At 71.1% G+C, this 57,671-nt stretch carries 49 protein-coding genes (2 of these 49 only partly in view); 18 read left to right on the top strand and 31 right to left on the bottom strand.

Annotated features, from left to right (window positions below):
- The 7 genes from A3CE_RS0123275 to A3CE_RS0123245 all read right to left on the bottom strand — a co-directional run.
- On the bottom strand, positions 1-694 hold the 5' end (the start) of the coding sequence (locus A3CE_RS0123275; RefSeq protein WP_020642522.1) for an ADP-ribosylglycohydrolase family protein. 1,550 nt of this gene lie to the left of the window's left edge; only the first 694 of its 2,244 coding nucleotides appear in the window; its start codon is at positions 692-694; its stop codon lies beyond the left edge, outside the window.
- Complete coding sequence (locus tag A3CE_RS0123270) at positions 695-2,110, bottom strand: glycohydrolase toxin TNT-related protein (protein ID WP_245589575.1); 1,416 nt, start codon at positions 2,108-2,110, stop codon at positions 695-697.
- On the bottom strand, positions 2,107-2,541 hold the full coding sequence (locus tag A3CE_RS0123265; protein ID WP_020642520.1) for a hypothetical protein: 435 nt from the start codon (positions 2,539-2,541) through the stop codon (positions 2,107-2,109). The genes A3CE_RS0123270 and A3CE_RS0123265 overlap by 4 nt, the downstream gene beginning before the upstream one ends.
- On the bottom strand, positions 2,542-9,126 hold the full coding sequence (locus A3CE_RS58700) for a WXG100-like domain-containing protein (RefSeq protein ID WP_245589813.1): 6,585 nt from the start codon (positions 9,124-9,126) through the stop codon (positions 2,542-2,544).
- 9 nt (positions 9,127-9,135) lie between these two features.
- Positions 9,136-9,456: a WXG100 family type VII secretion target gene (locus tag A3CE_RS0123255; RefSeq protein ID WP_020642519.1), complete on the bottom strand. Its 321-nt coding sequence runs from the start codon at positions 9,454-9,456 to the stop codon at positions 9,136-9,138.
- Positions 9,456-10,037 (bottom strand): YbaB/EbfC family nucleoid-associated protein, encoded by a 582-nt coding sequence (locus A3CE_RS0123250; protein WP_020642518.1) that lies wholly within the window; start codon positions 10,035-10,037, stop codon positions 9,456-9,458. The genes A3CE_RS0123255 and A3CE_RS0123250 overlap by 1 nt, the downstream gene beginning before the upstream one ends.
- A gap of 92 nt (positions 10,038-10,129) precedes the next feature.
- Positions 10,130-11,422, bottom strand: a complete 1,293-nt coding sequence (locus A3CE_RS0123245) for an MFS transporter (protein WP_020642517.1) — start codon at positions 11,420-11,422, stop codon at positions 10,130-10,132.
- Positions 11,423-11,745: 323 nt separating this feature from the next.
- On the opposite strand from A3CE_RS0123245, the gene A3CE_RS0123240 reads away from it, so the two are divergent.
- On the top strand, positions 11,746-12,327 hold the full coding sequence (locus A3CE_RS0123240; RefSeq protein ID WP_020642516.1) for a YqgE/AlgH family protein: 582 nt from the start codon (positions 11,746-11,748) through the stop codon (positions 12,325-12,327).
- 13 nt (positions 12,328-12,340) lie between these two features.
- Here A3CE_RS0123240 and A3CE_RS0123235 read toward each other — a convergent pair whose 3' ends face one another.
- Positions 12,341-12,760, bottom strand: a complete 420-nt coding sequence (locus A3CE_RS0123235; protein ID WP_020642515.1) for an SdpI family protein — start codon at positions 12,758-12,760, stop codon at positions 12,341-12,343.
- Between the two features lie 66 nt (positions 12,761-12,826).
- Between A3CE_RS0123235 and A3CE_RS0123230 the strand changes: the two genes are divergently transcribed.
- The 3 genes from A3CE_RS0123230 to A3CE_RS0123220 all read left to right on the top strand — a co-directional run bounded on the left by A3CE_RS0123230 (position 12,827) and on the right by A3CE_RS0123220 (position 17,840).
- On the top strand, positions 12,827-13,987 hold the full coding sequence (locus tag A3CE_RS0123230; RefSeq protein ID WP_026468776.1) for an esterase-like activity of phytase family protein: 1,161 nt from the start codon (positions 12,827-12,829) through the stop codon (positions 13,985-13,987).
- Positions 13,988-14,157: 170 nt separating this feature from the next.
- Positions 14,158-17,013: a leucine--tRNA ligase gene (gene leuS, locus A3CE_RS0123225; protein WP_020642513.1), complete on the top strand. Its 2,856-nt coding sequence runs from the start codon at positions 14,158-14,160 to the stop codon at positions 17,011-17,013.
- A gap of 89 nt (positions 17,014-17,102) precedes the next feature.
- Complete coding sequence (locus tag A3CE_RS0123220; RefSeq protein WP_020642512.1) at positions 17,103-17,840, top strand: SDR family oxidoreductase; 738 nt, start codon at positions 17,103-17,105, stop codon at positions 17,838-17,840.
- On the opposite strand, the gene A3CE_RS0123215 is transcribed toward A3CE_RS0123220, so the two are convergent.
- Complete coding sequence (locus tag A3CE_RS0123215; protein WP_020642511.1) at positions 17,768-18,574, bottom strand: TetR/AcrR family transcriptional regulator; 807 nt, start codon at positions 18,572-18,574, stop codon at positions 17,768-17,770. The genes A3CE_RS0123220 and A3CE_RS0123215 overlap by 73 nt on opposite strands.
- Before the next feature lie 301 nt (positions 18,575-18,875).
- On the opposite strand from A3CE_RS0123215, the gene A3CE_RS0123210 reads away from it, so the two are divergent.
- From A3CE_RS0123210 to A3CE_RS0123170, 8 genes are all read left to right on the top strand, one after another.
- Positions 18,876-19,388 carry a YbaB/EbfC family nucleoid-associated protein gene (locus tag A3CE_RS0123210; protein ID WP_020642510.1) on the top strand — a complete coding sequence of 171 codons (513 nt, stop codon included), beginning with the start codon at positions 18,876-18,878 and terminating at the stop codon, positions 19,386-19,388.
- A gap of 26 nt (positions 19,389-19,414) precedes the next feature.
- Positions 19,415-19,753, top strand: coding sequence for a hypothetical protein (locus A3CE_RS0123205; protein WP_020642509.1), 339 nt, complete (start codon positions 19,415-19,417; stop codon positions 19,751-19,753).
- Positions 19,746-20,807, top strand: a complete 1,062-nt coding sequence (locus A3CE_RS51510; protein ID WP_084641726.1) for a hypothetical protein — start codon at positions 19,746-19,748, stop codon at positions 20,805-20,807. The genes A3CE_RS0123205 and A3CE_RS51510 overlap by 8 nt, the downstream gene beginning before the upstream one ends.
- A 254-nt stretch (positions 20,808-21,061) precedes the next feature.
- A complete protein-coding gene (locus A3CE_RS0123190; protein WP_020642506.1) occupies positions 21,062-21,973 on the top strand; it encodes a hypothetical protein in 912 nt (303 codons plus the stop codon).
- 258 nt (positions 21,974-22,231) lie between these two features.
- Positions 22,232-23,101 (top strand): ribokinase, encoded by an 870-nt coding sequence (locus A3CE_RS0123185; RefSeq protein WP_020642505.1) that lies wholly within the window; start codon positions 22,232-22,234, stop codon positions 23,099-23,101.
- A gap of 28 nt (positions 23,102-23,129) precedes the next feature.
- The gene (locus tag A3CE_RS0123180) at positions 23,130-23,867 is read left to right on the top strand and encodes a hypothetical protein (RefSeq protein ID WP_020642504.1); all 738 of its coding nucleotides are present in this window, start codon (positions 23,130-23,132) and stop codon (positions 23,865-23,867) included.
- Entirely contained in the window at positions 23,860-25,527 is a 1,668-nt protein-coding gene (gene ptsP, locus A3CE_RS0123175; protein WP_020642503.1) for a phosphoenolpyruvate--protein phosphotransferase, read from the top strand. Before A3CE_RS0123180 ends, ptsP begins: the two co-directional genes overlap by 8 nt.
- A 300-nt stretch (positions 25,528-25,827) precedes the next feature.
- Entirely contained in the window at positions 25,828-27,225 is a 1,398-nt protein-coding gene (locus A3CE_RS0123170) for an MFS transporter (protein ID WP_020642502.1), read from the top strand.
- 100 nt (positions 27,226-27,325) lie between these two features.
- On the opposite strand, the gene A3CE_RS0123165 is transcribed toward A3CE_RS0123170, so the two are convergent.
- A complete protein-coding gene (locus tag A3CE_RS0123165; protein ID WP_020642501.1) occupies positions 27,326-27,988 on the bottom strand; it encodes a DUF1707 SHOCT-like domain-containing protein in 663 nt (220 codons plus the stop codon).
- 75 nt (positions 27,989-28,063) lie between these two features.
- On the opposite strand from A3CE_RS0123165, the gene A3CE_RS0123160 reads away from it, so the two are divergent.
- Complete coding sequence (locus A3CE_RS0123160) at positions 28,064-29,101, top strand: hypothetical protein (protein ID WP_020642500.1); 1,038 nt, start codon at positions 28,064-28,066, stop codon at positions 29,099-29,101.
- 3 nt (positions 29,102-29,104) lie between these two features.
- Here A3CE_RS0123160 and A3CE_RS0123155 read toward each other — a convergent pair whose 3' ends face one another.
- Genes A3CE_RS0123155 through A3CE_RS0123145 form a run of 3 tightly spaced genes read right to left on the bottom strand, consistent with a single transcriptional unit; the run spans position 29,105 to position 32,090 of the window.
- Positions 29,105-29,761 carry a response regulator gene (locus A3CE_RS0123155; protein ID WP_020642499.1) on the bottom strand — a complete coding sequence of 219 codons (657 nt, stop codon included), beginning with the start codon at positions 29,759-29,761 and terminating at the stop codon, positions 29,105-29,107.
- Complete coding sequence (gene macS, locus A3CE_RS0123150; RefSeq protein ID WP_026468774.1) at positions 29,758-30,894, bottom strand: MacS family sensor histidine kinase; 1,137 nt, start codon at positions 30,892-30,894, stop codon at positions 29,758-29,760. Before macS ends, A3CE_RS0123155 begins: the two co-directional genes overlap by 4 nt.
- Positions 30,891-32,090: an AI-2E family transporter gene (locus A3CE_RS0123145; protein WP_020642497.1), complete on the bottom strand. Its 1,200-nt coding sequence runs from the start codon at positions 32,088-32,090 to the stop codon at positions 30,891-30,893. Before A3CE_RS0123145 ends, macS begins: the two co-directional genes overlap by 4 nt.
- 286 nt (positions 32,091-32,376) lie before the next feature.
- Here A3CE_RS0123145 and A3CE_RS0123140 point away from each other — a divergent pair, with 286 nt between their 5' ends.
- A complete protein-coding gene (locus A3CE_RS0123140; RefSeq protein ID WP_020642496.1) occupies positions 32,377-33,339 on the top strand; it encodes a hypothetical protein in 963 nt (320 codons plus the stop codon).
- Between the two features lie 206 nt (positions 33,340-33,545).
- Entirely contained in the window at positions 33,546-36,959 is a 3,414-nt protein-coding gene (locus A3CE_RS0123135; RefSeq protein ID WP_245589574.1) for a PE-PGRS family protein, read from the top strand.
- A 224-nt stretch (positions 36,960-37,183) separates the two neighbouring features.
- On the opposite strand, the gene A3CE_RS0123130 is transcribed toward A3CE_RS0123135, so the two are convergent.
- Positions 37,184-37,954 (bottom strand): dioxygenase family protein, encoded by a 771-nt coding sequence (locus A3CE_RS0123130; protein ID WP_020642495.1) that lies wholly within the window; start codon positions 37,952-37,954, stop codon positions 37,184-37,186.
- Positions 37,955-38,018: 64 nt separating this feature from the next.
- Positions 38,019-38,414, bottom strand: coding sequence for a helix-turn-helix domain-containing protein (locus A3CE_RS0123125; protein WP_020642494.1), 396 nt, complete (start codon positions 38,412-38,414; stop codon positions 38,019-38,021).
- A gap of 66 nt (positions 38,415-38,480) precedes the next feature.
- Between A3CE_RS0123125 and A3CE_RS0123120 the strand changes: the two genes are divergently transcribed.
- Positions 38,481-38,933 (top strand): MarR family winged helix-turn-helix transcriptional regulator, encoded by a 453-nt coding sequence (locus tag A3CE_RS0123120; RefSeq protein WP_020642493.1) that lies wholly within the window; start codon positions 38,481-38,483, stop codon positions 38,931-38,933.
- Here the strand turns inward: A3CE_RS0123120 and dnaB are convergent.
- From dnaB to A3CE_RS0123060, 12 genes are all read right to left on the bottom strand, one after another.
- The gene (dnaB, locus tag A3CE_RS0123115; protein WP_026468772.1) at positions 38,930-40,333 is read right to left on the bottom strand and encodes a replicative DNA helicase; all 1,404 of its coding nucleotides are present in this window, start codon (positions 40,331-40,333) and stop codon (positions 38,930-38,932) included. The genes A3CE_RS0123120 and dnaB overlap by 4 nt on opposite strands.
- 505 nt (positions 40,334-40,838) lie before the next feature.
- The gene (locus tag A3CE_RS0123110; RefSeq protein ID WP_020642491.1) at positions 40,839-41,630 is read right to left on the bottom strand and encodes an ESX secretion-associated protein EspG; all 792 of its coding nucleotides are present in this window, start codon (positions 41,628-41,630) and stop codon (positions 40,839-40,841) included.
- A 100-nt stretch (positions 41,631-41,730) separates the two neighbouring features.
- On the bottom strand, positions 41,731-43,059 hold the full coding sequence (locus A3CE_RS0123105) for a hypothetical protein (RefSeq protein WP_020642490.1): 1,329 nt from the start codon (positions 43,057-43,059) through the stop codon (positions 41,731-41,733).
- 1 nt (position 43,060) lies between these two features.
- The gene (locus A3CE_RS0123100) at positions 43,061-43,687 is read right to left on the bottom strand and encodes a DUF3558 domain-containing protein (protein ID WP_020642489.1); all 627 of its coding nucleotides are present in this window, start codon (positions 43,685-43,687) and stop codon (positions 43,061-43,063) included.
- Complete coding sequence (locus A3CE_RS0123095) at positions 43,684-44,034, bottom strand: hypothetical protein (RefSeq protein WP_020642488.1); 351 nt, start codon at positions 44,032-44,034, stop codon at positions 43,684-43,686. The genes A3CE_RS0123100 and A3CE_RS0123095 overlap by 4 nt, the downstream gene beginning before the upstream one ends.
- A gap of 128 nt (positions 44,035-44,162) precedes the next feature.
- Positions 44,163-44,624 carry a 50S ribosomal protein L9 gene (gene rplI / locus A3CE_RS0123090; protein WP_020642487.1) on the bottom strand — a complete coding sequence of 154 codons (462 nt, stop codon included), beginning with the start codon at positions 44,622-44,624 and terminating at the stop codon, positions 44,163-44,165.
- A 14-nt stretch (positions 44,625-44,638) separates the two neighbouring features.
- Positions 44,639-44,887, bottom strand: coding sequence for a 30S ribosomal protein S18 (gene rpsR / locus A3CE_RS0123085; RefSeq protein ID WP_003098744.1), 249 nt, complete (start codon positions 44,885-44,887; stop codon positions 44,639-44,641).
- A gap of 43 nt (positions 44,888-44,930) precedes the next feature.
- Entirely contained in the window at positions 44,931-45,455 is a 525-nt protein-coding gene (locus tag A3CE_RS0123080; protein ID WP_020642486.1) for a single-stranded DNA-binding protein, read from the bottom strand.
- A 17-nt stretch (positions 45,456-45,472) separates the two neighbouring features.
- Positions 45,473-45,799, bottom strand: coding sequence for a 30S ribosomal protein S6 (gene rpsF / locus A3CE_RS0123075; protein ID WP_185839911.1), 327 nt, complete (start codon positions 45,797-45,799; stop codon positions 45,473-45,475).
- A gap of 125 nt (positions 45,800-45,924) precedes the next feature.
- Entirely contained in the window at positions 45,925-46,839 is a 915-nt protein-coding gene (locus A3CE_RS0123070) for a hypothetical protein (RefSeq protein ID WP_020642484.1), read from the bottom strand.
- 84 nt (positions 46,840-46,923) lie between these two features.
- On the bottom strand, positions 46,924-47,817 hold the full coding sequence (locus tag A3CE_RS0123065) for a hypothetical protein (protein WP_026468771.1): 894 nt from the start codon (positions 47,815-47,817) through the stop codon (positions 46,924-46,926).
- 121 nt (positions 47,818-47,938) lie between these two features.
- Positions 47,939-48,736: a hypothetical protein gene (locus A3CE_RS0123060; protein ID WP_020642482.1), complete on the bottom strand. Its 798-nt coding sequence runs from the start codon at positions 48,734-48,736 to the stop codon at positions 47,939-47,941.
- Between the two features lie 113 nt (positions 48,737-48,849).
- On the opposite strand from A3CE_RS0123060, the gene A3CE_RS0123055 reads away from it, so the two are divergent.
- Positions 48,850-49,623 carry a deoxyribonuclease IV gene (locus tag A3CE_RS0123055; protein WP_026468770.1) on the top strand — a complete coding sequence of 258 codons (774 nt, stop codon included), beginning with the start codon at positions 48,850-48,852 and terminating at the stop codon, positions 49,621-49,623.
- A 3-nt stretch (positions 49,624-49,626) separates the two neighbouring features.
- On the opposite strand, the gene A3CE_RS0123050 is transcribed toward A3CE_RS0123055, so the two are convergent.
- Together A3CE_RS0123050 and A3CE_RS0123045 are read right to left on the bottom strand one after the other, a co-directional pair.
- Positions 49,627-51,177 carry a glycosyltransferase family 87 protein gene (locus A3CE_RS0123050; RefSeq protein ID WP_026468769.1) on the bottom strand — a complete coding sequence of 517 codons (1,551 nt, stop codon included), beginning with the start codon at positions 51,175-51,177 and terminating at the stop codon, positions 49,627-49,629.
- Between the two features lie 48 nt (positions 51,178-51,225).
- Positions 51,226-52,284, bottom strand: a complete 1,059-nt coding sequence (locus A3CE_RS0123045; RefSeq protein WP_020642479.1) for an ROK family transcriptional regulator — start codon at positions 52,282-52,284, stop codon at positions 51,226-51,228.
- A 55-nt stretch (positions 52,285-52,339) separates the two neighbouring features.
- On the opposite strand from A3CE_RS0123045, the gene A3CE_RS0123040 reads away from it, so the two are divergent.
- Positions 52,340-53,395 (top strand): Gfo/Idh/MocA family oxidoreductase, encoded by a 1,056-nt coding sequence (locus A3CE_RS0123040; protein WP_020642478.1) that lies wholly within the window; start codon positions 52,340-52,342, stop codon positions 53,393-53,395.
- Positions 53,396-53,429: 34 nt separating this feature from the next.
- On the opposite strand, the gene A3CE_RS51505 is transcribed toward A3CE_RS0123040, so the two are convergent.
- Positions 53,430-55,754 (bottom strand): transglycosylase domain-containing protein, encoded by a 2,325-nt coding sequence (locus A3CE_RS51505; protein ID WP_245589573.1) that lies wholly within the window; start codon positions 55,752-55,754, stop codon positions 53,430-53,432.
- Positions 55,755-55,899: 145 nt separating this feature from the next.
- A protein-coding gene (locus A3CE_RS0123030) for a transglycosylase domain-containing protein (protein WP_026468768.1) crosses the window boundary here: on the bottom strand, positions 55,900-57,671 show its 3' portion. It continues 703 nt past the right edge of the window; the window shows 1,772 of its 2,475 coding nt (coding positions 704-2,475); the start codon falls outside the window, past its right edge; the stop codon is at positions 55,900-55,902.

Below are 57,671 nucleotides of genomic sequence, written 5' to 3'. Positions count from 1 at the left end.
GCGTCGCGACGTCCACCTTCCACCAGCCGTGCTCGCGCGACGGCAGGTTCCGGGTCGAGCTGAAGACCTTGAGCTCGTTGCGCTCCTCGGCGAAGTAGAACCGGTCGGTCTTGCCGGTCTCCAGGTCGAGCGGGACGAACACCTCGCAGCGGATCAGTCCGATGAGCAGCAGCTCGCGGGTCAGCCAGCCGACGCTGGCGAACGACAGCAGCGTCTCGAGGGTGTTCTCCGGCTTCGGGTAGCCGCGGCGGATCGGCCCGGCCTTGTACTCGGGGTTCTCGCGCTCTTCGCCGGTCTGGTTCCCGTCGGCGTCGACCTTCACCCAGCCCGCGACGGCCTGCAGCGGCACGCCCAGCTCGCCGAGCCCGGCCTTCACGTACTCGGGATCGACGACCTCGCGCCAGTTCTCCTGGCCGGGGAACGCCACCGGCACCGACAGCCCGCCCGGGTGCGGGTGCGCCTGCCGCAGCTCGCCGTCCGGCTCGCGGACGACCACCGACGGCGGCGGGAAGATCTCCTTCTCCGGCCGGCCCTCGTCGAGGAACGCGATGGTGTTGTAGGGCACCGACCAGCCCTCGGGGATGCGCAGGACCCTCTCGGTGTCCACCCGGAGCCCGGCGGGACCGGAGACGTCCGGGCCGTGCACCGCGCGCAGCCACTGGCCGACCTTGGCAATCGCTTCCGCCGCTTCCACCTACTCGATCCTCTCCAGGCTTCCGTCGGACTCGTGCTCGGCGATCGTCTTCGGCAGCACGAAGGCCACCGCACCACCCGGCAGATTCGCCCACGGGACCGTGATGCCGGTGATCACGTGCAACGGGCGTCTGAGCCGGTAACTCCGCCGTTCCCGCTCTCGTTCGAGCGGCAGCGACGTCGTGGCGAACCGTACCTCCCCGTGGTGGACGAGGTTGCCGGGTTCCTCGCCGAAGCGCAGGACGACCGTACCCGCCACCAGCCTGGTGATGCGCTTGTTGCGGAGCAGGGTGAGGGGAGGCTCACCCGGCGCCGGGTGCACCGGCCAGTCGTCGAGTTCCTTCGCCGTTTCCAGCGGGGTTTCGTGCCCGGCGGTCATCCGGGCGGGGTGCAGCAGGAGTGCGCCGAGCAGCTGCTGCGCGGCGTCCTCGAGCCGGTCGAAGTACTTCGGTTCGCGGGGTTCCCCGCCGGCGTGCGCGGCGACCTCCCAGCCGTCGGACGTGTAGTTGAGGCACCACGTGCCGTCCGCCCGCTCCCCGACCCGGTACGCCTCGGGCCACACCCCGTGCTCGCCGAGCCGCTGCACCAGCACGATCAGCAGTTCGTCGTCGGCGAGCTTCGGGTCCGGCGTGGTCTCCAGCTCGGCGACGACGTCGCCGACGGTCTTCTTCACGTCGGCGCGGCCCGGCTTCGGCCGCGGCTTGCCCAGCAGGTCCGCCTCGGCGGTCCGGCGGACCAGCGGCTCGACGTACGGCGGCTGGTAGTGGTGACGGCGGATGTGCGCGACGAGGTCCGGCTCGGGCGGCACGCCGTACTCCGCCAGGAGGTGCGGCACCGCCGCGTGCCAGATCCAGGTGCCGTCGGTGTGGAAGCGCTCGTCGCCGTCTTCGTGGACGACGGCTTCCCGCTCGAGGTACTGCAGCACGAGCGGCACCTCGGTGCCGGTCAGCGGCGGCCGGTCGACGTCCGGTCCCCCGACGTCGGCGTGCCGGAACACCACGCCGAGCGGTAGTTGCGCGCGTAGCCGCCACCAGTCGGGGATGTGCTCGTCGGCGCGGGGGAACTCGGCGAGCTCCTCCGGGTAGCCCGCCGGCTCCGGCTGCTCCGTCCACAAAGGATCATCGTCGAGCGCGAAGTCGAAGTCGAAGGTGCCGTCGGGGTCGAGGGTGAACCGCGCCTGCAGCCAAGTGCCGCGGCCTTCGGCGTACATCCCGGCCCGCAGCTCGGCGAAGACGTCGGCCAGCTCGTCCGGCGTCGCCGTGTTGTGGCCCGCGATCTCGGTGTGCTTCCCGAGCTGCCGGAAGTCGACGACGGCCGGCGCGACGGCGTCGGCCCGGTGCTGCCGGACGAGCTTCCCCAGCCGTACCAGGACAGCGCGCTGCTCTTCGGGCGAAAGTCGATGTTCCACGTGAATCATCGCGCCAACGTCGACGTGTAGCCGAAGGTCGGGGGTTCGCCGGCGTCGCGGCGGGCGAACTCGTCCTCCCACATCTTGAAGGTGCGCCGGTAGATCGAGTCGATCAGCGCACGCTCTTCCTTGGTGATCTTGCGGTTCTCCTCTTCCGTGGCGGCCCAGATCGCGTCGATGGTCTGGTAGAGCGCGAAGATCGGCCCGTCGCCGCGAAGGTAGTTGTGTCGTTCCTCCTCGGTCCGGCGCACGAACCGTTCCCGGTCGAGGCTCCGGATGTCCGGCCCGTGGTCGAAGAGCACATCGATGACGTGTTCCGGTTTTTCCTCGAAGGCTCCGGTCTGCCAGTTCAGGATGCGACCGGTCAGCCCGCCGTCGGGTGTGCTCTCGACCACATAGGTGTGGTCGTAGTACTCGAAGTAGGACGGCGTCTGGACCATTTAGAGACTCCCCTGCAGCGCGTCCCAGAACAGGTCCCGTTCGCGCTTGATCAGCCCGTCGATCAGGGCTCGTTCCTCGTCGGTGTGGGTGCGGCCCTCGGCCTTCGCGAGCGCCTTGAAGTCACGGCGGACTTCGTACAGCGAGTGCTCGTACGCCGAAACGTCGTCCAAGGACTTCAGGTGGAGGCGCAGCTCGGCGACGTGCCCGTCGATGCGCACGCTCATCTGCAGGTCGCGATAACCCGCCGGCGCGGGGTTGGCAAAGCGGTCGTCGAAGTCGACGATCTCCAGGTCGGGATGCTCCGCGATCCGGGCCAAGGCGGCGTAAGCGTCCTGCACGCGCTCGAACTGGATCATCGCGCCCGCGAGGTCGACCAGCCGCGACGCGTCGCCGTTGTAGTTGGTGTTGATCTTGTCCATCGCCCGGCCTTCGGACTTCGGTCCGGGCCGGAAGCCCGCGTGGCCGCCGGTCTGCTCCGCCAGCGGCGGCAGGATCTCCTTCAGCTTGAGGTCGGCACGAGCCGCTTCCCGGTAGCGCTCGGCGAGGTACTCCCGCGTGTAGGTCTCGTCCCCGAGCTTGCTCTGGTCGAACGGTGCCTGCTTGCGGTGCGCGTTCGGGTGCTCCTTCGCCTGGTCGATCACTTCCCGCGAGGTCTCGGCCTGCTCAGGCGTGAGCGGCGTCGGATCCGCGTGCGCTGCCACCGGGTCCGCGTCGGGCAGCGGGTGGTGCACCTCGTGCACGGCGTCGGCCAGGATCGGGATGGCCTCGTCGTGCACCAGCAGGCTCGCGATCGTCTCCGGCTTGCGCAGCAACGACCGCGTCAGGAACTCGTTGGCCGGGTCGTGGAGCAGGTCGACCAGCTCCGGGTGCTCGGCCAGCCGCGTCCGGACGAACTCGCCGACCGGCCCGAGGTTCTGCGGGTTCCCGTCGTGGTCCTTGACGACGAGGTCGGTCGTGGCGCCGGCGAGCGCTTCGGCGATCCGCGGCTGGGCGAGGAGCTCGTCGAGCCGCGACTGCGGGACACTGCCGTAACCGCCGTGCTTGCCGCCGCCGTGCTCGGGCTGGACGTGGACCTCGTCCGGCGTGCCGATGTGCATCAGCTTGATGCCCTTCGGCGGCTGCGGCAGGTGCATGAGGTCGCCGGACTGCGGGTCGATGAACGCGACGCCGTCACGGGTGTGGACGACCATCGCGACGTGCCCGTACACGACGCCGTTCGGGCCTTCGTACTTCACCGCGACCACGGCGTGGTGGTCGAGCGGCCGGTCCCGCATCTCGCGGATGACGTCGTCGTAGCTGCCGCGCGCGGAGAACGTCTCGCCGAACCGGCCCTCGAGGTGCTCGAGGGTGCCGCGGGTGCCCATCTCGTGGAAGAGGACGGGCTCGGCCGTCATGTCACCGCCGCGCAGCCGGTCCAGGTACGCCTCGGGCCCGCGGGTGCAGTTCGACATGTACCCGTTCTCCAGCGCGCCGGGCTGGTGGAAGCCCGGGTTGACGTCACGCAGGTGCGGGTGCCGGTCCTGGACGTAGGCCGCGCGCTCCGCCGGTGTCGCCGTGTCGGCGTGGATGGCCGGTTCGGACGGCGGGTTCGTCGCGCGCGCCAGCGGCGAGTAGTCCGGTTGCGGCTCGGGGACCACGGGCGGTTCCGAGCCGTCGAGGACGTCGCTGACCGATTGGTGTTCCGGCTGGTGAAGCTGCTCGGGCTCGCCGAAGCCGCCGAGGCGCTCCATCAGCGCGGCCTGCCGGCGCCGTTCGAACTCGGCCGCGTTGTGGTCGTTCTCGGCGCGCCGCTCGGCCATCTTGTGTTGCGCGGCCTCGGGGTCGAGGTAACGCGGGTGGCCGGGCCCGATCTCCTCGGCCTCGATCACCCACTTGCGGCGGCCCTCGGGCGTGATCTCCAGCCGCCGCTCGTGCACCAGCAGCTGGGTGCCGGGCGGCGAGAGCGCCTCGCGCTCGGACGGGTTCTCGGCGAGCTTCGAGATGTCGCGGAGGTTGTCGGACCGGACGTGCAGCTCGACGTCGTCGCCGAACTTGCTGGTCGAGAACTCGCCGGTCTTGATCGACGCGCTGGAGAACGCCGGTTCGACGACGACCGCGCCCGGCTCGTACGGCCCGGCGACCAGCTCGGCCAGCCGCGGGTCGCCGCCGACGTCGAAGGCGCGGATGCTCTCGCCGGACGTGCGCGGGACCTGGTTGAGGCCGTCGGTGATGGCGCGCGCGTTCGCCTGCGCGAGGTCGAAGCCGGGGTGCCCCGGGCCGCGGCGCAAGGCCTCGTTGACGTCGTAGGCGTACTCGCCACGCGTGTAGCCGTGGACCGCGACCGCGCCTTCGTCGGTCAGGGGCAGTCCGGCGGCGTCCCGGCGGGCCAGCGCGCGGTCGTGGATCTGCTGGTAGATGCCCTCGTCGCCGACCGCGCGGCGGATGCTCTCGTGGTCGGCGGGGGTGCCGCGGTGTTCGCCGTCGAAGAGGTAGCCCTCGTCGTGCGGCGGCCGTTCGGGCGCGGGGTTGAGCCGGTCGGCGATCGTCTGTGCTGTTTCGTGCGGCGGGGTCTCCCCGCCGCCGAGGGGCAGCTCGCGGATGCCGGTGGCGTCGTGCGGCAGTTCGGCGAGCCGTCCGGTGACCGGGTCGGCGAACACGACGCCGTGCTCGGTGTGGACGGCGGCGACCAGCCGTTCCGCGCCGGCGTGGTCGAAGGCGACGGCGGCCCGCGCGCCCACGGGACGTTCGCCGAGGTCACGGGCGACGTCGTCGAAGCCGCCCCGGTTGCTCCACGGCCCGTCGAGGCGCTCGCCCCGGGACGGCCCGGCGACGACGTCCTCGCCGTTCGTCCGCCGTTCGAAGGCGACCATCGACTCGGCGGCGTTGGTGCGGAAGCCGTGCTCGTGGGCGTCCGGGCCGTAGTGGTTGCGGGTGTTGACCGCACCGAGCTCGGGAACGGCGTCGCGCACGAGGCGCGCGTGCTGCTGCGGCGTCTCGACGGACCCGGCGTGCAGCACGGGCACGCCGCCCGGGGCGAGCGGCCCGGCGAGCCGGGACCAGCCACCTTCGGGCTCCCCGGTGGCCGGCACGCGCCGCTCGGGCGGCGGCGGAGCGTCCGCGGGGTCGAAACCGAGGAGCTTGGACATGTCGCCGGTGGGCTTGAGGTGGGGGTGCTCGGCGTAGAACTGCTCGAGCTCGGCGTCGGCCTCGCGCTGGAAGCGTTCCTCGTCGGCACGCTCCTGGGCCCGGCGTTCTTCGACGGCGGTCCGGGCATCGGCCTCCCCGAGATGCCGCGGATCACCGGACGTGACCTCTTCGGCGTGCACGACCCACTGCGGCTCGCCGCGCTTGTGGTTCGGGTGTTCGGGGTGCCCGGGTCCCCTCTCGACACCGGTGACCCGGAACTGCGTTCCGGCCTTGAAGAGGACTTCGCGTTCGTGCCCGATGCTCGCCAGCGCTTCGACGTCCCGGCCGGTCCTGGACTGGATCCGCATCTCGACCTCGCCGGGGAAGGTGCTGCGCGGGTGCTCCGCGTCGACCTTCGACGAGCTGAGGAACGACGGCTCGGTGATGTGCGCACCGTCGTGGAACCGCCCGAGGAAGGCCTGCAGCCGCGCGGGATCGCCGTGGAAGTCGACCCGCCGCGAAACGGTCCCGAGGTGCGGCGGCAGCTCGTTCAGCCCGGAAGCGAGGGCCCCGGCCTGCGGAGCGAGATCGACGAGCTCGGGCCCGCCCATCCGCAGCGCCCGGTTGAGCGGCCCGACCATCTCGTACCGCGTGTAGGCGTGCACGGCGAACGCCCCGGCGTCGGACATGCCGGGGTGGAACTCGTCGCGCTTGGCGAGCGCCTCGCGCCGGACCTGCTCGTGACGCCACTCGCCGGACTCCGGGCTGTGCCGCCCGGAGTCCATGAAGGTGTCTTCGATCCGCCGGACCCCGGCGGGATCGTCGGTGTGGAAGGCGTGGTCGGCGAGGTAGGGCTCGTCGGGCTGAAGGTGAGCGGGTTGCCCGTCGTGGTGGGAATCCGGCGAGTGGTCGGTCGGGTGTTCTTGAGTCGCGTGCTCTGCGGTGGGCTGCTCGGCAGGGTGTTCTTGGGCCGGCGGCGCCGGGTGTTCCCGCGCGGGCGCGGTCGGTGGCTGCTCGGCAGGTCGCGGCTGTTCCGGCACACGGTCGACCGGCCGCGGCGGGTCGAACGGGCTCTGCGGCCCCCGCGGCAGGTGCTCCGCCGGCGGACCGAACCGAGGCGGCGGCACCTGAGGCGGCCCCACACGCGGGTCGTGCGGTGGCATCGGCGGGCGCCCGCCCGGTGGGGGCGGCATCGGTGGCCGTCCGCCGGGACCCTGGGGGCCGCGCGGCTGGTTCGGGTATCCGGCGGGACGCTGCGACCCGGGCATCGGCGGACGCTGCCCGCCCGGCGGCATCCGCCGCGGATCGTGCGGATGCATCCCACCCTGCGACGGCGGGCCTCCCATCGGCGGCTGCCCAGCCGGCGGGAAGTGCCCCCGCTGGGGCGGCTGCCCACCCAGAGCTTGCGGCCCGCCGCGCGGCGGTGGTCCGCCGGGCTGAACCGGCGGTTGTCCGTGCGGGGGCTGCCCGCCCGGTTGAATCGGTGGTTGCCCACCGTGCGGAGGTTGGCCGCCGTGAAGAGGTTGCGCCGGGTGCGGTGGCTGACCTGGCGGTTGCGTTCCCTGCCGCCGGGCGGTGTGGGGTGGCTGGGCGCCCTGCGGCGCGGGTGGCTGACCTTGCTGCAGCATCCAGCGGGGGTCCTGGGGCGGGACCCGTCGCGGCTGCTCTCCGCCACGCGGCGGCATCGGCTGCTGCGGCGGCGGCCCGGCCGGTCGCGGACCCGGGCCACCGCCGTTCGGCGTTCCCGCGGGCGGCGGTGGCGTGAACCCACCCGGAGGCGGTGCCTGCTGCGGCGACGGTCCGTTCTGGAACGCCGCCGTCCCGGCCTCCGCCGCGAACGGCTGGCTCGCACCGCCCGTGAACCCGGCCGCTCCGACGTTGTCCTGCGGGCGTCCGCCGCTCTGCCGTCCCGCTTCGGGGCCGAATCCCGGCGGCGGTGCCATGCCGTATCCGCCACTCGGCGAACCGTTGCCCGTCGCCGAAGCCGGACGCTCAGCCTGTCCGGAGCCGGGCTGCTCGGCCGCCTGCCGGGGCTCGACGGACTGCCGTGCCGGGCCCGGCTGCCCCTGACTCGGCGCGTTGTCCGCACGCTGCTCCTGCCGGACCTCCGGCTCGGACTCCACCCGCGTGCCCGACGAAGACGGAGCTTCCCGCCCCGACTCCGCCGCAGGTCGTGGCTCTTCCCGCGGCGCTTCGGGTGACGGCGACGCCTCGCCCCGCGATTCAGGTTCCCGGCGAGCCTCTTCCCCGCGCGATTCGGGCTCGGCGGCCTCACGTCGGGGTTCTTCGCCCCGCGGCTCCGGCTCCGACGAAGCTGCGGCCCGCGGTTCCTCTGCCCGTGACTCAGGCTCGGACGGCGCCTCGCGTCGAGGTTCTTCGCCCCGAGATTCGGGCTCCGAGGACGCCTCGCGCCGCGACTCCGGCTCCGAGGCCCCCTCTGCCCGCGACCCGGACTCCGACGACGAGCCTCCCGCGTCATCCGGCCCACCGGATCCACCCGGCTCCGTCCGCGGGATGTTCGCCTCGTGGATGGCGTGCAGCTGCTCCTTCGCGCCCCCGACGGCACCGCCGACCGCGCCGCTCGAAGCGCCCATCACCAGCTGCTCCGGCGTCAGGGACCCCAAATCCCCGGTGACGGCCGCCTGTCCGACCGTCTGCGCGACCCCCTCGACCGCGCCGCGTGCTCCCGCGCGCATGGCCGCGTCCGCGATCTGGCCGCCGGCGCTGTGGGACAGCCCCTCGGTGGCGCCTCGGCCGATCGAGCCGGAAGCCGCCCCCACGACCCCGCCGACCGCGCCCGAAACCGCCGCGTCGGACGTCTTGGACCAGTCCCAGCTCCTGCGGTCGCCCTTGGCCATCTGCAGACCCTGGATGCCCGCGTCCATGCCGAGGTTGATGGCCTCGTTCTTGAGGACCTCCATGCCGATCTTCTTGAGACCCTGCTTGAGCAGCTGCTCCAGCAGCTCCTTCGCGACCTGCTTGAACCCCTGCTGCGCGAGCTTCTCGAGCAGCTGCCGGAACAGCATCTGCACGGTCATCCGGGTGGCGATCTGGGCCGGCGCGATGCCCGCCGTCGAGCCGCCGAACGTCACCGCGGCCGCCGCGATCATCGCCGCGATCTGGGCCGCCAGGATGATCAGCGAAATGATGATCATGTACTTCGTGTACTCGACGTCCAGCGCCGTCTGGTCGCAGGAATCGCCCAGGGCCTTCGTCGCGTCCGCCAGCTGCTTGAAGTACGCCTCGTCGCCCTCGACGAACTTCTTCCACTGCTCGGCGAACGCGTCGGCGCCGTCTCCGGTCCAGTTGTCGTGGATGCCCTGAGCGGCCTGGTTGCCCGCGTCGGAAGCCGGCCCGATCGCCGAAGACGCCGTGTGCCACGCGTCGCGCAGGGCGCGCAGCCTGGTCTCGTCGCCCTCCGGCCAGCTCTCCCCGACGACGATCGGCAGCAGCCACTTGACCGCGTCGGGCATCTCCATCCCCACGCGTCATTGCCCCTTGCTGAGCTGCGACGTCACGTCTTCGTCGGCGCCCGACAGGGCCTTCATCGACTTCGCGACGTTCTGCTGCATGCCACGCAGCCCCTGCACGAGGTTGGCGAACCCTTCGGTGGCGCCCTGCGCGCCGGGTACGTAGTCCTTGGCGAACTCCTTGCCGGAGTCGTCGTTCCCCCAGCACTCGCCCTGGGCGCCGAGCGCGCTTTGCAGCGCCTTCAGCGCGTTCTCCAGCCCGTCGGCCGCGGTGACCAGGCCGTTCGACGCACGCAGTACCGCGTCCGGTTCGGCGGTGAAGCCGGTCCCGTCCGGCATCAGTCGCCCCTCGTCATCCAGGACGACGGCGGCTCCTCGTCCTCGTCACGCGGCGGGCGGACGCGCTTGGGTGTGGGCCTCGGGGGCGGCACCTGCTCGTTGCGCAGGATCGAACCGGCTTCTTCGAACGACTCGGAACGCGGCGCCGGCGCCTCTTCTTCCTCGGCGAAGTCCGGGATCGGCGGCACCAGCCCGGCCAGCGACGGTGCGCCTTCGACCAGGTCGGCGAGGTCGGGCAGGCCCTCGGTGATCGGTGCCATCAGGTCGGCGATCTTCTGCTTGACCTGCAACGATCCGTGCCGCACCAGCGTCTGCACGGTGTTCGCGAGCTGAGCCGGTGTGGTGCGCTCGAACGTGTTCGGGGCGAACTCGAGCTTCGCGAGGCTGCCGCCGGCGTCGATGGTGGCGCGGACCAGCCCGTCGGAGGAGGCCACGGTGGCGGTGGTTTCGGCGGCCGCCGCCTGGGCGTCGCGCAGCTGCGCGGTCTGCCGCTCGAAGTTCTCCAGGAGGGTGTCCATCCGGTCCTTCATCGCGGCATTGCGTGCTTCGAGCTGTGCACGGTCGTCGCCCGCGGTGGTCACAGGTGCCCCCGGTGTCCCTCGAACCTACTAATGACTTGCCCGTCACCCTAATGCCAATGGAGCAATGGCCGTGACCGGTTCGGGTGTTTGCGTCAGCGAATCGTGCGGCGCCGGGCCACCAGGTACCCGGCTCCGCCGACCAGGTAGCAGACCGTCGCGGCGATGAGCAGGCCCGGCGCGCGACCGTCGTCCGGCACGACGAGCGCGCCCAGCGAAACCGCCGCCACCTGCGTGATGTTGAAGAGCGTGTCGTAGAGCGCGAACACCCGGCCGCGGGCTTCGTCGGCGACGTCGAGCTGGATCGACGAATCGACACACAGCTTGAGCACCTGGCCGGCGCCGGTGATGACGAACGACGCGAGCAGCGCCAGCGGCAGCACCATCGGCAGGCCGAGCGCGGACTGCGCGATCGCCGCCAGCAGCAACGCGCCGAGCACGGCACGCAACCGGCCGAAGACGCGGATGATCCGCGCGGTCAGCAGCCCGGCCAGCAGCAGCCCGGCCCCGCCGAGCGCGGCCATCTGCCCGAGCCCGGGCAGGCCGGAGCGGAAGAGGCCGTGGTCGGTGAAGTAGTTCCGCATCAACAGCACGGTGACCAGCAGCGACACTCCGAACGACGCCCGGTGCGCGAAGAGCGCGAGGAACCCGGCCGTGACACTCGGCGCGCGCCACGCGTGCTTCGCGCCGTCGGCCAGCCCGCGTGCGACGGCCAGGAAGGCGTTCGGCGGCTCGTCGACCACCGACGGCCCGAGCACGCCGCGGGCGAAGCCGCGCGCGAGGAACGCCGCGACCAAGGTGCCGAGCACGGCGAACACCGTGGTCTCCGCCGAGCCGACATCGTTGCTGCCGAACAGGGCCCGCAGGCCGATCGCGCAGCCGCCACCGATGACCGCGACCACCGAGCCGAGCGTCGTGGAGAACGCGTTCGCCGTCACGACGCTCTCTTCCTCCACGACGTGCGGCAGCGACGCCGAAAGCCCGGAGCCGATGAAGCGCGTGATCCCTTCCGCGGCCAGGGCCAGCGAAAACAGGCCGATACCGCCGAACCCGAAGCCGACGGCGGCGGACGCGCAGACGATCGCCAGCCCACGCAGGAGGTTCGCGAAGATGAGGACCTTGCGGCGGTCCCAGCGGTCAAGGAGGGCCCCGGCGAACGGCCCGACGACGGAGTACGGCAGCAGCAGCGCGGCGAACCCGCCGGCGATGGCGAGCGGGTCGGCGGCACGCTCGGGGTTGAACAGCACGGCACCGGCGAGCCCGGCGCGGAACATGCCGTCACCCCAGCTGGCCGCGAAGCGGGTGAAGAGCAGACGCCGGAAGTCCGGGTCCTTCAGCAGCTCCCGAGGCCCTCTTCGCTCTGTCGCCGTCTGGGCGCTGATCGTCACGAAGCCAGGGTAAGGCCCTGACGTGGGGCGCGGGTCAAAGGATTTGGTGGCCGACGCACTCGGGGGGCCCGGGGGGCTTGCCCCTCGGTTGGACACCCCTAGGGCGAGTTCGCGAAGGTGGCGCCACCGAGTAGGAGGTGGCCGACGCACTAGGGTCGCCTCTCGGCGGCTATGCGCAGTGTGGCTCCTGCCGGACGGTATTCCACAAAGGCGGTTCTTCAGTGAGCCCGGGGGACACGGAGTGCGCCGACCACTGTTTCAAACGAGGCTGCTGGGACGATTGTTCCCGAGCCGAAGTATTTCGCCGGGCCAGGGGTGGGATCATGGGTCGCGTGCCAGCGGACGCCGAGGTTGAACCGGGAACGCTCCTGGTCGCCGCCCCCACGATGGTCGACCCCAACTTCCGCCGGACCGTGGTGTTCGTCATCGATCATCGCGACGAAGGCACGCTCGGTGTGGTCCTGAACCGGCCGAGCGACGTCGCCGTGCACGACGTGCTGCCCAACTGGGGCGGGCACGTCGCCGAGCCGCAGGCGGTGTTCGTCGGGGGGCCGGTCGAGAAGAAGACCGCGTTGTGCCTGGCCGCGCTGCGCACCGGCGAGACGGCGGCGAGCGTGCCGGGGGTGATCGCCGTCCGCGGCCCGGTCGCGCTGGTCGACCTGGACACCGACCCCGAGGTGCTGGTGCCGAAGGTCCGCGGCGTGCGCGTGTTCGCCGGCTACGCGGGGTGGAACTCGGGGCAGCTCGCGGGCGAGATCGAGCGTGACGACTGGCTCATCGTGCCCGCGCTGCCGAGTGACATCCTGGCCTCGCCGAGCGGTGACCTGTGGAGCCAGGTGCTGCGCCGCCAGGGCATCCCGATGGCGCTGCTGGCCACCCACCCGGGCGACCTCCAGCGAAACTGAGTCACCTGAAAGCTCAGGCGTCGTCCTTCTTGAAGACCCCGCAGCCGCCGGCGCCGCACGCGCAGCCGCTGCAGCCGGCCGGTGCCGCCGGAGCGGGGGCCGGAACGGTCAGCGCGGCCCGGTTGCCGAGCACGCCACCGCCCATGACCAGCACCAGCATGGCGAGCACGCCGGCGAGCGCGGCGGAGACCAGGCCGCCGGTCGACGGCATCGCGAGCCCGGCCAGCCCGGCGAGCACGGAGATCGCGCCCCCGGCCATGGTCGGCAGGCCGGCGACGCGGTTGGCCAGCTTGAACGCTTCTTCACTGCGCAACGCGGCTTCCGTGCGTACGCCGGTCCCGCCCTCGCGCGTCAAGCGCTCGCGGAAACCGAGGAACCCACCAAAGCCGACGAGCACACCCAGCACGATCGGAACCAGCGCGATAGCGAACACGAGCTCAAGGATAAGCGTGACGTCCCGGCAACCTGCCGGATACCCTGATCGACTGTGCTACAGGCCATGTCACCGCGCGTACTGCCCACTGTGTTGGCCACTGCCCTGATCGGAGGAATCCTCGCCGCGACGCCGGCGGCTGCCACCGAGAGTCACCAGCGGCCCCTCCGGCTGCTCGGCGAGCAGATCGTCCCGAACGCCCTGCTGTTCCAGGGCACGATGGTCGGCGGCCTGTCCAGCATCGACTACGACCCCCGGACCGGCGGTTACGCCCTGATCTGCGACGACCGGTCGGCGATCAACCCCGCCCGCTTCTACACCGCGACCTTCCCGGTGTCCGCGAACGGCGTCGGCCCGGTCACGTTCACCGGCACGAAGCCGTTCCTGCGGCCCGACGGCACGCCGTACCCGCCGCTCACCCAGAACGATCCGTCGAAGCCGCAGAACGAGCAGACGATCGACCCCGAAGAGCTGCGCGTCGACCCGTGGACGGGCGACTACTACTGGGCGCAGGAGGGCGAGCGGACGGCGACGACGTTGATCGACCCGTCGATCCGCGAAGCCCGCCGGGACGGCGAATACGTCCGCGACCTGCCGATTCCCGCGAACGAGAAGATGACGCCGACGGCGGGGCCGCGGCAGAACCTGGTCCTCGAAGGCCTCACGTTCGCCGGGCACGGCTCGCTGCTGGCCAGCGAGGTCGAGGGCCCGCTCCTGCAAGACGGCCCGATGCCGACGACGACCACCGGGGCGCTCTCGCGGATCACCCTCCAGTCGCGGTTCGGCCCGGTCCTGGCGCAGTTCGCCTACCCGCAGGAGCCGATTTTCGCGTCACCAGTGCCCGACGGCGCGTTCGCCACCACCGGCGTGTCCTCGATGCTGGCCGTCGACCAGGCCGACCCGACGAAGTTCCTCATGATGGAACGCTCGTTCGTCACCGGTGTCGGCAACAAGGTCCGCGTCTACGAGATCGACACGAAGGGCGCGACGAACGTCCTGAACGTCAAGTCCCTGGCCGACGCCAAGCACGTCAAGCCGGTCAAGAAGCGCCTGCTCTTCGACGCCGCCGACCTCGGCCTGTCCACTGTGGACAACCTCGAGGGCATGACGTGGGGCCCGAAGCTGCCGAACGGGGAGCGCAGCTTGATCATCGTCAGCGACAACAACTTCTCGGCGACCCAGGTCACCCAGTTCGTCGCACTGGCGGTCCCCTCCGAACGGCTTTGACCAGCAAGTTACGATGTGCACATGAACACGGCTCGGCTGCTCCCGTTTTTCAAGGGGCTTAGCCTGCCGCGCTGACCGGGCCCGGCCCGGCCGGCGCGGCGACCCCTCATGCCCTGGTGGCTGAGGAGTCGAGTTGTTTCTGGAGCACCTCGCAACGAAGGAAGACGGCGATGACCGAGACAACAGGGACCGACGTCCCGGCGCACCGGTACACGGCCGCGCTGGCGGGACAGATCGAGCAGCGCTGGCAGGACCACTGGGCCGACCAGGGCACCTTCCACGCGCCCAACCCCGTCGGGCCGCTCGCCGTCGAGGGGCAGCCGGTGCCCAGCGACAAGCTGTTCGTCCAGGACATGTTCCCGTACCCGTCGGGCTTCGGCCTGCACGTCGGGCACCCGCTGGGCTTCATCAGCACCGACGTCTTCGCCCGGTACCACCGGATGATCGGGCGCAACGTGCTGCACACGATGGGCTTCGACGCGTTCGGCCTGCCGGCCGAGCAGTACGCGGTCCAGACCGGGCAGCACCTGCGCAAGACGACCGAGGAGAACATCCGGACCTACCTGCGCCAGATCCGGCGCCTGGGCCTGGGCCACGACGAACGCCGTCGCATCTCCACGATCGACCCCGAGTACTACCGCTGGACGCAGTGGATCTTCCTGCAGATCTTCAACTCCTGGTACGACCAGGTTGCGGGCAAGGCACGCCCGATCGCCGAGCTGGAGGCCGCGTTCGCGGACGGCTCCCGGCCGACTCCGGACGGCCGTGACTGGGCGGCGCTGTCCGCCGTCGAACGGAAGCAGGTGATCGACGACAACCGGCTGGTGTACATCTCCGAAGCGCCGGTCAACTGGTGCCCGGGCCTGGGCACCGTGCTGTCGAACGAAGAGGTCACCTCGGACGGCCGCAGCGAGCGCGGCAACTTCCCCGTCTTCCGCCGCAACCTGCGGCAGTGGATGATGCGGATCACCGCGTACGCCGATCGCCTGGTCGACGACCTGGACCTGCTGGACTGGCCGGAGAAGGTCAAGTCCATGCAGCGGAACTGGATCGGCCGCTCGCACGGCGCCCGCGTCACGTTCTCCTCCGGTGACGACGGCATCGAGGTCTTCACGACCCGGCCGGACACGCTGTTCGGCGCCACCTACATGGTGCTGGCGCCGGAGCACCCGCTGGTCGACAAGCTGGTCACCGAGGCGTGGTCCGCGGACGTCGACGAGCGCTGGACCGGTGGCGCCGCGACGCCCGCCGAGGCGATCAAGGAGTACCGCGTCGCCGCGTCGCGGAAGTCCGAGCTGGACCGGCAGGAGAACAAGGAGAAGACCGGCGTCTTCACCGGCGCGTACGCCACGAACCCGGTCAACGACAAGCAGATCCCGATCTTCGTCGCCGACTACGTGCTGATGGGCTACGGCACCGGCGCGATCATGGCCGTTCCCGGCCAGGACGTCCGCGACTGGGAGTTCGCCGAGAAGTTCGGCCTGGAGATCATCCGGACCGTGCAGTCGTCCGAGGGTTTCGACGGCAAGGCGTACACGGGTGACGGCCCGGCGATCAACTCGCGGCATGAAAATGGACTCAGCCTGGACGGCATGGACGTCGCCGAGGCCAAGAAGACGATCATCGACTGGCTGTCGGAGAAGGGCGCCGGCACCGGGACCGTCCAGTTCAAGCTGCGCGACTGGCTGTTCTCGCGCCAGCGCTACTGGGGCGAGCCGTTCCCGGTGGTCTACGACGAGGACGGCGAAGTGCACGCCGTCCCCGAGTCGATGCTGCCGATCGAGCTGCCCGAGGTCGCCGACTACTCGCCGGTGACGTTCGACCCCGAGGACCGCGACTCGATGCCGTCGTCGCCACTGGCCCGCGCGACGGACTGGGTCGAGGTCGAGCTGGACCTGGGCGACGGGCCGAAGAAGTATCACCGCGACATCAACACGATGCCGAACTGGGCGGGTTCCTGCTGGTACCAGCTGCGCTACCTGGACCCGACGAACTCGGAGACGTTCTGCGCCCCGGAAAACGAGCAGTACTGGATGGGCCCGCGGCCCGGCGAGTACGGCGCGGACGACACCGGCGGCGTCGACCTGTACGTCGGCGGCGTCGAGCACGCGGTGCTGCACCTGCTGTACTCGCGGTTCTGGCACAAGGTGCTGTTCGACCTGGGCCACGTGACGTCCAAGGAGCCGTACCGGAAGCTGTTCAACCAGGGCTACATCGAGGCGTACGCGTACACGGACGCGCGCGGCGTCTACGTCCCGGCCGAGCAGGTCGAGGAGCGCGACGGGAAGTACTTCTTCAACGACGAAGAGGTCACCCAGGAGTACGGCAAGATGGGCAAGAGCCTGAAGAACGTCGTCACGCCGGACGAGATGGCCGAGAACTACGGCGCCGACACGTTCCGGTTCTACGAGATGGCGATGGGCCCGCTGGCCATGTCGCGCCCCTGGGCGACCAAGGACGTCGTTGGCGCGCACCGGTTCCTGCAGCGGCTGTGGCGCCTGGTCGTCGACGAGGCGACCGGCGAGCTGCGAGTGTCCACTGAGGACGCTTCCGAGGCGGACCGCAAGGTGCTGCACAAGACCATCGCGGGCGTCCGCGAGGACTACGCGGAGATGCGGTTCAACACGGCCGGCGCGAAGCTGATCGAGCTGAACAACCACGTCACGAAGGTGTACGGCGGAGCCGCGTCGACGCCGCGTGAGCTGGCCGAGCCGCTGGTGCTGATGCTGGCGCCGCTGGCCCCGCACATGGCGGAGGAGCTGTGGCACCGGCTGGGCCACGCGGATTCGCTGGTGCAGGGCCCGTTCCCGGTGGTGGACGAGAAGTACCTGGTCGAGGACTCGGTCGAGTACCCGATCCAGGTCAACGGCAAGGTCCGGTCCCGGGTGACGGTCTCGGCTTCCGCGTCGTCGGACGAGGTCCAAGCGGCGGCGCTGGCGGACGAGAAGGTCGCGGCGATGGTCGGCGACGGCTCGCCGCGCAAGGTGATCGTCGTGCCGGGACGGCTGGTCAACATCGTCCTGTAGCGCTCTGTCGGAAAGCCGCCGGTGCTTCCCGGGTGTTCCCGATTTGATTGAACGGTCAAGGAAAACCGTTCGATCGAAGGAGAACCGGGATGACCCTCGACGGCAAGGTGGCGCTGGTGACGGGCGGCAGCCGTGGCATCGGCGCGGCCACGGCACTGCGGCTCGCCGAGGACGGCGCGGACATCGCGCTGACGTACCAGCACAACGCCGCGCGGGCGGCCGAGGTGGTCGACCAGATCAAGGCCCTCGGCCGCCGCGCGCTGGCGATCCAGGCTGACTCAGCGGACGCGGCCGCGGTGTCGGCGGCCGTGGAAGCGACCGTCGCGGAGTTCGGCCGGCTGGACGTGCTGGTGAACAACGCGGGCGTCGGTTTCGTGGGCGCCTTCGCCGAGACCGCGCTGGAGGACGTCGACCGCGTGCTGGCGGTGAACGTCCGCGGCGTGTTCGCGGCGACTCAGGCCGCGGCCGGCGTCCTGGCCGACGGCGGCCGCGTGATCACGATCGGCAGCTGCGTCACGGATCGCGTACCCGGCCCGGGCATGGCGCTGTATGCCACCAGCAAGGCGGCGATGGTCGGCCTGACCAAGGCACTCGCGCGCGAGCTGGGGCCGCGCGGCATCACGGTCAACCTCGTCCACCCGGGCCCGACGGACACGGAGATGAACCCGGCCGACGGCGCGTACGCGGCCGACCAGGCCGCGATGACGGCGTTCGACCGCTACGGCTCGCCCGCCGAAGTGGCGGCGGCCGTCGCTTACCTGGCGTCCCCGGCCAGCGGGTACGTGACGGCGGCGACGCTGTCGGTGGACGGCGGCCACGCGGCCTGACCGGAGTAGAGCCCGATCTCCCGGGCGAGGTCGGCCAGCATCGCCTCGAACAGGACGTCCGGTTTGGACATCGGGATCGGGTAGTTGCCGAAGACCTCGAGCGTGACGTGCCCGTAGAGCCGGGCCCAGAACTGGATCATCAGGTACGTCACGCCGAGGTCGATCTTCTCGACAGGCACGTCCTGATCGGATTCGGCGAGCACCGCGACCAGCGATTCCTGGAAGGTCTTCAAGTCGTCGCGCAGCTCGCCGGGCACGCCGCTGGCGGAGGGCAGGACGATGTCGGTCCGCGCGAGCACCCGCCCGGCCGCGGCGAGGAAGATCCGCCCGAACGGCTCGTCGACCCGGCTCAGCGCACTTCCCGCCGTCGATCCGACCCCACCGGTCGGCGACGCGAAAACGAGCGTGAATTCCTTCGTGTGGGTGAGCGCCCACCGCCGGAACCCCTTGCAGATGGCGAACAACTGCAGCACGCCGTCGTCCGGCAGCTCGGCGATTTCTTCGGCAAGATCGTCGGCCAGGTCGGCGCAGACGTCCAGCCGCAGGTTTTCGACGAGGTCGTCACGAGATTCGTAGTAGCGGTAGAGCGCGGGCGCGGTGATCCCCAGCTCCCGCGCGATGGCGCGCAGCGTGACCGCCTCGGGCCCCTGCTCGACGAGCAGTTTCCGGGCGGTCCGCCGGATGTCCTGTTCGGTAGCCGCACGCGCGCGACCCCTTCGCGTGGGGTGGCTCATCCGAACAGTCTAAGTGTTTACTACGACAATTCTTGCATTAACGCGATTTCGGCCGTAACGAAAAGGTGCAGCTCAGAGGTCCCGTACCTGCCACCGGGTCAGCGGCCGCAACAGCCACATGGCCACCACGGACATGCCGGGCCCGCCAGGAACGCGGGCAGCGCGAGACCGCGTAGATCGTCCGCCGGGATGGGGAAACCGCCGGGTCTTCGTCACACCGGGCGAAAACGCCCGTAACTGTCGGTGCCATGTGCCACACTCGGTCGCCGTACGGCTACTGACGTGAACAGGGGAGGTTCGCGTGTCGAACCCTGAGCAGCTCTTCTCGAGCTTCGAAGCCAAGATGGCCGAAGCCCAGCAGAAGGCTGACCGGATGCGGGCCGAGATGGAGACCGTCTCGGTGGCCGAGCGCAGCAAGGACGGCCAGATCGGCGTCAAGGTCAACCACCTCGGCAACCTGGTCGGGTTGGAGATCGGCCAAGCGGCCCGCGAGAAACCGGACCTCGCCGACGAGATCCTGCGCACCGTCCAGGTCGCGCAGAGCAGGCTCGCCGCCGCCGTCGAGTCCGGCGTGCCGTCGATCGCCGGCACCGGCACGATGGCCGAGCTGGTCGGCCAGTTGCACCGCGAATACCCCGAGCCGGAGCCCGAAGGCTTCGTCGAAGGAGGCTACGAAACCCGGGTGGACGACGCGGCCCGCTTCATCGTCGAAGAAGAGCCGCCGAAACCGGCCGCTCCGCCGCGCCCGGCCCGGCCGCCGGCGGACGGCGGCACGGACGACGACTACTTCGGTGACGGCGGCTACCTGCGCTGAGCGCGGGAACGGGGAGGGACCGGAACATGGCCGGACAGGCCGGACCGGGGTTCGACGAGAACCCCGACGCCATCGACGAGCACGCCAAGCAGGTGGAAGCGACGTTCGACGTGCTGAAGGAAGCGGCAGCGCTGAGCAAGAACGACCCGATCGGTTCCGAAGCCTTCGGCCTGATCGGTCAGCTCTGCTTCCTCGACCGGTGGTGCGACAACGTGGCCGGGCAGGCTCGGGAGACGCTGGAATCGGCCGTCAAGGGCGCGGATTACCACGTGCAGGCGGTGCAGACCTGGGCGAAGGCGCGCCGGGTGGACGAAGCGTCCGCGTCGGAGCTGGTGAAGCGCGCTTCGGAGGTTCGAGGTGGCTGAGGAATCCATGCTCGACGAGGCGAAGAAGGACACCGACGCCGAGAAGTACCAAGTAGACAGCTTCCTCGAGGGCGCGGGCGGGCTCCAGGACCTCGTCGGCGGGGCGGAAAAGATCCTCGAGGGTGACTGGACCGAAGGGCTCTTCGCCCTCGCGAACGCGGGTTTCGGCATCAAGGACGCCATCAAGGACCCGTTCGAAACCCTCATGAGCTGGGGTTTCGGCTGGCTGATCGAGCACGTCGACTTCCTGAAGGAGCCGTTGGACTGGGTCACCGGCGACCAGGACGCCCTCGATCTCGAGGGCAAGAAGTGGGAGACGATCGGCAAGCGCGTCCAGGAAACCGCCGAGAAGCTCACCGAGGAAGTCCGGAAGAACTGCCTCGGCCGGAAGGGCAAGGTCGCCGACCAGTACCGGGTCTACGTGCAGGGGCAGCTGGACGCGTACGCCGCCCTGTCGGACGCCGCGACCCACGTCGCGGCGATCATCGGGATCTGCAAGACGATCCTCGACGTGGTGCGGACGCTCATCCGCGACCTCATCACCGACACGCTGGCCAAGATCGTCAAGATCCTTTTGCGCTACCCGCCGCCGGCGTACCCGGCCGGCCTGGCCGCGGAGGGGATTCCCTTCGCCGTCCAGCAAGGCGGCAAGATGGTCGAGGAATGCGGCAAGCTGGCCAGGGCGTTCGCCAAAGCGCGGGGATTCCTCCGGTCGATCTGCAGTGTCTTGGAGCCGATCGCCCAGCGAATGGCGAGCCGTCTCGGTCACCTGCCGGAGGCCGCGGTGGAAGCGGCCGGCGAAATGTTCAAGGGCTTCAGGGTGGCCGCGGGCCGGGAAGCGTTGTTGAAGTCCTTCGAGCAGATGACGACCGGCCCCGGTCAGTCCCCCGGGGAAAAGCTGCACGACCGGGACCAGACCTCGATCGTCCCGGAAGACCACTCGACGAACTACCCGGTCGACAAGGTCCCCCGGTCCGGTCCGGTGACCGCGGACGACGGGCAGCCGTTCTCCGGGCAGCCTGGCGCCCAGCGCATCTCCGGATCCCTCGAGTGAGCGCGGTGGCGCCGTCGAGCGGCTTCGAGTCGGTTCCCGTCGTCCGCCGACCCCGATGGAGAAAGATCGCCGCACAGGCTCTGGTCGTCACGGTGGTCGTCCTCGGGCTGTGGAGTGTGACCGCGCGCGGCATGGTCCAGTACGGACCGGATCGGCCGGGCACGGCGAACGCGTTCGCGAGGGTGACGTCCTGCGACCGGCTCGGTCCCCTCAGCCGTGGCGGGGCCGGCTTCTATTAGCTCTGCACCGCGGACGTGACGAACGAAGACGGCGAGGTCCGCTCGGCGCGGTTCCGGCTGAACGAGCTCACCCCGGCCGACGTCGGCAAGCCGGTGCCGGTCGAGGGCGCGAGGACGTTCCGGCGGGCCGCGGACAAACCCGTGGTGTGGTGGTCGGTCGCGCCGGGCATCGCCTTTTTCCTCGGCATCGCCGTCTGGTCGACGGTGCGCCGGCGCCGGAAACTGCGTCACCGCGTGACGCCGTGGCAGCCGACCACCCGGCTCGTGATGCCGGTTTGCGTGCTCGCCCCCGGCACCGAGCCGGGTACCGGGCGTGGGAGCCGGAAGATCGCCCCGGCCGAATGGCCGGCACAGCGGTACTGGCGCCTCGCCGGCTCGATCATGGTGCCCGGCGCGATCAGCGCCATCGCCGGATCGCTCGCCGGCTCGGCCGACGCGCGGGAAGTCCTCATCGCCCTGGGCTTGGTGGGCCTCGCCGCGCCGATCTGGCTCTTCTTCTTCACGCCGCGCTCGTACCGGTCGAACGCCAATGCGACGGCGGTGACGGTCTCGGCGGACGGCCTCGGCTGGTACCGCCGTGGCGAGACGACGTTCACGCTCGATTGGGCCGATGTCGCCGAAGTCCGGCTGACCACGATCGAGCACGACGGTCTCGTCCTCCGCGTGATCGACCTGTTCCTCACCGAGGAGGGAGCCCGCCGTCGCGGCGAGCTGCGGGGACTGTGGCAACTCGGGGCCCAGCTGGGGGACCACCGGCTCCCGGGTGAGAAGGGCGCGTACCGCCTGCCGGAGGCGTTCACCGACGCCGCCGCACACCAGGTACGGGCGGCGATGGCCGTGTTCCGGCCGGATCGGTACCGCGAGTTCACCGCCGGCCTCGGCGTGAGCGGGGCGCCGCCGACGCCGATCACTCGGGGGGCTACGTGATCGGCGCCGGCGACACGATGCCCTGCCGGCTCGCGCCGGTTCGGGCAAAGTCACCACGTTTCCGTGATGACGCACCTGGAGAGCGGGACCGGGTCACGAAGTGACGGCCGGAGGATGGACATCCTCCGATCGAGTGACGGGCATCCGCTGCTCGCATGATTGTCGCACTCAGCCCCGGATAAGTTACAAAAACCTTCACTTTCCCCTTCCGGGCCGGTGCTGACCAGGTCGGGGCGGCTTCCGTGGGACAGTTCGGGCATGAACTCCGACGTGCTCGTTGTGGGATCCGCCAATGCCGACCTCGTCGTCGCGGTCGACCGGCGACCGGCCGGCGGGGAGACGGTGCTGGGCGGCGACACGGTGCTCTCGCCGGGCGGCAAGGGCGCCAACACGGCGGTCGCGGCGGGCCGGCTCGGGGCGGACGTCGCGCTGCTCGGCGCGGTCGGTGACGACCCCTACGGCAGGCTGCTGCTCGATTCGCTGCGCGCCGCGGGCGTCGACACCGGGCTCGTGCGGACCAGCGACCGGCCGACCGGCATCGCCTACATCACCGTCACCCCGGACGGCGAGAACTCGATCCTCGTCTCCCCCGGCGCCAACTCGGGCCTGGAGCCCGCCGACGTCGACGCCGTCTTCGACGGGGTCGAGATCGTGGTCGTCTCGCTCGAGGTGCCGCTGCCGACCGTCGAACACGCCGTCGCCAGGGCCGCCGAGAGGGGCGTCAAAGTCCTGCTGAACCTCTCTCCCGCGGCGAAGCTGTCTCCGGAGACGCTCGCCAAGCTCGACGTCCTGCTGGTCAACGAGCACGAGGCCGCCTGGCTGACCGGTCCCGGCGCGGACTTCCGGAAGCTCCTCGACCTCGGGCCGAAGACGGCCGTCGTCACGCTCGGCGCGGCCGGTGCGGTCGTCGTCGAAGCCGGCGGCGTCACGGAGGTGGCGTCACCGCAGGTGACGGCCGTGGACACGACCGGGGCCGGGGACGCCTTCGCGGGCGCGCTCGCCGCGTCGCTGGCCGACGGTGCCGATCTGGTCTCCGCGGCGAAGCGAGCCGTTCGCGTCGCGGCGTTCAGCGTGACGCGGCCCGGGGCGCAGCCGTCCTACCCGACCGCCGCCGACCTGGGGGAATGATCACCCGGCCGGCCGTGTTGCCCCTCACATGGGCGATTCGTTCGGTTCGGCCTGGTGGCGCGGCTACGCCGCTCAGCTGAGGGCGATCGCGGAGGCTCGCCGTCCCGACCACCTCGCGATCATGCCGCTCGACGACACGCTCCAGGCGCTCGGCAAGCAGACCGAGGTCGACGAAGGCGTGTACGACGTGCCGCTGGCGGGCGTCGTCGGCACGGTCGCCCGCGCCGGGGACTTCGACCGCGAGTTCCGGCCGCGCAACCGGGCGCTGCGTGACCGCTGGGAGCACCTGACGCGGACGTCGGCGGACCTCCCGCCGGTGCGGCTCGTCCGGCTCACCGACATGTTCTTCGTCGAGGACGGCCACCACCGCGTCGCCATCGCACGAGCGCGCGGTGCCCGCACGATCCGCGCGCGGGTCCGGTGGATCAGCACGGTGGCCTGCGCGCTGCGCTGCCTGACGCTCGCCGACCTGCCGTCGAAGACCGCCGAGCGGATGTTCCTGGAGCGCGTGCCGCTGCCGGACGACGTCCGGCTCGGGCTGTGGCTCGACGACCCGGCCGACTGGTTCCGGCTCGCCGACTCGGCCGAGGCCTGGGGATTCCGCCGTATGCTGGCCGGACGGCCGGTGCGCAGCCGCGACGAACTGGCCGACGCCTGGTGGCACGAGGAGGTCCGGCCGGTGCTCGAGCAGGTACGGCGACGCGGCTTGTGCCCGCCGCCACGGGATATCCAGGCGTATCTGAGCTATGGTCTAGACCATGTCTGAGTTTGGTGCCGCCTCCGCGGGGAAGAGTGCGTCGGCGGAGTCTCTGTCCGGGGTCGCCGTCAGCCCCGGCCGCGCGAGTGGTCCTGTCGTCCGTGTCGCGGAGCCGCTGAGCGAGCCCGCCGCCACCCCGGCCCCGGCCGATCCGGCCGCCGAGGCCGCCCGGGTCGCGCCCGCGGCCGCGACCGTCGCCGGCCGGCTGGAGAAGCAGGCCGAGACCGCGTCCGGCGAAGCGGCGACGATCCTCATCACCACCGCCGCGATGGCCGCCGACCCGGCGCTCACGTCGCAGGCCGAACAGCTGGTCAAGACGCAGGGGCTGCCCGCCGCGCGGGCCGTCTACCAAGCCGCCGAAGGCTTCGCCGAAGCGCTGGCCGCGGCCGGCGGGTACATGGCCGAGCGCGTCCGCGACGTCCGCGACGTGCGGGACCGGCTGATCGCCGAGCTGCTCGGCATCGCGCCGCCGGGGGTGCCCGAGCTGGCGTCGCCGAGCGTGCTGGTCGCCCGCGACCTCGCTCCCGCCGACACCGCCGGTCTCGACCCGGCGAAGGTGCTCGCCCTGGTCACCGAAGAGGGCGGCCCGACCAGCCACACCGCGATCCTGGCGCGCGCTCTCGGGATCCCGGCCGTCGTCGCGGTGCGCGGGCTGCTGGCCCTGGACGCGCAGGCGCTCGCGGTCGACGGCGACGCGGGCACGGTCGAGGTCGCGGACCCGTCGGCGCCGGTCGTCACGGCGACGGTGGCGCAGCTCGCGGAGTGGAACGGCACCGGCGCGACGTCCGACGGCCACCGCGTGAAGGTCTACGGCAACGTCGGCTCCCCGGCCGACGCGCGGGCCGCGGCCGACGCGGGTGCCGAAGGTGTCGGCCTGTTCCGCACCGAGTTCTGCTACCTGGACGCCTCGGACGAGCCGTCGGTCGCCGAGCAGCGCGCGGCATACACCGCGGTGCTCTCGCCGTTCCGCGGCAAGCCGGTGATCGTGCGGACCCTGGACGCCGGCGCCGACAAGCCCCTGGCCTTCCTCTCCCCGGAAGCCGAGCCGAACCCGGCACTCGGCGTCCGCGGGCTGCGCGTGGCCTTCGACCGCCCCGAGGTGCTGGACCGCCAGCTCGAGGCCATCGCCGGCGCGGCGGTGGACTCCGGCGCGGACGTCTCGGTGATGGCCCCGATGGTCGCGACGGTCGAGGAGGCCGCCTGGTTCGCCGTCCGCGTCCGCGCGGCGGGCATCGCCAGGGCCGGCGTGATGATCGAGATCCCGGCGGCGGCGCTGAGCGCCCGCGAGATCCTCGGCGTCGTCGACTTCGTCTCGGTCGGCACGAATGATCTGGCCCAGTACACGTTCGCGGCGGACCGCCAGCTGGGCGCGGTCGCGCAGCTCAACGACCCGTGGCAGCCGGGGCTCCTGCGCCTGCTGAAGCTGATCGGCGACGCGGCCAAGGCCACCGGCAAGCCGGCGGGCGTCTGCGGCGAAGCGGCCGCGGACCCGCGCCTGGCGCTGGTGCTGGCCGGTCTGGGCCTGACGAGCCTGTCGATGAACGCCCCGGCGATCCGCACGGTGGGCGCGAGCCTGGCCGCTGCAACTCTGGCGGACTGCGAAGCACTGGCGGAAGCGGCTTTGGTGACGTCGGATCCGGCGGCGGCCCGCGCGGCCACCCGCCCCTGACCTGCGCCGGCAAGCTCGGCAGCTCGATTCGGCTCGACTCGAATCCTGGGGCCGCCCCCCACTTTCAGTCTATCGGTCATCACCGACAGTGCCGGGTTGTGCCAGTCTGGTGGGGCGGAGTTGTCCACATTGATCGAGGGGTGTGGACAACCTTTCGTATGTCCGTGAAGGCCACCTTGAAGGGCCTCGAGGTGGCCTTCACGGCGTTTCCCGAAAATCCGGCCGGCGGGTTGTCGATCGGCGGGCCGGTCGCTCGACGCAGTGGTGAGACCGAAGCCACCGAGTCGAGAGGACCTCACCATGACCGCCACCATCACCGCCCCGGCCGAAGCGCTCCGGGCCGGGCGCCGGGAGTGGATCGGCCTGGCCGTGCTGGCCCTGCCCGCCCTGCTCGTCTCGCTGGACGTCTTCGTCCTGGTCCTCGCCCTGCCGAAGCTCGCCGCCGGCCTGCACGCCGACGGCACCGAGCAGCTGTGGATCATGGACATCTACGGCTTCATGGTCGCCGGGTTCATGGTCACCATGGGGACCCTCGGCGACCGGATCGGACGGCGGAAGCTGCTGCTCGCCGGGGCCACCGCCTTCGGGGCCGCTTCCGTCGTCGCCGCCTTCTCCACCAGTGCCGCCATGCTCATCGCCGCCCGGGCCGCGCTCGGCATCGCCGGGGCGACGCTGGCGCCGTCCACGCTCTCGCTCATCGGCACCATGTTCCAGAACCCGCGGCAGCGCGCCGAAGCGATCGGGATCTGGGCCGGCTGCTTCACCGTCGGCGCGATCATCGGCCCGATGGTCGGCGGCTTCATGCTGGAGCACTTCTGGTGGGGCTCGGTCTTCCTGCTCGGCGTCCCCGCCATGGTCCTGCTGCTGGTCATCGGCCCGAAGCTGCTGCCCGAGTACCGCGACGAGACCGCCGGCCGCGTCGACCTGCCGAGTGTCGCCCTGTCGCTGGCCGCGATCCTGCCCGCCATCTACGGCATCAAGGAACTCGCCCGCGACGGCGTCCACCTCGTTCCCGTGACCGCTCTTGCCGCCGGCCTGGCCATCGGATACGTCTTCGTGAAGCGGCAGCGGACGCTCGAAGACCCGCTGATCGACTTCAGCCTCTTCGCCGCGAAGGCGTTCCGCACCACGCTCGGCGGGATGCTCCTGTTCAGCATGCTCGGCGGCACAACGATGCTGTTCGTCGCGCAGTTCTTCCAGGTCGTGCAGCACCTTTCGCCGGTCGGGGCCGCGCTCGGCCTGCTGCCCGGCATGGCGACGTCGACCGTCAGCTTCCTCGCCGCGCCTGTCCTGGCCCGCCGGGTGAAGCCGAGCGCCCTGATTGCCGGCGGTGTCGCCCTCGCCGCGGCCGGCATGGTCATCCTCACCCTCGTCGACCCCTCGGCCGGGCCGGCCTGGCCCGCCATCGGCTTGGCCGTGACGTCCGCGGGCGTCGGCCCGATGGTCGCGCTGGGCACCGACCTCGTCGTCGGATCCGTGCCGCCGCGCAAGGTGGGTGCCGCCTCCGCGCTGGCCCAGACCGTCAACGAGTTCGGCTACTCCCTCGGCATCGCGACTGTCGGGACCCTCGGCAACGCCGTCGTCCGCGCCCACGGCTTCGCCGACGGGCTGCACGTCGTCGCCGGGCTCGCCGCCATCGCGTTCGCCGCACTGGTCTGGTTCGTCTTCCGGAACATCCGGCCGGCGACGGCCGCGTGAGAACAGCGCCTGAGAAACAGCGCCTGAGAACGGCGAAGGCCTCCCCACCCGATGCCTGAGTGGGGAGGCCTTCTTGACGCCGGGGGCAGAGGGACCCCGGCTAGCCGAACAGCCCGCGCCGCGGGTGCCGGACGACCAGCGAACCGCCGTGCACGCGCCCGGTCAGCACGAACCGGGGATTGCCCATCCGCCCGTTGCTGCGGGTCTTGTCCTCCAGCGAGCCGAACTTGATGTCGGTGATCGAGTTGACGTCGACCGCCGCGTGCTCCGGGATGATCACCTCGACCGAACCCCACTTGGCGTCCAGCTCGATGTGCACCACCGGCGACTGCACCTGGGCTTCGGTGAAGTCGAGCTTCGTCGAGCCGTACTTGTTCCGCACCACCATCTCGGGCGGGACGACCCACGGCCCGCTGCGGACCAGCGACGAGTACTTCGCGTTGAGCTCGAAGCGCTGTCCGGGCGAGTAGCCGCCGTAGCCGATCGGGGGCGCGTACGCCGGAGCGGCGGCCACGGCCGCGGCCGGGTGGAAGAGGCCGGCGAGGTCGGCCAGCACGGCGTTCAGCTCACCGCGGGTCCGCGACGCGAGGGCGCGGTCGGTGCGCTCGGTGAACTCGTCGAGGTCGATCATGCCGCGGCCGATCGCCTTCTGCAGCACGCCGACGACGTGCTCGCGCTCGTCGTCGGACACCCGAAGATCGCGTTCGCTCAACGGCTTCGTTTCGGTCATCGGTTCCGCCGCCGTGGTCTCTTCCTCGCCCATGCCCATGATGGTAGAACCGGATTTCACCAGGGAGATCGGGGGAAAACCCTGAACGGACCCGTAGTCCGCGGTGCCGTGCTCGGCGCGGCACTGGTTCTGCTGTGCGGGTGCACCGGCGAAACGCCCGCACCGCCGTCGCCTTCGCCGTCGACCACCACCACGACCCCGCCGGCCCCGGCGACGGGGCTCACCGGCATCCCGGCGACCGGCGGCATCGGGGTCACCGCGCTCCTGCCCACCGGCCCGACCCTCTTCGACGCCGACCGCGGGCCCACGGCCACTCCGCCCGGTTACCCCGGCGGCCTGGGTGTGCTCCGGGTCGGCGAGCAGGCCGTCCTGACGGCCTACCCGGCGGGCGCCGGCCACAACGACCCCTTCGAGATGTTCGCGTACACCGGCGCTTCGAACCCGCCGCGGTCACTGGGCCGTGCCTGGTCGGTCGTACCCGGCGCCGACCAGGAGAGCGCCTGGCTGATCCGGCAGGACGCGCCGGACAGCTGCCGCCTCCAGCGCGTCTCGCTCTCCGGGGAAGAGCTCGGTCACGGCCAGTCCGCCAGCTGCCGCACCGAGGTCAGGGCCGAGACCTCCCACGGCCTGTTGATCCGGATCAACTCCGGTTCCCCCGAGTCGACCGACGCGCTGATCGACCCGGAGACCGGCCGCACCGTCCGGCAGTACCCGCGGATCCTCGGCGCCACCGGCGACTGGCTGCTGCTCGACGGCTTCACCGACCTCCGCCTGCTGAACCTGCGCGACGGCAGCACCAAGCCGCTGACCCGGCCGGCGAGCGGCGGCGGTCCGCCTACCGTCGTCCCGTCGCGGGACGGCCGCGTCTTCGCGGTCGACTTCGCCGACCCGTCCTACCGCGGTCCGCGGCAGAGCCGGGACATCTGGCTGCTCAGCCCGGACACGCAGGCCTGGGAGCACGCACCGGGGATGCCGTTCATCACCGACCACCTGAAGCAGGGCGGCGGCATCGACTGGTCCGAAGCCGGCGACCTGGTGCTGGCCGACGGCGTCCTCGCGGCCTGGCACCCGGGCGAACCCCGGTGGCGCCTGGGCAAGGCCACGCTGCCGGACGGTGAGTGGAACGGCATCGCGGTGCTGCCCTGAGCGTCACTCCTCGTCGAGGCCGTGCTCGATCGCGTACCTGGCCAGTTCGACGCGGTTGTGGAGCTGCAGCTTCCGCAGCGTCGACTGCACGTGGTTCTCCACCGTGCGGTGGGACAGCACGAGCCGTTCGGCGATCTGCCGCGCGGTCAGCCCCTTCGCGACCAGGCGCAGGACGTCGGTTTCGCGCTCGGTCAGCCGAGGCGGCTCGGCACCCTCCGCCGGCGCGTCGGCCATCCGCCGGTACTCGCCGAGCACCAGCCCGGCCAGTCCCGCGGTGAACACCGGGTCGCCGGCGGCGGTCCGGTGGACGGCGTCGACCAGCTCCGCCGCGGACGCCGACTTGACCAGGTAACCGGACGCGCCGGCCTTCACCGCCTCCAGGACGTCCTTGTGCTCGCCGCTCGCGGACAGCACCAGCACCTTCGTCGACGGCAGCGCCGAGGTGATCTCGCGGGTCGCGTCCACCCCCGACGTGCTGCCCAGGTTCAAGTCCATCAGCACGACGTCCGGCCGCACGGTCCGCGCGATCCGCAACGCCGCGTCGGCGTCGGGCGCGGTCGCCCGCACGTCGAAGCCGTGTTCGGTCAGGTCGCGGGCCACCCCGTCGCGCCAGATCGGGTGGTCGTCGACCACCATCACCGAAATCCGCGGCTCGCTCATCCCGCACCCCTCGTGCTCGGCACCCTGACCTCCCACTCCGTGCCCCGGCCGGGCCCGGTGTCGAGGGCCGCGCTGCCCCCGAGGTCGCGGACCCTCCCCCGGATGGATTCCACCACGCCGAGGTGCCCTTCCGCGGCCGCTCGCTCGAGAACGCCGTCCGGAATGCCCGGTCCGTCGTCGCGGACGCTCACCACGACCTCGTCGCCGAGGTCCTCCAGCAGCACCCACGCGTGCGCGTCCGGCCCCGCGTGCTTCTCGACGTTCGCCAAGGCTTCGCGGGTCACGGCGAGCAGCTCACCGGTGACGTGCGCGGGCAGCTCGACGTCGTCCGCGGGGGTCGAGACCTGCACCGACGGCGTCGCGAGCAGCTGCAACGCGGCACGCAGGCTCGTCGTGCCGCGGTCGTTCGGCTTCACCGGCTCGGTCGTCACCAGTGACCGCAGCGCGATCTCCTGCTCGCCGGCCAGCCGGGCCAGCTCCGCCGCTTCGCCGCCGACCTCGTTGCCGCGCTTGCGGACCCGCGCCAGCACCTGCAGCACGCTGTCGTGGATCGACCGGGCCAGCCGTTCCCGCTCGGCCGTCGCCGCTTCCTTCCGCAGCGCCTGCTCAAGCCGCGCCGCGGACCGGCGGCCCAGCGTCGCGGCCATGCCGACCAGCAGGCCGGCCGCGGCGAGCAGGACGGCGTCGCGGGCGACGTCGAGGTCGAACTTCTCCCGCGCCAGCGCGGTCGCCACCCCGACCACCAGCCCGGCGAGCACGCCACCCGACGCGCCGAACCGCGCACCCGCGGCGACCGGTGGCACGGCCGCCCACACCGTGGTGATGAGCGGGACGTTCAGCGCGAACTGCGTGTCGCTGAGCACCCACGGCGAGGTCATCAGCAGGCCAGTGGTCAGCACGAGGTCGAAGACCACCAGTGCCGGCGGCCGCGTCCGCTCGCGCAGGTAGAGGAAGCCGCTGACGACCGACCACACGGCCATCACGCCGAGAATCGCCCAGGCCAGCCCTTCGCGTCGGTACTGTCCGTTTTGGACGATCACCGTGCCGCAGGCGAACGCCCACGTGAGCACGCGGAACGCGATCACGCCCCGCCACATGGGCGTGATCGGGTCGGGCGTCCTCCCCGCGGTCATTTCTCGTCGTCGCCGCGCGTCGGCACTTCCGCCTGCGGGGTTCCGGGCTCGGCGTCGTTCGGCTGCGCGGCCTGGTCCTCGAGGACGTCCACCTCGGCCGGGTCCGGGGCCGTCTCGTGCAGCAGCGACCGGATGCCCGCGTTGAGCACCGCCAGGATCGGCACCGCCATCAGCGCGCCCGCGATCCCGCCCACGACGAGGCCGCCGGTGATGGCGAGGACCACCGCGAGCGGGTGCAGCTTCACCGCGCGGCCGAGCAGCAGCGGCTGCAGCACGTGGCTCTCCAGCTGCATCACGCCGATGACGATGGCGAGCACGATCAGCGCGCCGATGAAGCCGTTGGTGACCAAGGCGATCAGCACCGCGACGCCGCCGGTGATCACCGCGCCGATGATCGGGATGAACGCGCCGAGGAACACCAGCGTGGCCAGCGGGATCACCAGGGGCACCCTCATGATCCACAGCCCGATGCCGATGCCGAGCGCGTCGACGACCGCGACCGCCGCCGTCGCGCGCACGTAGCTGACCAGCGACGCGAACCCCCGGCGCCCGGCGACGTCGACCCGCGAACGGACGCGGGCGGGCACGCCGCGGACCAGGAACGTCCAGATCCCGTCGCCGCCGCTGAGGAAGAAGATCGTGATGAACAGCGTGAGCAGGAAGCCGGTGACGATCTCGCCGACCGTGCCCGCCGTGGTCAGCGCAGTGTCGGTGAGCCAGGCCTGGTTGTTCTGCAGGAACCCGAAGACCTGGTTGATGAAGTCCTGGATCTGCTCCTGGCGCAGGTGCGCCGGGCCGTTGATCAGCCAGTCCCTGATCTGGCCGAGGCTTTCGTTGAGCTGTTTCTGCAGCTGCGGCAGGCCGCTGGAGAACTGCGTGACGACGAACGTCAGCAGCCCGGCCAGCACGGCCAGCCCGGCGATCAGCACGACCGCCGTCGCCAGCCCGCGCGGGAACTTCACCGCGACCAGCTTCTGCACCGCCGGCGCGAGGAGCGCCGAAACCAGCAGGGCGATGCCCAGCGGGATGACGACGACGGACAGGTAGCCGATCGCCCACACCACCGCGTACAGGGCGGCGACCACGACGATGAACCGCCACGCCAGCGCCGCGCTGATGCGCAGGCCCCGGGGGATCAGCCCGGTGACGTCCTCGTGCTCCGGCAGGAACGGGTCTTCGCGTCGCGCGTGGCTCACGGGCTCACCGTAGCGGCTGGACCGCCCGATTCGGCCGCTTTCCCGCGGCCGCGTCCGACACACCCGGCGGCCAGGGATGATCACCGACCGTCAGATCGGGCTACACCGTGTGTCTTTCACACGATGGGGGCATCAAGGCGTGCCGAGGATGCGCGCCGCCACGCGAATTTGGTTAGGTCGCTTCCGCAACGGCCGGATCACGAAGCAGGCACTGTGACAACCGGGCCCGGCCCGGGCCGGGGGCTCCGCCACCCGGAACCCCCGAAAGACATTGAGGAGACGACGAGTGGCCGACACAGCGACGAACGAGGGGCAGGGCGCCAAGCGCGTCGGCCGTCTCGTGTCGCGTGCGCTGCTCGTGTTCGGTGGTGCCGTGGCCGGCACCGCCGCCGCGTGGCTCGTCTCCGGTGCGGCGGCCTCCGCCGACACCGTCGAGGTCGGCACCGCGTCCGTCACCCCGGTCACCGAGGCCGCCGACGGCAGCCTCGCCGACGCGGACCACGGTGCCGCGCACTTCGCCGGTGACCTCACCGACGCGACCTGCCACCAGGACGTGACGTCGTGGAGCGAGCCGCAGGCCGGGACGACGGCGCGGCCGTGCGGCCGCACCTTCCACCACAAGGTGTCCGACCGGGTCGGCGACTCGGTGTCGGACCTCGCCGGTGACGCGGTGCTGAGCCCGGCCGAGCGCACCCTGGGCGCGGTCGGGCACATCGCCCGCAAGCCCGAGGACACCCGCCAGGTCATCGAGCAGGCCATCACCCCCGAGCCGGCGACGGACTTCGGCCGCCAGGTGTGGCAGCTGCTCGACCCGGCCGGGCACGGCGACCTGCTCCCGGGCCTCGACCCGGCCGGGCAGGAGCCCGCGGCCGCGCGCAGCGGACAGCAGGCCGGCACGGCCGCTGTCACCCCGGTCGAACTTCCCGCCGCGTTGCGTGCCGATGCGCTCGCGATGCCGGCGGGTCTCCAGCACGACGACGTCACCGGTGCCGCGGGCCGTTCCCGCGACGAGCACCGTGACCTGCCGTCCCCGCTGACCCCGGCGCAGCTTCCGAACGCGCCGGTCGGTCCCACCGCCCCGGGTGGCACCACGACCTCCGGTGGCCCTGGTGGGCACCCTGACGGCTTCAACGGTTGCGCCTCGCGCACGACCGAAGCCATCGACACCGCCTTCGCGGCGATGAGCCGCGTCGGCCTGCGCCGTTCGCTGCGCTCCCCGGGCAAGCAGCCCGGCGTCACTCCTGACTGAACACCTCCCTTCACGGGTCGCTGACGCGCCCAAGCCCGTCCTCTTCTGACGGCTTCGCGTCCACGCAATACCCGTGACTTGGCGGTGCGCTTTGGTGCGCCCGCATGAAGTTCCTTCCCCCTCGGTGCGCTCGGACACATCCCCCTTTTCGACGAGCGCACCCCCATAAGCCCGCAAGGGAAACCGAAATAAAGGAGAAAAACCCCATGCAGACGTGGGCAAAGCGCGGCCTCCAGACCGCATTTGTCACGGGTGGGTTGCTGATGCTGGGCACCGGCATCGCCTCGGCTGACGAGAACGTCAGCCCTGACACCCCTGCCTCCCCGCTCGACCTGAACGTCACGGCTCCCGTCCAGGAAGCCAACAACGCGGTCGGCACCCCCTTCGGCCAGCTGGACCTGCCCGCGGGGCAGACGGAGCTGAGCACCAAGCCGGTCACCAAGGCCGCGAACGAGGCTGCGAAGCAGCTCGACGACGCGAGCCCGATCAGCCAGAGCACCCTCGGCGGTGCCACCAAGGCCGACGGTGCGGGCGCCTTCACCCCGGGGCACAACAACCTCAAGGGCAACAAGGTCACGGGCGACGTCGTCGTCCCGATCCAGATCGTCGACAACGCGATCGGCGTCATCGGCGACGCCAACGTCAAGGGCGGCGACCACTCGCAGACCTGGGCACACGACCAGGACGTCAAGACGACGGGCGAAGGCTCCAGCCTCGCGGGCAACGCCGTGGTCCTCGACTGGGCGCTCCCCGTCCAGATCGCCGGGAACGGCGGCGGCGTCGCCGGCGGCACCGGCCGCGTGACCGGTGGGTCGGCCAGCCAGAGCACCACCGAGACCGGGGACGTCGCCACCAACGGCGACGGCTCGGCCCTCTCCGGCAACGTGGTGGCGGGCCAGTTCGCCACTCCGGTGCAGGTGACCGGCAACGCCGCTTCGTACCTGCTCGGCAACGGGCAGAGCCACGGCTACTCCGCCGACACCGTCGCCACCTCCGGCGGCTCGCTGCTGAGCTCCGGTGACAACGCGTCCGGCTCGGGCAACGTGGTCGGCGCGCCGATCGCCCTGCCGGTCAAGTTCAACTGCAACTCCGGTGCGGTGTGGGGCTCGCTGTCGAACTCCGACGGCTGCAACACCTCCGCCGACGCCACGGCCGGGGACACCCGCAAGGGCAGCCTCGGCATCCCGACCTACCTCGAGACCAGCGGCAACGACTCGTTCCTGTCCGGCAACGGCGGGGCGGCCTCGCTGTCCCCGATCGCGAACGTCGCGGGTGTCGCCGGCTCGTGGATCGGCAACGCCTCGGCGGGCATCCCCTGCGCCGGCAGTTCCTCCAGCACTGTCGACTCGGGTGGGTTCGTCCAGACCGCGGGTGACAACTCGAGCGGGTCGGGCAACGTCCTGAACCCGTCGGTCGCGCTGCCGGTCGAGGCCTTCGGCATCGGTGGCACCTACATCGGCCAGGCCGACGCCGCGCACGACAACACGACCGACGCCAACGCCGGCAACGGCAGCTACACCAAGGGCAACGGCGCCGTCCTCGGCGGCAACATCGTCAACACCCAGGCCGCGGGCGCGCCCGAGGTCTTCGGTATCGGCGGCAGCCACATCGGCAACGCGACCGGCAAGGCGACCGAGGACAAGAAGGTCACCGCCGGGGCGTACGACGGCACGCAGGGCGCCGACTCGTCCGGCTCGGGCAACGTCGTCCAGGTGCCGGTCGGCGTTCCCGCCGAGGTCTTCGGCATCGGTGGCTCGTTCATCGGCCAGGGCTCCGGCGCGGCCGACGAGACCAAGGTCGTCTCCGGTGGCGGCGGCGGCAGCACCGTCGACGACGGTGGCTTCCTGAGCTCCAACCTGGGCACGGTGCCGGCGTCGCTCCCGGTGCAGGTCGCCAACATCGGTGGCGCCTTCATCGGCCAGGGCCACGGCAAGGGCTCGACCGACACGACGTCCCACGCGGGCGGCGACGTCAAGGCCCACGGCCCGGCGGGCGCCGGCGCGGGCAACATCATCGAGGCCCCGGTCTCGCTGCCCCTGCAGGCGATGGGCGTCGGTGGCGCCCTCGGCGGCATCGGCACCGGCGAGAACGACAACATCACCGACTCCTCGGCGGGCGGCGACGCCGTCACCGACGGCCGGGACGGTGCACTGACCGGCAACATCGTGAAGGCCCCGATCGCGGGCGCCGGCACGGTCTTCGGCGACGGGATCGCCGCGGCCGCGCTCGGCACCGGCAAGGGCACCAACGACGTCGACTCGGAGGCGGGCGGCGACGCCACCACCAGCGGCGACCGCGGCAGCGTGGCCGGCAACATCATCGGCGTGGACCCGCTGGCGGTGGCGCAGGTCTTCGGCGACGCGGCCAGCGTGGCGGGTGTCGCCAAGGGCACCGGCATCAACATGACCGAGGTCGAGAACTCGGGCGACGACACCACCTCCGGTGTCGAAGGCGCGATCTCCGGCAACATCCTCGACCTGCCGGTGACCGCGATCGCGCAGCTGTTCGGCGACGCGGTGACCGTGGGCGGCATCGCGCACGCCTACGGCGACAACATGCTGACCACGGAGAACGGCGGCAAGGCCGTCACCGCGGGCGACCAGCAGAGCCTGTCGGGCTTCAACCTGTACCACCCGTTCGTGCTGCCGGTGCAGATCTTCGGGGTCCCCCTCGAGCTGCTCGGGCACGCCACCGCGGTCGCGAAGGACGCGACGAGCATCGACGAGGACGCGGACCCGATCGCGTACCCGCTCGAGGGTTCCGAGCTGGCGGCCGACGAGCTGCCCTCGCTGGCGGCACTCCGGAGCGGCCTGCCCACCCAGGGCGGCATGCCGTCGGTGGACGGGCTGATGGGCAAGCTTCCGGTCGCCGGCCTGGTCGGCGGGCTGCCCGCGTTCGACGGGCTGACCAGCGCGCTGCCGCTCGCCGGGCTGCCCACCCAGGGCGGCCTGCCCACGCAGGGCCTGCCCGCGCTGCCGGCCACCACGCCGGTCGACGAGCGCGCCGACGTGCCGTCGGTGGGTAACCCGCTGGCCGGGCTCACGAAGCTGGTGCAGCTGCCGGCCGCGGGCGTTCCGGCGCTGCCCACCGCGTCGGCGCTGCCCGCGGTGAACGGGCTTTCGGCGCTGGGTGGGGCCCTGCCGGGTCACACCGAGCGTGCGGACCTGCCGACTGCCGGCCTGCCCGCCGCGGTGCCGGCCCTGCCGGCCCTGCCGGCGCTGTCCGCCGTGAGTGGCGTCCTGCCGGGTCACACCGAGCGTGCGGATGTGCCGGCCACCGGCCTGCCCTTCGCCGCGCCGGCCCTGCCGGCCCTGGGTGGCGTTCCGGCGCTGCCGAAGCCGGCCCTGCCCACCACCGCGCTGCCCGCGGTGAACGGCCTGTCGGCGCTGGGCTCCCTCGCGGGCCACGGCACCGAGCGTGCGGACGTGCCGGCCACCGGCCTGCCCTTCGCGCTGCCGACCGCGCCGGCCGCGCTGCCGACCGCGCCGACCATCCCGGCCCAGCTCCCGGTCAACGCCAAGCTGCCGGTGCTGGACAGCACCCCGCAGGTGCCGGCGATGTCGGGTCTGGACTCGACCGGCTTCATCGCGAAGCTGATGGGTCTGGTCAAGCGCAAGTAGTAGTGCCGTGACGCCGGGCGGGTTCCGCGCGAACCCGTCCGGCTCACGGACTCCGCTGTCACGGCGGCAGGCGCTCCACGCGCCGCGAGGGTGACCTCGCACGGAGCGCCCCGGCCACGCGATCGCGGTGCGGGTCCGCCCGCGAACACCGAATAGCTCTCCTTCCCTGGAGGCGACGAGCCCCAGGAGCCGATGCGGCTCCTGGGGCTCGTTCGCGTGTGGGGTCAGGAGAACTGCAGGGAGCGCTTCGCCAAGCCGTGCCAGAACCCGTCGATCACCGTGCGGCCGGAACCTTCGTCGGAGCCGGCGCCGAGGGAGACGAACAGCGGCGCGAAGTGCTCGATCCGCGGATGCGCGAGCGTCGCCGCCGGCGCCTTATGCCGGAAGTCGAGCAGCGTGTCGACGTCGCCGCTGCGCAGGACCTCGTCGCCCCAGTGGTCGAACTCGGCCGACCACGCCGGCGGTGTCCCGTCGGTGGCGCGGGCCATCCCGCTCAGGTTGTGGGTGAAGAAGCCGCTGCCGATGATCAGCACGCCTTCGTCGCGCAACGGCGCGAGCTTGCGGCCGACGTCGAACAGCTCCTTCGGGTCGAGCGAAGGCATCGAGACCTGCAGCACCGGGATGTCGGCGTCCGGGTACATCTCGACGAGCGGCACGTAGGCACCGTGGTCGAGGCCGCGCTCCGGGGCGTCGTGGACCGGCGTCTCGGTCGAGCGAAGCAGCTTCCGGACCTTCGCCGCCAGCTCCGGTGCGCCGGGAGCCGCGTACTTCACCTGGTAGTAGCGCTCGGGGAAGCCCCAGAAGTCGTACACGAGCGGCACGGTCGTGGTGGCCCCGATGGTCAGCGGCGCCTCCTCCCAGTGTGCCGACACGACCAGGATCGCGCGGGGCTTCGGCAGGTCGGCGGACCAGCCGGCGAGCTGGCGGGTCCAGGTGGCGTCGTCGGCGAGCGGCGGGGCGCCGTGGCTGAGGTAGAGGACCGGGGTGAGGGTCATCGTGCTCTCCAGTATTTGAAAGTTCAACTACTAGAGTGGACGCCGCCGGGCCCCGGGATATTCCTCAGGCGGCTTCGAGGTTCGCCGCGCACCGCTCCAGCGTTCGCAGCGTGGTGCGGTAGTCGTCGTCGCTGATGCCTTCGATCGTCGTCGCGCGGAACGCTTTGATGCGCTCTTCGACGCGCGCGTGGGCTTCGCGGCCTTCGGCGGTGAGAGTGATCTCGCCGTCGATGACCCAGCCGCGGCCGCGCAGATCTGCCACCTTGGGCGCCATCGGGCCTTCGGCGGTGACGAACGGCGCCATGGCCGCGTCGACCTCCTCCGGCGTGCGGGCGCCGAGGGCGATCGTGTTGAGTACCTGCCAGTGGCGGCGGGTCAGTGATTCCGTCTCGAGGACCTGGGCCATGGAGGATTCGAGAAGCTCGTGGAGGTGGCGGAGCCACCAGCCGAGGGGTTTCATGAGGACTCCGGTATGTCGATGAACAACTGCATGTAAAAGTACATGCAGTTGGGAGGTGGAGCAACCATGACGGACGCGGTGGCCGACGTCGAGCGCGCCATGATCGGCATCCGCCGCAGTCAGCAGCGCCGAGCCCTGAGCCGGATCGGCAAGGCGAGGGGCCGCGGCGCGCACGACCCGGTGTACGAGCTGCTCGACGTCGTCGAGGAGCTCACCGAACGCGGCGAGCCGAGCACGGTGACGGCCCTCAGCGCGGCGATGGGCGTCGACCAGCCGCGCGCCAGCAGGCTCGTGGCGCGCGCGGTCGAGCAAGGCCTGCTTCGCCGCGAAGCCGATCAGCGCGACGGACGACGTGCCGTGCTCGTGCCGACCGAAGCCGGCCAAGCACACCTCGACGAGCTGCACGCTTTCCGCCGCGGCGTGTTCGCGGAGGTGATGGCGGACTGGCCGGACGAGGACCGCGACACCTTCGGCAGGCTCCTCACCGCGTTCGTCCGCGGGTACAGCGCGCTCGGCTAGTCGTGCGAGAGGTCCACGAAACGGCTGTAGTGCAGCTGGTGCGCGACGGTGATCGTCGCCGTCGGCCCGGCACGGTGCTTCGCGATGATCAGGTCCGCCTCACCCGCGCGCGGGTCGTCCCGCTCCCAGGCGTCCGGGCGGTTGACCAGGATGACGAGGTCGGCGTCCTGCTCCAGTGAGCCGGACTCACGCAGGTCGGACAGCATCGGGCGCTTGTCCGTGCGCTGTTCCGGACCACGGTTCAGCTGGCTGATCGCGATCACCGGGACCTCGATCTCCTTCGCCAGCAGCTTCATCTGCCGGGAGAACTCCGAGACTTCCTGCTGCCGCGACTCGACGCGCTTGCCGGACGTCATCAGCTGGAGGTAGTCGAGGACGACGAGCTTCAGGTCGTTGCGCTGCTTCAGCCGCCGCGCCTTGGCCCGGATCTCCATCATCGTCATGTTCGGCGAGTCGTCGACGAACAGCGGCGCCTCGGACACCTCGCTCATCCGGCGGGCCAGCCGCGTCCAGTCGTCGTCGGACATCTTGCCACCGCGCATGTCGGCGAGACGGATCTTCGCCTCGGCCGAGAGCATGCGCATGACGATCTCGGTCCGGCTCATTTCCAGGGAGAAGATGACGCTGGTCAGGCCGTGCCGGATCGACGCCGAGCGCGCGAAGTCGAGGCCCAGTGTCGACTTGCCGACACCGGGCCGGGCGGCGACGATGATCATCTGACCCGGGTGCAGCCCGTTGGTCAGCTCGTCGAAGTCGGTGAACCCGGTCGGGATGCCCTGCGACTGGCCGCCGCGCGACGCGATCGCGTCGATCTCGTCCATCGTCGGCTGCAACAGCTCTTCCAGCGCGACGTAGTCCTCGCTGGTCCGCCGCTCGGTGACGTCGTAGATCGCGGCCTGCGCGCGGTCGACCACCTCGTCGATGTTCGCGCCGTCGGCCGCGGCCGCGCCGTAGCCGTACTGCACGATCCGGGTGCCCGCCTCGACGAGCCGGCGCAGCACCGCCTTCTCCGAGACGATCTCGGCGTAGTAGCCCGCGTTCGCCGCTGTCGGCACCGTCGCGATCAACGTGTGCAGGTAGGGCGCGCCGCCGACGCGGCCCAGCTCGCCGCGCCGCTCCAGCTCCGCCGACACCGTGATCGGGTCGGCGGGCTCGCCGCGGCCGTAGAGGTCGAGGATGCAGTCGTAGATCGCCTGGTGCGCGGGCCGGTAGAAGTCGTCGGGGCCGAGCGCTTCGATGACGTCGGCGACCGCGTCCTTGGACAGCAGCATGCCGCCGAGGACGGACTGCTCGGCCGCCATGTCCTGCGGTGGCTGGCGGTCGAAGCCGCCGGAGCCCGGATCACTCGGACCCGGGTCGGACTCCGCATACATCGGACCGCGGTCGTCGGTCAGCGCCACCGTCCCGGACACCTCCTCATTGTGTCGAACACTCGTTCGAGTATGCCGGAACTTCGCTCTCGAAGCACGCGGCTCGGTCCGTGCTCCCGTCCCCCGGACGCGTCCCTCTCGATGATCGGCGAGAACGCCGTCCGGCTCTCGAAGGCACGCCGGGCGCCACCGTGAGTACAGGCCCGAGCGGGCACGCTATGTCCCCCGGAAGGCCGATGGCAATTCAGGGTGGGGACCCTTCTGTGGACAACCTGGGGATGAATGGGGGTAACCAGTCACAGGTGCCGCGAGAGCTGTGGACAAGTTGGGGACAAGCGTGATCGGCTTCGGTGAAGTCGCAGGTCAGGCCCTGTGAACAAGCTGTGGAGAACTCGCGGAAAACTCGTCCGGCGTGTCGTGAGAAGTCCGTTCTTCGGCGTGTCGGGAGTGGACACGGGCTCGTGGGGCCGCGCCACCTGTGGATGAAAATCACGGACGGTAGACGGGTAACCCGGTGGGCTGAACGGCTCGGGCGTCAGGCCGCGGTGAGCCGGCCCTGTGCGCTGCGTAACCGGTCAGCGAGAACGCGCTGGTCGGCCGGGGTGAAGGCGATCCGGTTCTCGCCACGGCCCGGTATCTCCTCGGTCAGCCATCGGCCTTCCGAGGTATCGATGTAGTTCACCGGGCGTTCGATCCGGTGCCACGCGCCGCTGCGGCTCCGGGCCGCGACGTAGAGGCTGCCACTCCCCATTCGGCGTAGCGCCAGGATCCGCCGGAGCTCCTCGACCTCCTGCGAACCCTCGGCCGGGCGGTCGTTGCGGAGCACCGCGAACCCGCCTTCGTCCCGGCGGGCGGTTCCCTCGATCCGGCTCTTCGGCACCGCGAGCGGCGTCCCGCGCCCGGGCGCCAGCTTCGGGATCTGACCGAGGAAGTCGTCGAGCAGCTCCCTTCGGGGCTGTGTCGACTCGATGACGACGGCGTCCAGTTCCTCGTGCTTGGCCAGCACGAACGCCTCGCCGCCGGCACTGCCGGCCAGCAGCCGGTAGCTCACCGGCTTGCCCTGGAACCCGCCGTCGATCCAGCCGTAGTACTCCAGCTGCGGCCGGGCGATCGCCTCGACCGTCGCGACGAACCCGGGGTGCATGCCCCGCGGGCCGAACAGCCCGGCCTTGGCGAGCTCGGCGTTGACCCGCTCGTCCTCGGCGCGCTGGGCTTCTTCGCCGTACCAGGCCGGCGTCTCGGACAGCACCGTGTGCGGCTCGCCGCCCCGGCGCCGGATCAGGTTGATCAGGGTGCCGGTCGAGAGGGTGACCTGCCTGTCCAGCACCGCTCTTGCCCCCAGTGAAGATCGAACTGTCAGCTTGGATCCCGGCGAACGAAGGCCGGGCGCGCCCAATCTTGGCACGCGCCCGGCGGTCCCGCGTGCGCTACTCGCCGATGACCGGCGGCGCGGTCAGCTCGTCGGTCCCGAAGATGTCGTTCGGGTCGTCGCCGAGCAGGTACTTCGACGTCCGTTCCTCGTCGCCGCCACCTTGGCCCTTGGCGCCGTGGCCCATGCCGCCCATGCCCCCCATCCCGGTGCTGCCGGAGCGGCCCGCGCCCGCGCCGCCCGCGCCCATGGCTCCGCCCGCGCCGCCCCGGCCGGCGCCGGACGCACCCGCGCCCCCGCCGCCGGGCAGCGCCGCCCCGGTCGAGCCGCCGGGACCGAAGCCCGCTCCGCCGGGACCGAAGCCCGCCGACGGGTCGCCGATCCCGCCCGACCCGCCGGGGCCGAAGCCGCCGCCCGGGATCGAGAAGTCGCCCGCGCCGCCGGAACCGCCGGGGCCGAAGCCGCCGGGACCCGGGATCTTCGGCGGCGTGAAGCCCGACGAGTGCGTACCGTCGTTGAAGTTCGGCGGCGTGTAGTTGCCGCCGCCGGGGATCTTGGCCGGGTCGAAATTGCCGCCGGGCATCTTCGACGGGTCGTAGCCCGGCACCTTGGCCGGATCGAAGCTGCCGCCGGGGGTGTTCGGCGGGCCGCCGATGGGCGGCATGCCGCCCGGACCCGGAATGTTCACGCCGGGCATCGAACCGGTGCCGGTCCCATTGCCGGTCCCGTTGCCGTTGCCGTTCCCGGTTCCGTCACCCGGCTTCTTCTTGCCGTCCTGGCCGCCGTCGACGTTCACGTTCTCCTGCTGCCCCTTGAGCGCGGAGTACGTCGGCATCTTCTGGCCGTTGTCGTTGCTCGCCTTGAAGTAGGAGTTGAAGGCGTCGACGTTGGCCTGGCCCTTGGCGTTGTAGTCGCGGATCGCCCGGTCGGTGTCGGTCGTCCACGGCGTCATCGCGTTGAGCAGGTTGTTCTTCGGCGGGTCCTTCGGGACCTCCTGCACCTGCGCGTGCACCGTGGTGAAGGCGGTGTTCTGCTCGCCGAGGTACTTGTCGGAGTCGGTCAGCTTGGTGCCCGAATCCTCCATCCACACCCGCAGCGGGTGCGCGCCGGCGTTCTGCGCCGCTTCGGCGCCGCCGCCGGTCCAGGCCGCGTCCATCTCCTTGGCCAGCGTGTCGATCGTGGTGAGCCGCTCCGCGTACGCGCCCTTCAGCCGGCTGGCCGCCGCCTGCCCGTCCTGGATCGAACCGGTGCCGGGACCGTGGGCGATCTTTTCCCAGATGTCGTAGCAGTCGATCTTGCGGTCGCCCTGCTGCGAATTGTGGTCGTCCGAATGCGTGGTGGCCATGTTGTACGCGGCGAAACCACCGAGCAGCACCAGTTCCAGCATCTCAGCCCTCCTTCAAGGTCTGGATCATCGCCTCGGCCGCCTTCAGCGCGTACGGGCACGGCGCAGTCGCGCCCGGGCCGGAGCCGATCTGCGCGAAGACCTGGACGGCCTGGCTGTCCGTCACGCCCACCAGCAGCTTGCACTGCCCCTGGGTGCGGAAGTCCTTCGTCGCGGCGTACACCCCGGGGTAGCCGGAGACCTCGGTCGGCTCCCAGTACTCGTACTGGTCCTTGCCGCCCTTGGCGTAGAGGTCGTAGATGCCGGCGAGGCCGTCGGTGTTCGGGTCGGCCGCGATGTCGACGCGGCTGCTGCGCGTTTCGTCGTCCTTGTACACCCAGGCGCAGCTCGAGCCGGCGGACGTCGACCGCGGCGTGCCGTCCTCGACACCCAGCGACGAGCGCTGCGAAGCGGAGAGCACCGAACAGACGTCGGACTTCAGCTTCGCCGGGTCGAGCGGGCTGGACACCTTGGGTGCGCCGTTGCCGCCACCGCCGTTGCCGGTCGTGCTGCTCGCGGTGCCGGGCGCGCTGGACGCGACGGGGTTGGCGGTGCCGTCGGTCTTGGTGCTGCAGCCGGCCAGGGCGAGCGCGGCGAGGACCAGGCCGGGCAGGACGAGCCGGTGGTTCACGCCTGCGTCCCCGCCTTCGAGATGTCGCCGGTGTGGCCGGCGTCCGCGGCGGCGATCTTCTTCTTCGCGTCGAGCAGGGCCTGGATGTAGTTCTTCACGTAGTCCTGCATCTTCTTGTTCTGCTCGAGGAACGCCTTGCCGGACGGGTTGGCGAGCTTCTCCCAGTCGCCGCTCGCGAACTCCTTGCCGGGCGCCTTGACGTCGGCCATCAGGTTGGCGTCGGCGGCGTCGTTCTGCAGGTCCGTCTGCAGGTCCTGCCACTTCTTGATGACGCCGTCGATCTTGTCGGCGTCGAACGTGAAGCCCCCTCCGCCGGACGGCGCGGACATGTTGACCTCGTTACCCATCCGAGTGCGCTCCCTTCGCGTCCCGCTCCATTGTCCTACGACGGCGCCCGTGTGTCCGAGGTTCCCCCGAAACGCGTGAAGGCGGGCCGCCCACCAGGGAGCGACCCGCCTTCCACGACGTACTTGCCTTACTGCGCGACGGCCTTGACCTCGAGCCGCACCTCGACCTTGACGTCCGGGTGCAGCCGGGCGCCGACCGAGTGCTTGCCCACGGTCTTGATGTGGTCGCGCAGCTCGATGACGCGCTTGTCGAGCAGCGGGCCACCGGCCGCCTTGATCGCGTCCACGATCTCGGCCGAGGTGATCGAGCCGAAGAGCTTCTTCGAGCCCTCGGCCGCCTTGCCGGTGAGCTGGATGGCGCCGAGGCCCTCCAGCGTCGCCTTGATCTCCTTGGCGTGGTCGAGGTCGCGGATGCGACGGCTCTCCTGCGCGCGCTGGATCGTGCGCACGTTCTTCTCCGCGCCCTTGGAAGCCACGATGGCGTAGCCCCGCGGGAGCAGGTAGTTGCGCGCGTAACCGTCCTTGACCTCGACGATGTCGCCGGGGCCGCCCAGGTTGGCCACGTCCGTGGTGAGGATGATCTTCGCCATGTCAGTGCCCTCCCTTAGCGCGCGGTCGAGGTGTAGGGCAGCAGCGCCATTTCGCGGGAGTTCTTGACCGCGATGGCGATGTCACGCTGGTGCTGGCTGCAGTTGCCGGTGACGCGACGGGCACGGATCTTGCCGCGGTCGGAGATGTACTTCCGCAGCAGGTTGGTGTCCTTGTAGTCGATCAGTTCCGGGCGGCCCTTCTTCTCGGCCTTGCAGAACACGCAGACCTTCTTCTTGGGCTTGCGAATGGGTGGCTTGGCCACTGTCTACTCCTGGTAATTCAAATCTGTGTGGATGTGTACGAGATCAGAAGGGGGGCTCGTCCGAGAAGCCGCCGCCGCCACTGCCGCTGCCGCTGCTCGCGGCCGGGGCGGAGCCCCACGGGTCGTCGGCCGGCATTCCGCCACCGCCGCCGCCGCGGTTTCCCCCGCCACCGCCGCCGCCGAAGTCACTGCCGCCGCCACCGCGGCTGACCTTGTTGACCTTGGCCGTGGCGTAGCGCAGCGAGGGGCCGATCTCGTCGACCTCGAGCTCGACGACGGTCCGCTTCTCGCCTTCCTTCGTCTCGAACGACCGCTGCTTCAGACGGCCCTGCACGACGACGCGGGCGCCGCGGGTCAGGGACTCGGCGACGTTCTCCGCCGCCTGCCGCCAGATGTTGCAGCGCAGGAACAGCGCCTCGCCGTCCTTCCACTCACCCGACTGCTTGTCGAGCGTGCGGGGCGTGGACGCGACGGTGAAGTTCGCGACCGCCGCACCGGACGGGGTGAAGCGCAGTTCCGGGTCGGACGTGAGGTTGCCGATCACCGTGATGACGGTGTCTCCAGCCATCGGGAATACCCTTCGGCTCAGGCCTTGGCGGCGACGGGCTTGGCCGCGGCGCGCTTGATCTCGCGACGCATGACCTTGGTGCGGAGCACGGTCTCCTGCAGCGACAGCTGGCGGTCCAGCTCCTTCACCGCGTCCGAAGACGAGTTCAGGTCGAGGAGCGCGTAGATGCCCTCGGCGTGCTTCTTGATCTCGTACGAGAGCCGGCGCCGGCCCCAGACGTCGACCTTCTCGACGCTTCCGCCCGAAGTGCGGATCACGTTGAGGAAGGTGTCCAGCGTCGGAGCGACAGTGCGCTCGTCGAGCGTGGGGTCCAGGATGACCATTACCTCGTAATGGCGTGACACAACCACTCACCTCCTATGGGCTCGCGGTCACGGACTGTCCGTGACAGGAGGGTTTGTCCAGGTAAGGCTACCTGGGGGTACCGGCAGGACCGGACAGCGGGTCCGGTCTGGGGTCAGGTCGGGGGTCAGCTCGCGCGGCGCAGGACCCAGGTCCGGACCAGACCCGCCGTGACGCCGGCGAGCACGATCACCGCGAGGAGCATCGGCAGCTGGACGTCGTTCGACGCGCTGTTCGAGGCGAGCGACTGCGCGTTGCCCGCGTCGCGGACGGCCGCGCTCTGGCCGCTCTGGTCGCCCGCGCCGGCCTGCGGGGCCGACACGTCGCCGGGGAGGGTGCCGTCCGCCGGGTAGCGCACGCCCGGGGCGACGGCCGTGCCTGCGGTCGCCGTCGGGATGCCGCTGTAGTCGCGCATCGGCGCGCTGCCACCCGTGCCGCCGGAGGTGCCCGGGATCAGGTTGGCGAGGTTGCCCGACGCGCCGCCGGGGGTGGTTCCGGTGCCGCCCTGCGTACCGCCCGTGCCGCCCGCGTTCTGGGCGCCCGGCGCGACGTAGTTCGTGGCGATCGTGGTCAGGCCGCAGTTCTTCGCGACCGTCGACGAAATCGCGGTCAGCACCTCGGCCTTGGTGCTGTCCAGCACGCCGAGGTGGTCGGCGCCCTTGAGCGCGGTGGCGGTGGCGCCGCCGATCGCGGAGCCCGCGATCGTGCCGCCCGCGGCGTCCGCGGGTACCTGGCCGACCGCCAGCGCGCCCTTGCCCGCGATCGTGTCGGCGATGGAGTTGGGCCATACCGTGGCGAGGGTCCACAGGTGGGTGTTCACGTAGTCCTGGGCGCCCTTGCGGACCAGTTCCTTCACCGAGGTGCCCTGCACGGCCACGGTGTCGCCCATGCTGCCGTTCACCGAACCCGAGCAGGTGCCCGCGAGGGTCGTCGCGGCGGAGGCCGTGCCGGCGGAGAGGAAGGCACCTCCGGTCACGAAAGCGGCGATCGCGGTGAGGGTCAATGCTCGGCGAGTCGTCTGCCAGGTCTTCCGCACGAGCATTTCCTCCGTGGCGTTATCGGGACGTCTTCCTGAACAACAACAGGATGAACGAGGGAGATACGCGAAAGATACTCGGCAGTCGTATCAATTCACAGCGGCCATTCGGCGGAGTACCCAGGTGCGGACGAGACCCGCGCTGACTCCGGAGAGTGCCAGGACCGCGATCAGCATCGGCAGATTCGACCCGTTCGTGAAGCCGTCCGACGCGGACGGTAGCGCCTCGGCCTGGCCGGCGGTCTGGACTCCGGAGTTGCTGCCCGGGGTGCCGTCCGGGCCGGTGAGACCGTACTGCGGGGCGTAACCCGGGATCTGGCTGCCGTACCGGATCGCCGGCGACGGCGTGAACAGCCCGGCTGTGGCGAACGGGATACCGCTGTAGTCGCGCATCGGCGCGTAACCCGTGCCGAGGGCGAACGGGAATCCCCCGAACACCGGGATGCTCGAAAAACCGGGCAGGAGCGGGCTGTTCGCTTCGGGGATCGGTGTGGTGCCCGCCGGGGTGCCGCCCTGCTGGGGCGTGCCCCCGGTCCCGCCGTTGGACGGCGGCTGCTGCGGGTTGCCGCCTGCGCCCGGCTGCGGCGACTGCTGCTTGCCGCCCCCGCTCAGGCCCTGCTGCACGCCGCTGGTCACGCTCTGGACACCCTGGTTGATCGCGCTCGCCGCCGGGGCGCCGACCACCGGGACCGGCGAGACGACGGTGTTCACCACGTTCACGGTGACCTGGCAGACCGTGCCGAGCAGCCCGTTCACGGTTTTGCTCAGCACGGTGGTCGCCTGGGTGACGATGCCCAGGTCGATGAGGGGCAGGCCGAGCAGCGAGCCCTGGATGTGGTCGCCGGGCGCCGCATCCACGCTCTTGCCGCAGGGCACGGTCTTCGTCTCGGCCGAGGCGGTCCCGGGCAGGCCGAGCACGGCCGAACCGGCGAGCACGAACGCCGTCGCTCCGACCGCCGTAGCCCTCCGTGCCCGATCTTGCATGCTCGCCGCCCCTGGTCTCGTCGCTTCTTCCCAGGACAACGACGTTAAGGCAGCCGAGTAACGCCCGCGCGCTCAAAAAGGTCCGGCATTCGAGTGGAAGCGGGCGTCACGATGGGTGAAGTCAGGCGGGCTTGCGGCGGATCCACGCGCGGACGAGCGCCGCCGCGACGATCGCCAGCGCCAGCACCGCGAGCAGCATCGGCAGCTTCGCCGGCGGGGTGACGCCGGGCAGCGCCTCCGCGGTGCCCGACCGCTGTTCGTCGACCGTCGGGACCTGCTGACCGGGGATGACCTGGGCGATCACCGGCGCCTGCACCAGGCTGCCCGGCAACAGCGCGGCGTGGGTGAAGACGCCCGAAATCGAGTCGCCCGGCAGGGCCGCGTTGCCGGGACCGGTGATGATGGGACCGGTGTGGCCGCCGGGCGGGTTCGGCCCCGGGTGCGGCGGGGTCGGGCCGGGCGGAACGGGACCGGGCGGGGCCGGCTGGGGCGGGTTCGGCGGGAGGGGCAGCGGCGGCAGCTGGCCGGCCACGCCCTGCGTCAGGTCGCCGACCGCGTTGACCGTGCCCTGCGCGGCCGGGCAGACGCCTTGCGCCGCCACGTCGCCGACCACCGGGACCTCGCCGATGCCGAGCGCCTTCACGGTGTCGCCGACCGGCAGCGTGAGCAGTGGTGCCGAGCCGTTCGTGTTCCGCGAACTCGAGTCGAGGCCGATGGTGAGCTGGTTCGGGGCGTTCAGCGGGGCACCGGCGTCCAGCAGGAGGCCGGTCGAGCCGGTGCGGGCGGCGCCGTTCTGCAGCGTGGCCTGGCAGTCCCCGCCGAGGGTCGGGTCGGCGTTCGCGACGCCCGGCCCCACCAGCGCGACGGACGCGGCCAGCGTGAAACCCAGTGCGGTGATCCGGGCGACGTGCTTCCCCATCATGCCCTCCGGCAGTCGGACCAATCTGGATCACGGAACGCGCTCACGGTACTCCACGAGCGTCACCAACCGGTCCCAGCGGGCGAAAATCCGTCCGGAGTAGCGTGCTCGGCATGCTGATTGGCGCCCATGTCCGTGACGACGACCCGTTGACCGCGGTCGCCGAGCGCAAAGCCGACGTCGTCCAGTTCTTCCTCTCCGACCCCCAAGGCTGGAAGGCCCCGAAGCCACACCCGCACGGCGAAGCCATCCAGGCCGACCCGGTCGAGGTGTTCATCCACTCGCCGTACCTCATCAACGTGGCTTCGCTGAACAACCGGATCCGGATCCCGTCGCGCAAGAACGTCACGCAGCACGCGGACGGCGCCGCCGCGATCGGCGCGAAGGGCCTGATCGTGCACGGCGGGCACGTCGGCGCGAACGACGACGTCGAGGCCGGGCTGGACAACTGGCGCAAGCTGTTCGAGCGCGAGCAGGAAAAGGGCGGCTTCAAGGTCCCGATCCTGATCGAGAACACCGCGGGCGGCGAGAACGCGATGACGCGCGACCTCGACGTGATCGCCCGGCTGTGGGACAAGGTCGGCGAGTTCGGCGCCGGGTTCTGCCTGGACACCTGCCACGGGTTCGCCGCGGGCTGGGACCTGGAGACCGCCGTCGAGAAGGTCAAGGCCATCACCGGCCGGATCGACCTGGTGCACCTCAACAACTCCCGCGACGAGTTCGGCTCGACCCGCGACCGGCACGCGAACGTCATCGAGGGCGACGGCACGATCGACCCCGAGGTGCTGGTCGGCGTCGCCCGGGCGGCGGGCGCCCCGGTCGTCGTCGAGACACCGGCGGACGGCCAGGCCGCCGACATCGCCTACCTGCGGGAGAAGCTCGGCTAAGTTTTAGACGGCCACGGCTTTCCGGCGGCGCCGGACGGCGTTCGGGATGATCACGTCCCGGGCGCCGTCGAGGAAGCCGCCCGCCGGGTCGTCGTCGCCGTCCAGCCGGACCAGGTCGGTGGCCGGGCGGTAGATCTCCCGGACCACCAGCACGCACAGGCCCACGACGGCGAGGTCGCGGACCGCGACCGTGCCGAGGAACCAGCCCTCCGGCAGGCCCTTGTGGTCGACGCCGAGGTAGTAGAACATCCGCGGCACCCACACGACGGCATCGATCAGCATCCAGCCGAGCAGCAGCCGCCAGCGCGGGATCGCGAGCACCGCCAGCGGCACCAGCCACAGCGAGTACTGCGGGCTCCACACCTTGTTCGTCAGCAGGAACGCGGCCACCACGAGGAACGCGAGCTGGCCGACGCGCGGCCGTCGCGGCGCGGCGAGCGCCAGGTAGGCGATGCCCGCGCAGCAGGTCAGGAACAGCACGGCCACCGTGATGTTCAGGTACGTCGGCGTCTGGTTCTTCTGCAGCACGCCGTCGAACCCGGCCCAGCCGGTGGTGTACGAGAAGGCGTTGTACAGCGAGTCCGGGTCCATCGGCCGCAGGGTGCTCATCCGGAAGAACTCCCACCAGCCGCGGGTCGCGGTGAGGATGAACGGCGCGTTCACCGCCAGCCACGTCACGACGGCGGCGCCCGCGGTCTTCCAGAACGGCGTGAGCTTCCCCGCGCGCAGGCACAGCACGAACAGCACGCCGAGCAGGAAGAGCGGGTAGAGCTTCGCGGTCGCGCCCAGGCCGAGCAGCAGCCCGGCGAGCAGGGGCCGCTTGCGCGCCCAGGCCAGCAGGCCGGTCGCGGTGAACGCGGTCGCGATCGCGTCGAAGTTGGTGAACGCGTGCACCAGCACCAGCGGCGAGACCGCCACCAGCACCATGTCCCACGGACGGCGTCTCACCGTCCGGCCGGTCGCCCACACGGTGATCAGCCAGGCGAGGGACAGGAAGAACGCCGTGATGTCGAAGTAGATCGCCACGGGCAGCGCGCCGGGCAGCCAGCCGGACTGGGCGACGTTCAGCCAGCCCGCCGCGAGCTTCGCGTTCGCCCACTGGAAGAGGCCGGTGAACACCGGGTACTCCATGTACCGGGTGTTGTTCTCGGCGGTCTGCGAGCTTTCCTTCCACGACGTGTAATACGGGAAGGTGGCCGGCCGGTCGAGCCGCTCGGCGCCGTAGAGCGGCACGATGTCGGAGTAGCACATGGCGACGAACGGGCGGCCCGCGCGCCAGTCGAGCTGGGTGGCGCCGCTGGAGTCCTGGTACTGCTGGATGCAGGAGCCCTTGCCGAACCAGCAGAGCATCAGCGCCAGGGTCGCCAGCAGCAGCCCGACGCGCTGCGGGGACCAGAACCAGTGCCTGCCGACCGCCGCGTGCTCACCGAGCGGCCCGCCGAGGGGTCTGGTGACCGCCGCCGCCAGCGGGTCGTTCCAGCTCGGGACGACCCGTTCCGCCCGGGTCAGTGTCACGGGCCCGGGCTCCGGCTCCCGCGTGGTCTCCTCTGGCACGAGGCGGATCGTATCGGTGATCGGCGCGCGCGGCGGTGAAGCCGGTGATCATGCCGGATTCGCGTAGTACGAGGCCAGGACCTCGGCCGCGGCGCCGCGGGTGACGAGCTCCTCGCCGGAGCCGTCTTCGACGACTTCGATGCGCTGCCAGTGCGGCAGCGGCAGCAGTTCCTCGAGCCGCGCCGAAACGGCTTCGCGGTGGACGTCCGGCTCGTCCCGCACCGCGCGTCCGGCCAGCACGATCCGCTCGAGGTCGAGCACCTGCACGAGGTCGGCGAGCCCGATCCCGAGGAAGCCGGCGGCGGTCCGCGTGTCGGGGGCCCGCTTGGCCATGATCTCGACGCAGCCGCGCCGCCCGCAGGCGCAGCGGGGGCCGTCGTAGGCGATCGTGGTGTGCCCGAACTCACCCGCGTTGGTGCGTGGCCCGCGGTAGAGCCGTCCGTCGATCAGCAGGCCGACGCCGATTCCGGTGCCGACGAGCACCACCGCGGTCGCCGTCGGCTCGCCGTGCGGCCAGAGCCGGGCGAACGCGGCGGCGTTGGTGTTCTTGTCGAGCGTGACGGGCAGCCCGGTCCGCTTTTCGAGCAGGTCACGCAGGGGGACGTCGTGCCAGCCGGGCATGTTCGTCGCGTCCCGGACCAGGCCCGCGAGGTGGTCCAGCGGGCCGACCGCGCCGAGGCCGAGGCCGAGCACGTCGAAGCCGTCGGCGAGTTCGAGTGCGGTGGCGCCGATGGCTTCGACGGCCTGTTCGGGGGTGAAACCGGCCGGCAGCGGGCCGCCCGCCGTCTCCTCGACCTCGCCGATGAGGTTGGTGCGCAGCACGCGGTATTCGTCGCGGTCCAGCCGCGCGCCGAGCGCGTGGCGGGCGCCGGCCCGGATGGTCAACCGGGTGCGGGGCTTGCCGACGCCCGTGGACGGCTGGCGCTGTTCGTCCAGCAGGCCCGTGTCGAGCAGCTCGGGCACGATCTTGGAGACGGCCTGCTGCGTGAGCCCGGTGCGTTCGGCGAGCTCGACGCGGCTGAGGCCACCGGCGCGCAGGATGTGGGTGAGCAGCAGGGCACGGTTGTGCTCGCGCACGTCGCGCAGGTTCACCCCGGTGTCCGCCATGACTGGATCTTCCCACGGCTGGCTAGTTAGGCAACGCTGTTGTTTAATGATGGGTATGGCGGACGACTTGCGCGTGGGCATCCTCGGGTACGGCATCGGGGGCCGCGTTTTCCACGCACCCCTGGTGGCGGCGACGCCCGGGCTGACCCCGGCGGTCATCACGACGTCCGGCAACGCCGCCCAGGCCCGCATCGACCACCCGGGCGCGGAGATCGTGCCCGACGCCGACGCGTTGTTCGAGCGGGCCGGCGATCTCGACCTGGTCGTGGTCAGCACGCCGAACCGCACGCACGTCCCGCTCGCGCTGCGGGCGATCGAAGCCGGCCTGCCGGTGGTCGTCGACAAGCCGTTCGCGCCCACCGCCGCCGAAGCCGAGCAGGTCGTCGCCGCGGCGAAGGCGGCAGGCGTCGGCCTGACGGTCTTCCAGAACCGGCGGCTCGACTCCGACTTCCTCACCGTGCGGAAGGTCCTCGACTCCGGACAGCTCGGCGGCGTCTTCCGCTTCGAGTCCCGCTACGACCGCTGGGTGCCGAAGCCCAAGGACAACTGGCGCGAGTTCGGCGACCCGGCCGAGGCCGGCGGCCTGCTCTACGACCTCGGCGCGCACATCGTCGACCAAGCGCTGCAGCTGTTCGGCCCGGTCACGCGGGTCTACGCGGAGGCCGACCGCCGCCGCGACGGCGTCCAGGTCGACGACGACGTCTTCGTCGCGCTGCACCACGCGAACGGCGTCCGCTCGCACCTGTGGGCGACCGCCCTCGCGGGCACGCAGAACCCGCGGTTCCGGGTGCTCGGCGACCGGGCGACCTTCACCAAGTACGGCCTCGACGTGCAGGAACCGCAGATCAAGGCGGGGCTGCGGCCCGGCGACGAAGGCTGGGGCGTGGAACCCGCCGCGGACGCCGGGAAGATCGGCGTCGGCAGCGACGTCCGGACCGTGCCCACCGAGACCGGCCGCTACGAGCAGTTCTACGCCCAGGTTCGCGACGCGCTGCGCGGCGAAGGCGAGTTCCCGGTCGACCCGGCGTCCTCGGTCGAGGCCCTGCGGGTGATCGAGGCCGCGCACCGCTCCGGCGTCGAAGGCACCGTGGTCGCACTGACGACCCCCTGACCGGCCGTGACCTCGGTGACCCCCAGCTCCGAGGTCACGGCCTCCTTCGGCCGCGCTGCTGGTTTTGCTGATTCTGCTGGTTCTGGAGCTCCTGCAACCGCTGCTGGAACTGGCGGAACTGCTCCTGCTGGTCGAGCTGCTGCTGTTGCTGCTGCCGGTTGCCGCCGTCGCCGAACTGGACCGAGTTCTGTTGCTGTTGCTGTTGCTGTTGTTGCTGCTGGTCTTCGTCCGGCTGGACCTGCACCTGCACCCGGTCCTGCGGCGAGCTGATCGCCGCCACGCGGTTGAAGCGTTCCGCCGGTTTGCCGCCCAGGTAGAGCTGCATGAAGCGGTCCCAGATCGGGCCGGCGAGCGTCGAGCTGGACAGCGGGGCGCCGCCCGGGCCGCGGAGGGCCTTGTCGCCGTCGCTGCCCACCCAGACCGCGGCCGACACCGACGGCGTGTAGCCGACCATCCACGTCTGGGAGTTCGCGTTCGCCGCCGACGGCGGTTCGTCGTTCTGCGGCGTGTGCTGCTGAGTTCCCGTCTTGCCGGCGCACTCGTGGCCGGCCGGGCAGCTCAGCCGGGCGAACTGGATCACCGGCGCCAGTGCCGCCGTCACGTTGCCGGCGATCTGCGCGCTCTTCGCCGTGTCGTTGTCCGCGAAGGCGTCGGTCCCGCGGACCTTGGCCTCGTACGCGGTTTCGCCGTTGGCGTTGGTCACCTTCTGCACGAAGTGCCGGTCGTGCTGGACGCCGCCCGCGGCGAAGGTCGCGTACCCCGACGCCATGTCGGCCGCGGTGACCTGCGTGCCGCCACCGCCGATCGAGATGTTGTTGTCGCCGGTGAACAGCGTGCTGCGGCCGCCGTTGTCGGTGGTCCGGACACCCGCCTCCTTCGCGGCTTCCGCCACCCCGGACGGCTTCGTCACGTTGAGCACCATGTCGTAGAACACCGTGTTCGTCGACCGCTGCATCGCCTCGGCGACGGTGCACTGCTGCGAGCAGCTGCTGCTGTCGCCGGCGTTGCGGACCGGCTGGGGGACGTCGGGGAACGTCCGTGGTGACGTGCCGTCGAACCGCGCGTCGAGGCCGCGGCCGAGCTTGAGGAACGCCGCCAGGTCGAACGGCTTCATCGACGACCCGGGGTTGTGCGGCTCGTCGGCCCAGTCGCGCCCGGCCTGGTCCTCGCCGTTCGGGCCCTTCACGATCGGGTCGCCGCCGTCGTAGGCGACCACGCCGCCGGTCTTCGGGTCGACGGCCACCATCGCGCCGAGGATCCGGTCGTCGGTCTGCTCGGCCATCCCCTCGGCCATCGCCTTCTCGGCCGCCTGCTGCGCCTGCGGGTCGATCGTGGTGAACACCTGGAACCCGCCGGAGTAGTACCGCTTCTCGTCGATGCCCTGCGCGGCCAGCTCGGCCTTGACCTGCTTCTTGATGAACGGGTTCAGCGCACCGGCCTGCTTGCTCTCCCGCAGCGGGACCAGGGCCGGGAACTTCGCCGCCGCGCGCTGGGCCGGCGTCAGATAACCGTTCTTGAGCATCCGGTCCAGCGCCGTCGTCCACCGGCTCGTCGCGACGGCCGTGTTCTCCGAGCGGCCCGGCTGCTGGATGAGCCCGGCCAGCAGCGCGGCCTGGGAGTAGTCGAGCTGCCCGGCGTCCTTGCCGAAGAAGGCCTGCGAGGCGGCCTCGATCCCGTAGGCGCCGCGGCCGAAGTAGATGATGTTGAGGTAGGCGGTGATGATGTCCGCCTTCTCGTAGGTCTGGTTCATCTTGAACGACTTCGCGAGCTCGACCCACTTGCGCGTCAGGGTCGGGTCGTCGTCGCCGGAGGAGTACTTGATGTACTGCTGCGAGATCGTCGACCCGCCGCCGGAACCGCCGGTGACCTGGTTGTACGCCGCGCGGAGGATGCCGGTGACGTCGAAGCCGGAGTTCGTCTGGAACGACGCGTCCTCGGTGGCGATCACCGCCTTCTTGACGACGTCCGGGATCTGGTTCGGGGCCAGGAGCTGGCGGTTCCCGCCGGCGGGCACGTCCTTGCCCATCTCGGTGCCGTCGCTGAACAGGTAGGTCACGGCCTGGCCCTGCGCCTGCGCGACCGTTTCCGGCGAGGGGACGTCGACGGAGAAGTAGGTGATCGCGAACGCGATCGCGGGGACGGCGAAGAACAAGCCGGCGACGACGTAGGAGATCCGCCGGATCCGCCGCCAACGACGTTTCCGCAGGTCCTGCGCGGTGGCCGGGCGCGGACGGGCGGGCGGCTGACCCGGGCGGGGCCGGATGATCGGCACCGTCGGCGGATCTTCCGGCTCGGTGCCGTTGTGCGCGTGGTGGGTGATCAGCTCCGGCTCGGCGCCCAGCAGCCCGGCGCGGGGCACCGGTCGGCGGGTACGACGACGTGGATCGGGTTGCCGGCCAGGCGACGTGCGGGTGCGGTCGTTGTTCACGGGCCGTCCTCGGTTACCACGGTGGGCTGCGGGCGCAGTCCCCTCTGAGGGCACACGTGCCGCGGCCCACCGTGGTTCACGGCCCCTGGTTGCCGGGGTTGTCGCCCGAGGTCGGCGTCTCCTTCGAGGACGTCGGCGGCTTCGGGTGCTTCGGCGTGTTCGACGTCGACGGCTGGCTGGAGTTGCCGTCTTCGTGGCCACGGCCGTTGTGGTCGCGGTTGTCGCCTTCGTCGCCGTTGTTCTCGCTGGTCGGCGTCGATTCCGTGGTCGTCGCGACGTCGGAGGACGGCGGCGGTGCCACCTCGCTGCCGATGCGGTCGACCTTGCCGAACCCTTCGCCCTTCGTGCCCGCCAGGTACAGCGACAGGAACTTCTGCCACATCGGGCCGGCGATGGTGGCGCCGTAGATCGGCGAGTTGTTCTTGCCGTGCAGCGGCTTGTTGCCGTCGCCGCCGACCCAGGCCGCCACCGAGACCGACGGGGTGTACCCGACCATCCACGTCTGCGAGTTCGTGTTCGCCGCCCACGACGGCTCGCCCGCGACCTTCGCGTGCTGCTGCGTCCCGGTCTTGCCGGCGCACTCGTGGCCGGCCGGGCAGTGCAGGTGCGAGAAGTCGATGACCGGCTTCAGGCCCTCGGTGACGTTCCCGGCGATCTGCCTGCTCTTGTCCGCGTCGCTGTCGAACGCCGCCTTGCCGTCCTTCGGAGCTTCGTACGCGACCTCCTTCTGCGCGTTGGTCACCTTCAGCACGAAGTGCCGGTCACGGCGTTCGCCGTCGCCCGCGAAGGTCGCGTACGACGCCGCCATGTCCAGCGGCGTGATCTGGGTGTCGCCACCGCCGATGGAGATGTTGTTGTCCTTCGTCGAGATGATCGACTGGCCGCCGTCCTCCTTGGTCTTCACGCCGGCTTGGCGGGCGGCTTCCTTGACCGGTCCTTGTTTGGTCTGGTTGAGCACCATGTCGTAGAACACGGTGTTCGCCGAGCGCATCATCGCGTCGGCGACGGTGCACTGCTGCGAGCAGCTGCTGCTCGGGCCGGCGTTGCGCACGGTGCGGCCGTCGAAGACGCGGTTGTTGGAGCCGTCGAACGTCGCGTCGAGGCCCTTGCCCATCTTGAGGAACGCCACGAGGTCGAACGGCTTCATCGACGAGCCCGGGTTCTGCGGGGTGTTCGCCCAGTCGCGCCCGGCCTGGTCCTGCCCGTTGACCTGCACGATCGGTTTGCCGCCGTAGTAGGCGAGCACGCCGCCGGTCTTCGGGTCGACCGCGACGAGCGCGTTGAGCAGGTTGTCGTCCACCTGGCCCTCGAGCGCTTCGGTGCCGGCCTTTTCCGCGGCCTGCTGCGCCTTCGGGTCGATCGTGGTCTGCACCTGGAAGCCGCCGGCGTAGTAGCGGTCTTCGGGGATGTCGTGTGCGGCCAGCTCGTCCTTCACCTGCTGCACGATGAACGCGGGCGGCGCGCCTGCCTGCTGCTTGCTGTCTTCCACCGGGATCGGCGTCGGGAACTGCGCCGCCGCGCGGTCGGCCGCGCTGATGTAGTTGTTCTTCACCATCCGGTCGAGCGCGACGGTCCAGCGGTCGTGCGCGACCTTGTCGTTCTCCGACCGGCCCGGCTTCTGGATCAGCCCGGCCAGCAGCGCGGCCTCCGAGAAGCTCAGGTCCTTCGCGTCCTTGTGGAAGAAGGCCTGCGAAGCCGCGCCGACCCCGTACGCCCCGCGCCCGAAGTAGATGATGTTCAGGTACGCGGTGATGATGTCCTTCTTCTCGTACGTCTGGTTCATCTTGAAGGACTTGGCCAGCTCGGTCCACTTGCGCGTCAGCGTGGGCGCGTCGTTGTCGGTGGCCT

The sequence above is a fragment of the Amycolatopsis balhimycina FH 1894 genome (genome assembly GCF_000384295.1).
Lineage (GTDB): Bacteria > Actinomycetota > Actinomycetes > Mycobacteriales > Pseudonocardiaceae > Amycolatopsis > Amycolatopsis balhimycina.
This window is presented reverse-complemented; position numbering and strand designations above follow the sequence as displayed.

Bases quoted from the DNA above. Each gene is read 5' to 3' on its own strand.
- A3CE_RS0123270 (WP_245589575.1), bottom strand. From the start codon at position 2,110: ATGATTCACGTGGAACATCGACTTTCGCCCGAAGAGCAGCGCGCTGTC.
- A3CE_RS0123265 (WP_020642520.1), bottom strand. From the start codon at position 2,541: ATGGTCCAGACGCCGTCCTACTTCGAGTACTACGACCACACCTATGTG.
- A3CE_RS58700 (WP_245589813.1), bottom strand. From the start codon at position 9,126: ATGGAGATGCCCGACGCGGTCAAGTGGCTGCTGCCGATCGTCGTCGGG.
- A3CE_RS0123255 (WP_020642519.1), bottom strand. From the start codon at position 9,456: ATGCCGGACGGGACCGGCTTCACCGCCGAACCGGACGCGGTACTGCGT.
- A3CE_RS0123240 (WP_020642516.1), top strand. From the start codon at position 11,746: ATGGGTCGCGTGCCAGCGGACGCCGAGGTTGAACCGGGAACGCTCCTG.
- A3CE_RS0123230 (WP_026468776.1), top strand. From the start codon at position 12,827: ATGTCACCGCGCGTACTGCCCACTGTGTTGGCCACTGCCCTGATCGGA.
- leuS (WP_020642513.1), top strand. From the start codon at position 14,158: ATGACCGAGACAACAGGGACCGACGTCCCGGCGCACCGGTACACGGCC.
- A3CE_RS0123220 (WP_020642512.1), top strand. From the start codon at position 17,103: ATGACCCTCGACGGCAAGGTGGCGCTGGTGACGGGCGGCAGCCGTGGC.
- A3CE_RS0123215 (WP_020642511.1), bottom strand. From the start codon at position 18,574: ATGAGCCACCCCACGCGAAGGGGTCGCGCGCGTGCGGCTACCGAACAG.
- A3CE_RS0123205 (WP_020642509.1), top strand. From the start codon at position 19,415: ATGGCCGGACAGGCCGGACCGGGGTTCGACGAGAACCCCGACGCCATC.
- A3CE_RS0123185 (WP_020642505.1), top strand. From the start codon at position 22,232: ATGAACTCCGACGTGCTCGTTGTGGGATCCGCCAATGCCGACCTCGTC.
- A3CE_RS0123180 (WP_020642504.1), top strand. From the start codon at position 23,130: ATGGGCGATTCGTTCGGTTCGGCCTGGTGGCGCGGCTACGCCGCTCAG.
- ptsP (WP_020642503.1), top strand. From the start codon at position 23,860: ATGTCTGAGTTTGGTGCCGCCTCCGCGGGGAAGAGTGCGTCGGCGGAG.
- A3CE_RS0123170 (WP_020642502.1), top strand. From the start codon at position 25,828: ATGACCGCCACCATCACCGCCCCGGCCGAAGCGCTCCGGGCCGGGCGC.
- A3CE_RS0123165 (WP_020642501.1), bottom strand. From the start codon at position 27,988: ATGGGCGAGGAAGAGACCACGGCGGCGGAACCGATGACCGAAACGAAG.
- A3CE_RS0123155 (WP_020642499.1), bottom strand. From the start codon at position 29,761: ATGAGCGAGCCGCGGATTTCGGTGATGGTGGTCGACGACCACCCGATC.
- macS (WP_026468774.1), bottom strand. From the start codon at position 30,894: ATGACCGCGGGGAGGACGCCCGACCCGATCACGCCCATGTGGCGGGGC.
- A3CE_RS0123135 (WP_245589574.1), top strand. From the start codon at position 33,546: ATGCAGACGTGGGCAAAGCGCGGCCTCCAGACCGCATTTGTCACGGGT.
- A3CE_RS0123130 (WP_020642495.1), bottom strand. From the start codon at position 37,954: ATGACCCTCACCCCGGTCCTCTACCTCAGCCACGGCGCCCCGCCGCTC.
- A3CE_RS0123125 (WP_020642494.1), bottom strand. From the start codon at position 38,414: ATGAAACCCCTCGGCTGGTGGCTCCGCCACCTCCACGAGCTTCTCGAA.
- A3CE_RS0123120 (WP_020642493.1), top strand. From the start codon at position 38,481: ATGACGGACGCGGTGGCCGACGTCGAGCGCGCCATGATCGGCATCCGC.
- A3CE_RS0123105 (WP_020642490.1), bottom strand. From the start codon at position 43,059: ATGCTGGAACTGGTGCTGCTCGGTGGTTTCGCCGCGTACAACATGGCC.
- A3CE_RS0123095 (WP_020642488.1), bottom strand. From the start codon at position 44,034: ATGGGTAACGAGGTCAACATGTCCGCGCCGTCCGGCGGAGGGGGCTTC.
- rplI (WP_020642487.1), bottom strand. From the start codon at position 44,624: ATGGCGAAGATCATCCTCACCACGGACGTGGCCAACCTGGGCGGCCCC.
- A3CE_RS0123080 (WP_020642486.1), bottom strand. From the start codon at position 45,455: ATGGCTGGAGACACCGTCATCACGGTGATCGGCAACCTCACGTCCGAC.
- A3CE_RS0123070 (WP_020642484.1), bottom strand. From the start codon at position 46,839: ATGCTCGTGCGGAAGACCTGGCAGACGACTCGCCGAGCATTGACCCTC.
- A3CE_RS0123065 (WP_026468771.1), bottom strand. From the start codon at position 47,817: ATGCAAGATCGGGCACGGAGGGCTACGGCGGTCGGAGCGACGGCGTTC.
- A3CE_RS0123060 (WP_020642482.1), bottom strand. From the start codon at position 48,736: ATGGGGAAGCACGTCGCCCGGATCACCGCACTGGGTTTCACGCTGGCC.
- A3CE_RS0123055 (WP_026468770.1), top strand. From the start codon at position 48,850: ATGCTGATTGGCGCCCATGTCCGTGACGACGACCCGTTGACCGCGGTC.
- A3CE_RS0123045 (WP_020642479.1), bottom strand. From the start codon at position 52,284: ATGGCGGACACCGGGGTGAACCTGCGCGACGTGCGCGAGCACAACCGT.
- A3CE_RS0123040 (WP_020642478.1), top strand. From the start codon at position 52,340: ATGGCGGACGACTTGCGCGTGGGCATCCTCGGGTACGGCATCGGGGGC.